At 62.3% G+C, this 54,138-nt stretch carries 60 protein-coding genes and 1 tRNA gene; 36 read left to right on the forward strand and 25 right to left on the reverse strand.

Annotated elements, in window-relative coordinates; genetic code table 11:
- Window positions 1–133 precede the first annotated feature (133 nt).
- The 3 genes from ACFRFQ_RS22530 to ACFRFQ_RS22540 are packed head-to-tail and all read left to right on the forward strand — an operon-like array spanning window position 134 to window position 3,916.
- Window positions 134–538, forward strand: coding sequence for a VOC family protein (locus ACFRFQ_RS22530; RefSeq protein WP_378662511.1), 405 nt, complete (start codon window positions 134–136; stop codon window positions 536–538).
- Window positions 539–591: 53 nt separating this feature from the next.
- Window positions 592–1,968 carry an ATP-binding protein gene (locus ACFRFQ_RS22535; RefSeq protein WP_378662513.1) on the forward strand — a complete coding sequence of 459 codons (1,377 nt, stop codon included), beginning with the start codon at window positions 592–594 and terminating at the stop codon, window positions 1,966–1,968.
- A 10-nt stretch (window positions 1,969–1,978) separates the two neighbouring features.
- Window positions 1,979–3,916, forward strand: coding sequence for a VWA domain-containing protein (locus ACFRFQ_RS22540; RefSeq protein ID WP_378662516.1), 1,938 nt, complete (start codon window positions 1,979–1,981; stop codon window positions 3,914–3,916).
- On the opposite strand, the gene ACFRFQ_RS22545 is transcribed toward ACFRFQ_RS22540, so the two are convergent.
- Window positions 3,917–4,942, reverse strand: coding sequence for an agmatine/peptidylarginine deiminase (locus ACFRFQ_RS22545; protein WP_378662519.1), 1,026 nt, complete (start codon window positions 4,940–4,942; stop codon window positions 3,917–3,919).
- Window positions 4,942–5,886, reverse strand: a complete 945-nt coding sequence (locus tag ACFRFQ_RS22550) for a nitrilase-related carbon-nitrogen hydrolase (RefSeq protein ID WP_378662522.1) — start codon at window positions 5,884–5,886, stop codon at window positions 4,942–4,944. The genes ACFRFQ_RS22545 and ACFRFQ_RS22550 overlap by 1 nt, the downstream gene beginning before the upstream one ends.
- Before the next feature lie 164 nt (window positions 5,887–6,050).
- Between ACFRFQ_RS22550 and ACFRFQ_RS22555 the strand changes: the two genes are divergently transcribed.
- Window positions 6,051–6,662 (forward strand): TetR/AcrR family transcriptional regulator C-terminal domain-containing protein, encoded by a 612-nt coding sequence (locus tag ACFRFQ_RS22555; RefSeq protein WP_378662524.1) that lies wholly within the window; start codon window positions 6,051–6,053, stop codon window positions 6,660–6,662.
- Between the two features lie 38 nt (window positions 6,663–6,700).
- On the opposite strand, the gene ACFRFQ_RS22560 is transcribed toward ACFRFQ_RS22555, so the two are convergent.
- The 3 genes from ACFRFQ_RS22560 to ACFRFQ_RS22570 form a co-directional block, all read right to left on the reverse strand.
- Complete coding sequence (locus tag ACFRFQ_RS22560; RefSeq protein ID WP_378662527.1) at window positions 6,701–8,254, reverse strand: APC family permease; 1,554 nt, start codon at window positions 8,252–8,254, stop codon at window positions 6,701–6,703.
- Complete coding sequence (locus ACFRFQ_RS22565) at window positions 8,251–9,150, reverse strand: universal stress protein (RefSeq protein WP_378662530.1); 900 nt, start codon at window positions 9,148–9,150, stop codon at window positions 8,251–8,253. Before ACFRFQ_RS22565 ends, ACFRFQ_RS22560 begins: the two co-directional genes overlap by 4 nt.
- 250 nt (window positions 9,151–9,400) lie before the next feature.
- On the reverse strand, window positions 9,401–10,831 hold the full coding sequence (locus tag ACFRFQ_RS22570) for a gamma-aminobutyraldehyde dehydrogenase (RefSeq protein ID WP_378662533.1): 1,431 nt from the start codon (window positions 10,829–10,831) through the stop codon (window positions 9,401–9,403).
- 172 nt (window positions 10,832–11,003) lie between these two features.
- Between ACFRFQ_RS22570 and ACFRFQ_RS22575 the strand changes: the two genes are divergently transcribed.
- A complete protein-coding gene (locus tag ACFRFQ_RS22575; RefSeq protein ID WP_378662536.1) occupies window positions 11,004–12,521 on the forward strand; it encodes a PucR family transcriptional regulator in 1,518 nt (505 codons plus the stop codon).
- Between the two features lie 33 nt (window positions 12,522–12,554).
- On the opposite strand, the gene ACFRFQ_RS22580 is transcribed toward ACFRFQ_RS22575, so the two are convergent.
- The 7 genes from ACFRFQ_RS22580 to rpmB form a co-directional block, all read right to left on the reverse strand.
- The gene (locus ACFRFQ_RS22580; RefSeq protein WP_378662539.1) at window positions 12,555–13,916 is read right to left on the reverse strand and encodes a flavin monoamine oxidase family protein; all 1,362 of its coding nucleotides are present in this window, start codon (window positions 13,914–13,916) and stop codon (window positions 12,555–12,557) included.
- Window positions 13,917–14,031: 115 nt separating this feature from the next.
- Window positions 14,032–14,496 carry a hypothetical protein gene (locus ACFRFQ_RS22585; protein ID WP_378662542.1) on the reverse strand — a complete coding sequence of 155 codons (465 nt, stop codon included), beginning with the start codon at window positions 14,494–14,496 and terminating at the stop codon, window positions 14,032–14,034.
- Between the two features lie 19 nt (window positions 14,497–14,515).
- Complete coding sequence (locus tag ACFRFQ_RS22590; protein WP_378662544.1) at window positions 14,516–15,451, reverse strand: AEC family transporter; 936 nt, start codon at window positions 15,449–15,451, stop codon at window positions 14,516–14,518.
- 112 nt (window positions 15,452–15,563) lie between these two features.
- Complete coding sequence (gene rpsR, locus ACFRFQ_RS22595; protein ID WP_003946414.1) at window positions 15,564–15,821, reverse strand: 30S ribosomal protein S18; 258 nt, start codon at window positions 15,819–15,821, stop codon at window positions 15,564–15,566.
- Between the two features lie 9 nt (window positions 15,822–15,830).
- Window positions 15,831–16,136: a 30S ribosomal protein S14 gene (rpsN, locus tag ACFRFQ_RS22600; protein ID WP_378662546.1), complete on the reverse strand. Its 306-nt coding sequence runs from the start codon at window positions 16,134–16,136 to the stop codon at window positions 15,831–15,833.
- Between the two features lie 2 nt (window positions 16,137–16,138).
- The gene (gene rpmG, locus ACFRFQ_RS22605) at window positions 16,139–16,303 is read right to left on the reverse strand and encodes a 50S ribosomal protein L33 (protein ID WP_003946358.1); all 165 of its coding nucleotides are present in this window, start codon (window positions 16,301–16,303) and stop codon (window positions 16,139–16,141) included.
- 4 nt (window positions 16,304–16,307) lie between these two features.
- Entirely contained in the window at window positions 16,308–16,544 is a 237-nt protein-coding gene (gene rpmB / locus ACFRFQ_RS22610) for a 50S ribosomal protein L28 (RefSeq protein ID WP_378663311.1), read from the reverse strand.
- A 105-nt stretch (window positions 16,545–16,649) separates the two neighbouring features.
- Between rpmB and mrf the strand changes: the two genes are divergently transcribed.
- The 8 genes from mrf to ACFRFQ_RS22650 all read left to right on the forward strand — a co-directional run bounded on the left by mrf (window position 16,650) and on the right by ACFRFQ_RS22650 (window position 23,387).
- The gene (gene mrf / locus ACFRFQ_RS22615) at window positions 16,650–17,888 is read left to right on the forward strand and encodes a ribosome hibernation factor-recruiting GTPase MRF (protein WP_378662549.1); all 1,239 of its coding nucleotides are present in this window, start codon (window positions 16,650–16,652) and stop codon (window positions 17,886–17,888) included.
- Window positions 17,885–18,139, forward strand: coding sequence for a type B 50S ribosomal protein L31 (locus tag ACFRFQ_RS22620; RefSeq protein ID WP_378662552.1), 255 nt, complete (start codon window positions 17,885–17,887; stop codon window positions 18,137–18,139). Before mrf ends, ACFRFQ_RS22620 begins: the two co-directional genes overlap by 4 nt.
- Entirely contained in the window at window positions 18,139–18,312 is a 174-nt protein-coding gene (gene rpmF / locus ACFRFQ_RS22625) for a 50S ribosomal protein L32 (RefSeq protein ID WP_378662555.1), read from the forward strand. Before ACFRFQ_RS22620 ends, rpmF begins: the two co-directional genes overlap by 1 nt.
- Before the next feature lie 18 nt (window positions 18,313–18,330).
- Complete coding sequence (locus ACFRFQ_RS22630) at window positions 18,331–18,942, forward strand: trimeric intracellular cation channel family protein (RefSeq protein ID WP_092806959.1); 612 nt, start codon at window positions 18,331–18,333, stop codon at window positions 18,940–18,942.
- 71 nt (window positions 18,943–19,013) lie between these two features.
- Window positions 19,014–19,700, forward strand: a complete 687-nt coding sequence (locus tag ACFRFQ_RS22635) for a response regulator transcription factor (RefSeq protein WP_033234232.1) — start codon at window positions 19,014–19,016, stop codon at window positions 19,698–19,700.
- A 68-nt stretch (window positions 19,701–19,768) separates the two neighbouring features.
- Window positions 19,769–21,148 carry an ATP-binding protein gene (locus tag ACFRFQ_RS22640; RefSeq protein ID WP_378663313.1) on the forward strand — a complete coding sequence of 460 codons (1,380 nt, stop codon included), beginning with the start codon at window positions 19,769–19,771 and terminating at the stop codon, window positions 21,146–21,148.
- 191 nt (window positions 21,149–21,339) lie between these two features.
- Window positions 21,340–22,809 carry a trypsin-like peptidase domain-containing protein gene (locus ACFRFQ_RS22645; RefSeq protein WP_378662559.1) on the forward strand — a complete coding sequence of 490 codons (1,470 nt, stop codon included), beginning with the start codon at window positions 21,340–21,342 and terminating at the stop codon, window positions 22,807–22,809.
- An 80-nt stretch (window positions 22,810–22,889) separates the two neighbouring features.
- The gene (locus tag ACFRFQ_RS22650; protein ID WP_179300869.1) at window positions 22,890–23,387 is read left to right on the forward strand and encodes a molybdenum cofactor biosynthesis protein B; all 498 of its coding nucleotides are present in this window, start codon (window positions 22,890–22,892) and stop codon (window positions 23,385–23,387) included.
- A 242-nt stretch (window positions 23,388–23,629) separates the two neighbouring features.
- Here the strand turns inward: ACFRFQ_RS22650 and mscL are convergent, their stop codons facing one another.
- From mscL to ACFRFQ_RS22670, 4 genes are all read right to left on the reverse strand, one after another.
- Complete coding sequence (mscL, locus tag ACFRFQ_RS22655; protein ID WP_378662562.1) at window positions 23,630–24,052, reverse strand: large-conductance mechanosensitive channel protein MscL; 423 nt, start codon at window positions 24,050–24,052, stop codon at window positions 23,630–23,632.
- 97 nt (window positions 24,053–24,149) lie between these two features.
- Window positions 24,150–24,893, reverse strand: a complete 744-nt coding sequence (locus ACFRFQ_RS22660) for an SAF domain-containing protein (RefSeq protein ID WP_378662564.1) — start codon at window positions 24,891–24,893, stop codon at window positions 24,150–24,152.
- Between the two features lie 91 nt (window positions 24,894–24,984).
- Window positions 24,985–25,305 carry an FmdB family zinc ribbon protein gene (locus tag ACFRFQ_RS22665; protein ID WP_378662566.1) on the reverse strand — a complete coding sequence of 107 codons (321 nt, stop codon included), beginning with the start codon at window positions 25,303–25,305 and terminating at the stop codon, window positions 24,985–24,987.
- A gap of 158 nt (window positions 25,306–25,463) precedes the next feature.
- Window positions 25,464–26,039 (reverse strand): 5-formyltetrahydrofolate cyclo-ligase, encoded by a 576-nt coding sequence (locus ACFRFQ_RS22670; protein ID WP_378662569.1) that lies wholly within the window; start codon window positions 26,037–26,039, stop codon window positions 25,464–25,466.
- A 59-nt stretch (window positions 26,040–26,098) separates the two neighbouring features.
- Between ACFRFQ_RS22670 and ACFRFQ_RS22675 the strand changes: the two genes are divergently transcribed.
- From ACFRFQ_RS22675 to ACFRFQ_RS22695, 5 genes are all read left to right on the forward strand, one after another.
- The gene (locus ACFRFQ_RS22675) at window positions 26,099–27,010 is read left to right on the forward strand and encodes a UTP--glucose-1-phosphate uridylyltransferase (protein WP_378662572.1); all 912 of its coding nucleotides are present in this window, start codon (window positions 26,099–26,101) and stop codon (window positions 27,008–27,010) included.
- A gap of 126 nt (window positions 27,011–27,136) precedes the next feature.
- Window positions 27,137–28,396 carry a gephyrin-like molybdotransferase Glp gene (gene glp, locus ACFRFQ_RS22680; RefSeq protein WP_378662574.1) on the forward strand — a complete coding sequence of 420 codons (1,260 nt, stop codon included), beginning with the start codon at window positions 27,137–27,139 and terminating at the stop codon, window positions 28,394–28,396.
- Window positions 28,397–28,453: 57 nt separating this feature from the next.
- Window positions 28,454–29,089, forward strand: a complete 636-nt coding sequence (locus ACFRFQ_RS22685) for a GNAT family N-acetyltransferase (RefSeq protein WP_378662577.1) — start codon at window positions 28,454–28,456, stop codon at window positions 29,087–29,089.
- A gap of 243 nt (window positions 29,090–29,332) precedes the next feature.
- A complete protein-coding gene (gene glpR / locus ACFRFQ_RS22690; RefSeq protein WP_378662579.1) occupies window positions 29,333–30,070 on the forward strand; it encodes a gephyrin-like molybdotransferase receptor GlpR in 738 nt (245 codons plus the stop codon).
- Window positions 30,071–30,157: 87 nt separating this feature from the next.
- Window positions 30,158–30,233, forward strand: a tRNA-Ala gene (locus ACFRFQ_RS22695).
- A 225-nt stretch (window positions 30,234–30,458) separates the two neighbouring features.
- On the opposite strand, the gene ACFRFQ_RS22700 is transcribed toward ACFRFQ_RS22695, so the two are convergent.
- Window positions 30,459–31,238, reverse strand: a complete 780-nt coding sequence (locus ACFRFQ_RS22700; protein ID WP_378662582.1) for a hypothetical protein — start codon at window positions 31,236–31,238, stop codon at window positions 30,459–30,461.
- A gap of 172 nt (window positions 31,239–31,410) precedes the next feature.
- Here ACFRFQ_RS22700 and ACFRFQ_RS22705 point away from each other — a divergent pair, with 172 nt between their 5' ends.
- The 3 genes from ACFRFQ_RS22705 to ACFRFQ_RS22715 are packed head-to-tail and all read left to right on the forward strand — an operon-like array spanning window position 31,411 to window position 33,323.
- Window positions 31,411–31,806 carry a hypothetical protein gene (locus tag ACFRFQ_RS22705; protein WP_378662584.1) on the forward strand — a complete coding sequence of 132 codons (396 nt, stop codon included), beginning with the start codon at window positions 31,411–31,413 and terminating at the stop codon, window positions 31,804–31,806.
- A 45-nt stretch (window positions 31,807–31,851) separates the two neighbouring features.
- Complete coding sequence (locus tag ACFRFQ_RS22710; protein ID WP_378663317.1) at window positions 31,852–32,313, forward strand: ImmA/IrrE family metallo-endopeptidase; 462 nt, start codon at window positions 31,852–31,854, stop codon at window positions 32,311–32,313.
- Window positions 32,310–33,323 (forward strand): hypothetical protein, encoded by a 1,014-nt coding sequence (locus tag ACFRFQ_RS22715; RefSeq protein ID WP_378662586.1) that lies wholly within the window; start codon window positions 32,310–32,312, stop codon window positions 33,321–33,323. Before ACFRFQ_RS22710 ends, ACFRFQ_RS22715 begins: the two co-directional genes overlap by 4 nt.
- A gap of 49 nt (window positions 33,324–33,372) precedes the next feature.
- Here the strand turns inward: ACFRFQ_RS22715 and ACFRFQ_RS22720 are convergent, their stop codons facing one another.
- The gene (locus ACFRFQ_RS22720) at window positions 33,373–33,789 is read right to left on the reverse strand and encodes a helix-turn-helix domain-containing protein (RefSeq protein WP_033234244.1); all 417 of its coding nucleotides are present in this window, start codon (window positions 33,787–33,789) and stop codon (window positions 33,373–33,375) included.
- A gap of 504 nt (window positions 33,790–34,293) precedes the next feature.
- Here ACFRFQ_RS22720 and ACFRFQ_RS22725 point away from each other — a divergent pair.
- From ACFRFQ_RS22725 to ACFRFQ_RS22735, 3 genes are all read left to right on the forward strand, one after another.
- Window positions 34,294–34,449, forward strand: coding sequence for a hypothetical protein (locus ACFRFQ_RS22725; protein ID WP_185993148.1), 156 nt, complete (start codon window positions 34,294–34,296; stop codon window positions 34,447–34,449).
- Between the two features lie 115 nt (window positions 34,450–34,564).
- Window positions 34,565–35,413: an SDR family oxidoreductase gene (locus tag ACFRFQ_RS22730; protein WP_378662590.1), complete on the forward strand. Its 849-nt coding sequence runs from the start codon at window positions 34,565–34,567 to the stop codon at window positions 35,411–35,413.
- A gap of 53 nt (window positions 35,414–35,466) precedes the next feature.
- Window positions 35,467–35,958 carry a DUF2505 domain-containing protein gene (locus ACFRFQ_RS22735; RefSeq protein ID WP_378662593.1) on the forward strand — a complete coding sequence of 164 codons (492 nt, stop codon included), beginning with the start codon at window positions 35,467–35,469 and terminating at the stop codon, window positions 35,956–35,958.
- Window positions 35,959–35,965: 7 nt separating this feature from the next.
- Here ACFRFQ_RS22735 and ACFRFQ_RS22740 read toward each other — a convergent pair whose 3' ends face one another.
- Window positions 35,966–36,451, reverse strand: a complete 486-nt coding sequence (locus tag ACFRFQ_RS22740; protein ID WP_378662596.1) for an FABP family protein — start codon at window positions 36,449–36,451, stop codon at window positions 35,966–35,968.
- 61 nt (window positions 36,452–36,512) lie between these two features.
- Here ACFRFQ_RS22740 and arcA point away from each other — a divergent pair, with 61 nt between their 5' ends.
- Complete coding sequence (gene arcA / locus ACFRFQ_RS22745; protein WP_378662599.1) at window positions 36,513–37,730, forward strand: arginine deiminase; 1,218 nt, start codon at window positions 36,513–36,515, stop codon at window positions 37,728–37,730.
- Between the two features lie 3 nt (window positions 37,731–37,733).
- On the opposite strand, the gene arsC is transcribed toward arcA, so the two are convergent.
- Complete coding sequence (arsC, locus tag ACFRFQ_RS22750; protein WP_138872383.1) at window positions 37,734–38,087, reverse strand: arsenate reductase (glutaredoxin); 354 nt, start codon at window positions 38,085–38,087, stop codon at window positions 37,734–37,736.
- Between the two features lie 95 nt (window positions 38,088–38,182).
- Between arsC and ACFRFQ_RS22755 the strand changes: the two genes are divergently transcribed.
- The 4 genes from ACFRFQ_RS22755 to ACFRFQ_RS22770 all read left to right on the forward strand — a co-directional run bounded on the left by ACFRFQ_RS22755 (window position 38,183) and on the right by ACFRFQ_RS22770 (window position 41,434).
- On the forward strand, window positions 38,183–38,866 hold the full coding sequence (locus ACFRFQ_RS22755) for an SDR family oxidoreductase (protein ID WP_378662603.1): 684 nt from the start codon (window positions 38,183–38,185) through the stop codon (window positions 38,864–38,866).
- Window positions 38,866–39,228, forward strand: coding sequence for a GntR family transcriptional regulator (locus ACFRFQ_RS22760; RefSeq protein WP_378662605.1), 363 nt, complete (start codon window positions 38,866–38,868; stop codon window positions 39,226–39,228). The genes ACFRFQ_RS22755 and ACFRFQ_RS22760 overlap by 1 nt, the downstream gene beginning before the upstream one ends.
- A gap of 47 nt (window positions 39,229–39,275) precedes the next feature.
- Window positions 39,276–39,707 (forward strand): DoxX family protein, encoded by a 432-nt coding sequence (locus tag ACFRFQ_RS22765; RefSeq protein ID WP_378662608.1) that lies wholly within the window; start codon window positions 39,276–39,278, stop codon window positions 39,705–39,707.
- An 83-nt stretch (window positions 39,708–39,790) separates the two neighbouring features.
- On the forward strand, window positions 39,791–41,434 hold the full coding sequence (locus tag ACFRFQ_RS22770) for a BCCT family transporter (RefSeq protein WP_378662611.1): 1,644 nt from the start codon (window positions 39,791–39,793) through the stop codon (window positions 41,432–41,434).
- Between the two features lies 1 nt (window position 41,435).
- Here ACFRFQ_RS22770 and ACFRFQ_RS22775 read toward each other — a convergent pair whose 3' ends face one another.
- Window positions 41,436–42,995, reverse strand: coding sequence for a dolichyl-phosphate-mannose--protein mannosyltransferase (locus ACFRFQ_RS22775; protein ID WP_378662614.1), 1,560 nt, complete (start codon window positions 42,993–42,995; stop codon window positions 41,436–41,438).
- A 23-nt stretch (window positions 42,996–43,018) separates the two neighbouring features.
- Here ACFRFQ_RS22775 and rsmI point away from each other — a divergent pair, with 23 nt between their 5' ends.
- A complete protein-coding gene (gene rsmI, locus ACFRFQ_RS22780) occupies window positions 43,019–43,849 on the forward strand; it encodes a 16S rRNA (cytidine(1402)-2'-O)-methyltransferase (protein ID WP_378662617.1) in 831 nt (276 codons plus the stop codon).
- Here the strand turns inward: rsmI and ACFRFQ_RS22785 are convergent, their stop codons facing one another.
- On the reverse strand, window positions 43,850–45,019 hold the full coding sequence (locus tag ACFRFQ_RS22785) for a DUF2786 domain-containing protein (RefSeq protein ID WP_378662620.1): 1,170 nt from the start codon (window positions 45,017–45,019) through the stop codon (window positions 43,850–43,852).
- A 151-nt stretch (window positions 45,020–45,170) separates the two neighbouring features.
- Complete coding sequence (gene metG / locus ACFRFQ_RS22790; protein ID WP_378662623.1) at window positions 45,171–46,769, reverse strand: methionine--tRNA ligase; 1,599 nt, start codon at window positions 46,767–46,769, stop codon at window positions 45,171–45,173.
- 21 nt (window positions 46,770–46,790) lie between these two features.
- Here metG and ACFRFQ_RS22795 point away from each other — a divergent pair, with 21 nt between their 5' ends.
- The 3 genes from ACFRFQ_RS22795 to ACFRFQ_RS22805 all read left to right on the forward strand — a co-directional run bounded on the left by ACFRFQ_RS22795 (window position 46,791) and on the right by ACFRFQ_RS22805 (window position 48,258).
- Complete coding sequence (locus tag ACFRFQ_RS22795) at window positions 46,791–47,618, forward strand: TatD family hydrolase (RefSeq protein WP_378662625.1); 828 nt, start codon at window positions 46,791–46,793, stop codon at window positions 47,616–47,618.
- 77 nt (window positions 47,619–47,695) lie between these two features.
- Window positions 47,696–47,848, forward strand: a complete 153-nt coding sequence (locus ACFRFQ_RS22800; protein ID WP_378662628.1) for a hypothetical protein — start codon at window positions 47,696–47,698, stop codon at window positions 47,846–47,848.
- The gene (locus ACFRFQ_RS22805) at window positions 47,845–48,258 is read left to right on the forward strand and encodes a DUF6578 domain-containing protein (protein ID WP_378662631.1); all 414 of its coding nucleotides are present in this window, start codon (window positions 47,845–47,847) and stop codon (window positions 48,256–48,258) included. Before ACFRFQ_RS22800 ends, ACFRFQ_RS22805 begins: the two co-directional genes overlap by 4 nt.
- Window positions 48,259–48,376: 118 nt before the next feature.
- Here the strand turns inward: ACFRFQ_RS22805 and ACFRFQ_RS22810 are convergent, their stop codons facing one another.
- On the reverse strand, window positions 48,377–49,144 hold the full coding sequence (locus ACFRFQ_RS22810) for an amino acid ABC transporter ATP-binding protein (protein WP_378662633.1): 768 nt from the start codon (window positions 49,142–49,144) through the stop codon (window positions 48,377–48,379).
- On the reverse strand, window positions 49,141–50,532 hold the full coding sequence (locus ACFRFQ_RS22815; protein ID WP_378663319.1) for an amino acid ABC transporter substrate-binding protein/permease: 1,392 nt from the start codon (window positions 50,530–50,532) through the stop codon (window positions 49,141–49,143). The genes ACFRFQ_RS22810 and ACFRFQ_RS22815 overlap by 4 nt, the downstream gene beginning before the upstream one ends.
- A gap of 294 nt (window positions 50,533–50,826) precedes the next feature.
- Between ACFRFQ_RS22815 and ACFRFQ_RS22820 the strand changes: the two genes are divergently transcribed.
- Genes ACFRFQ_RS22820 through rsmA form a run of 3 tightly spaced genes read left to right on the forward strand, consistent with a single transcriptional unit; the run spans window position 50,827 to window position 54,021 of the window.
- On the forward strand, window positions 50,827–51,951 hold the full coding sequence (locus ACFRFQ_RS22820; protein WP_138873648.1) for a resuscitation-promoting factor: 1,125 nt from the start codon (window positions 50,827–50,829) through the stop codon (window positions 51,949–51,951).
- Between the two features lie 35 nt (window positions 51,952–51,986).
- Window positions 51,987–53,114 carry a transglycosylase family protein gene (locus ACFRFQ_RS22825; protein WP_378662636.1) on the forward strand — a complete coding sequence of 376 codons (1,128 nt, stop codon included), beginning with the start codon at window positions 51,987–51,989 and terminating at the stop codon, window positions 53,112–53,114.
- Window positions 53,115–53,124: 10 nt separating this feature from the next.
- A complete protein-coding gene (gene rsmA / locus ACFRFQ_RS22830; protein ID WP_138872394.1) occupies window positions 53,125–54,021 on the forward strand; it encodes a 16S rRNA (adenine(1518)-N(6)/adenine(1519)-N(6))-dimethyltransferase RsmA in 897 nt (298 codons plus the stop codon).
- Window positions 54,022–54,138: the final 117 nt, after the last annotated feature.

Here is a 54,138-nt window from a genome sequence, read left to right on the forward strand (position 1 = left end):
GCTCAACTCACGGCCCCGCAAAACCCTTGAATGGGATACTCCGTTGGAAAGGTTTCGCACATCGCTCGTTGCGTCAACCACGTGAGCCCGACGTTGATAAAGGCGCACAGTAGATCATCCGGAAAGGGACACCATGTCGACCATGTTCTTCCTCAACCTGCCTGTCACGGACCTGGGTAGGGCAACCACGTTCTACGAGGGACTGGGATACGCCAAGAATCCGCAGTTCTCCGACGACAACGCGTCGTCGATCGTCATCAGCGACGAAATTGTCGTGATGTTGCTGGCAGAGCCATTTTTCAAGACCTTCACGTCGAAGGAAATCGCCGACACGTCTACGTCGACGGAAGCGCTGTTAGGTTTGTCGGCGGAGACTCGTGAGGCGGTGGACGCCATTGTCGACAAGGCGCTCGCGACCGGTGGTAGCGCTGGAAATGCCACTCAGGACCACGGATTCATGTACTCCCGCAGCTTCCAGGATCCCGACGGTCATATCTGGGAAATCATCTGGATGGACCAGTCTCACGTGGAGGGCTGACCTCGAATCTTTCTCGGCGCGCGGCGCAATCACGCAAATGCTCGTAACTTGGTGTGGTGACTGTCGCCAAGACCCTCGGTGAGCTACGCGCCGCCGGACACGTGCAACGGAGTGTCAAAGAAGAAATACGGGAGAACCTTCTCGCCTCGTTGCGGGACGGCCGCGATCCTTGGCCCGGGATAGTCGGGTTCGAGGACACTGTCGCTCCGCAACTCGAGCGGGCCCTGATCGCCGGCCACGACGTCGTTCTCCTCGGCGAACGTGGGCAGGGCAAGACGAGAGTGCTTCGTACGCTCGGCCTGCTGCTCGACGAGTGGACGCCCGTCATCGAAGGATCGGAACTGGGGGAGCACCCGTACGAGCCGATTACGCCGGCTTCGATTCGCCGGGCCAAGGAATTGGGCGACGATCTGCCGGTGGCGTGGCGTCACCGCAGCGAGCGGTATTCCGAGAAACTCGCGACTCCCGATACTTCGGTCGCGGACTTGATCGGTGACGTCGATCCGGTCAAGGTCGCCGAGGGACGCAGCCTCGGTGACCCCGAAACCATTCACTTCGGCCTCGTACCGCGCGCGCATCGCGGGATTGTCGCGATCAACGAACTGCCCGATCTCGCCGAGCGCATTCAGGTGTCTCTGCTCAACGTAATGGAAGAGCGGGACATCCAGGTACGTGGATACACGTTGCGGCTCCCGCTCGACGTGCTGTTGGTGGCAAGCGCCAACCCCGAGGACTACACCAACCGCGGGCGCATCATCACGCCACTCAAAGACCGTTTCGGTGCCGAGATTCGTACCCACTATCCGGTCGAATTGATGGACGAAATTGCCGTGATCGAGCAGGAAGCGCATCTCGCGGCGGAGGTTCCCGACTACCTGCTCGAGATCCTTGCCCGCTTCACCCGACTGCTCCGTGAGTCCACCTCGGTGGACCAACGTTCAGGCGTGTCTGCCCGGTTTGCCGTGGCCGGTGCCGAAACTGTCAGTGCCGCAGCAGTACGACGCGCTGCTGTTCTCGGTGAAGCGGATCCTGTTGCGAGACCGGTGGATCTGGACTCGGTGGTGGAAGTTCTGCGCGGCAAGGTGGAGTTCGAATCCGGCGAAGAAGGCCGTGAACTCGAGGTACTCGAGCACCTGTTGCGTCGAGCGACGGCAGATACCGTCCGGGTGCGACTGGGCGGAATCGACCTGGGGATGTTGGTTGCTGCCGTGGAGATGGGTAACACCATCGTCACGGGTGAATCCGTCACGGCCAAGGCACTTCTCGACGAACTGCCGGAGATCGAGGTTCTGGACGAGATCGCCGAACGCCTCGGTGCCCAATCCGACGGTGAGCGTGCCGCGGGTGCCGAGTTGGCACTCGAGGGGCTCTACCTCGCACGGCGGATCTCCAAAGATCAAGGCCCGGGCGGCCGCTCGGTGTACTCGTAAGGAGCGGGCGATGATTCACAATCCGCGCTACGGACCGTACGACGGCGGCCCTGATCCGCTGGCGCCGCCGGTAGATCTGCGAGAGGCGTTGGCGGCGATCGGTGACGACGTGCTGTCCGGCACGTCGCCTCGCCACGCGCTGCGCGAGCTCCTGCGGCGCGGCAACCGGGACATGCGCGGGCTCGACGACCTCGCTGCCCAGGCGAATCGGCGTCGACGTGAACTGTTGCGCCGCAACAACCTCGGCGGAACTCTCGACGAGGCCCGGAAATTACTGGACAAGGCAGTGCTCGAAGAGCGCAAGGAGTTGGCGCGCGCTCTCGACGACGATGCCCGGTTCAACGAAATGCGCATCGAGGAGTTGCCACCGTCGACGGCTCAGGCGGTTCAGGAACTCGCCGATTACAACTGGCGCAGCGAGCAGGCACGAGCCGACTACGAGAAGATTCGTGACCTACTCGGACGTGAGGTTCTCGATCAGCGATTCTCAGGAATGAAGCAGGCGCTCGAGGGTGCTACCGACGAGGATCGTGAGCAGATTCGCCAGATGCTGGCAGATCTGAATCAACTGCTCGACGCTCACGAACGAGGTGTTGACACTCCGGAGCAGTTCGCGGAGTTCATGGACAAGTACGGGGAGTATTTTCCCGACAACCCCCGCAATGTCGAGGAACTGCTCGACTCACTCGCGCAACGCGCCGCTGCCGCGCAGCGCCTACGGAACTCACTGTCGCAAGAGCAACGTGACGAGTTGGATGCGCTGGCGCAGCAGGCTTTCGGTGATCCGAGCCTGATCGACGAACTGGGAAAACTGGATCAGTATCTGCAGGCCGCGCGGCCAGGGGAGGACTGGGAAGGTTCGCAACAGTTCCGCGGCGACAACGGACTGGGCTTGGGAGAGGGGACAGGCGCACTGTCGGACATCGCCGAGCTGGAATCGCTGGCAGATCAACTCTCCCAACAGTATGCGGGTGCACAACTCGACGACATCGATCCCGAGTTGCTCGCGCGGCAACTCGGCGACGAAGCCGCAGCCGACGCACGTACACTCGCCGAACTCGAAAAGGCTTTGCAGGAACAGGGCTTCTTCGATCGGGCGCCCGACGGCCAATGGCGCCTGTCGCCCAAGGCGATGCGCCAACTCGGACAGACCGCGCTGCGCGACGTTGCCGGTCAGTTGTCTTCGCGGAACGGACAACGGGATACGCGTCGGGCCGGTTCGATGGGCGAACCCACCGGGGCGAGCCGGGAATGGGAGTTCGGCGACACAGAACCGTGGGATGTGACGCGAACGATCACCAACGCGGTTCTGCGTGATCCCGGCCGAATGCCGGTGCGGCTGAGCGTCGTCGACGTCGAGGTTGCCGAAACGGAGCAGCGTAGTCAGGCCGCCGTCGCGTTGTTGGTGGATACGTCGTTCTCCATGGTGATGGAGGATCGCTGGGTGCCGATGAAGCGCACCGCTTTAGCACTCAATCATCTGGTGAGCACCAGATTCCGCAGTGATGAACTGCAACTCATCGCCTTCGGACGCCACGCACATGTACTGAACCCGTCGGAGTTGGCGGGCTTGGACGGCGCGTGGGACCAGGGAACCAACCTCCACCATGCGCTCTTGTTGGCTGCCAGGCACCTTCGACGCCATTCCAACGCGCAGCCGGTGGTACTGATCGTCACCGACGGTGAGCCGACGGCTCACCTCGAAGCCGACGGCGAAGCACGGTTCGATTACCCGCCGAGTGCACGGACCCTAGGACTTACGGTTCGCGCACTCGACGCGGTGGCCAGGCTGGGCGCCAAGGTCACGTTCTTCCGGCTCGGTGAGGATCCTGGGCTGGCCAGGGTGGTCGATCGCATGGCGCACCGCGTGGGCGGACGCGTTATAGCTCCTGATGTCGACGGTCTCGGCGCAGCCGTGGTGAGCGACTACATGCGGGGCCGTCACTAGTCAGTTTTGTTCCGCAGGTTGGTGCTGGGTGATGCAGTGGATTCCGCCGCCGCGTTCGAACAGTGGCCTGGCGTCGACAGTGACGACGGTTCGTCCGGGATAAGCGGCTGAAAGAATTTCGACCGCTTCGGCATCGGCGGGATCGTCGAAGCTGCAGGCGATCACACCGCGATTGACCACAAGATGATTGATGTAGCTGTAGTCGACGAATCCCTCGTCGTCGTGCAGGATCTCGGGCGCGGGTACTCGGATGACCTTCCATGGCCGCCCGCCGACGTCGGTCGAGCGTTCGAACAACGCGATGATCGTCTTGCTGACCGCGTAGTCCGGATGCATCGGGTTGCGTTGGTCGTGGACGAGTACCACGCCGGGGGAAGAGATGGCCGCGACGATGTCGACGTGTCCGCGGGTTCCGTAGGTCTCTTGGTCGCGAGTCAATCCGCGCGGCAGCCAGATCACGTGCTTGGCGCCGATGGTGCGCGCGAGTTCGGCCTCGATGTCGGCTTTTGTCAGCTCGGGGTTGCGTCCCGGATCGAGTTGGACGGTTTCGGTGACCAGAACGGTGCCGAGGCCGTCGACCTGAATACCGCCGCCCTCGTTGACGATTGGTGAGTCGACCAACTGGGCCCCGGACTGCTCGACGACAAACCTGCCGATCTTCGAGTCCTTGTCCCACTGCGCCCACTCCTGGGCGCCCCAACCGTTGAACACCCAGTCGACTCCGCCGAGACGGCCATCCTCGGACAGAACGAATGTCGGTCCGATGTCGCGCATCCACGCGTCGTTGAGCGGCGCTTCGACGATGTCGATCTTCTCGGACAGGTACTTTCGTGCTTCTTCGGCCTCCGCTGGATCCACGACGACAGTGACCGGCTCGAACTCTGCTACGGCGTGGGCGACGGCAGCCCACGTCGAGCGCGCTTCGTGCTGTTCTTCCGCGGTGTCCCCGAGGGAGTATCCGGCGCTGGGGTACGCCATCCAGGTACGTTCGTGCGGTTCACTTTCCGCGGGCATACGCCAGGTCATCAGTTGACTCCAGCAGTGTTCACCGGTGCGGTCAGCGCCGAGTACGTGTCGGGACGACGCGTTGCCAGGAACGGGAACAATGCAAGCCAGTCGTCACGTTGCTGCAGATCGAGATCGGCTACCAGAACGGCTGATTCGTCGCGGGGAGCCTGAACGAGGATGCGCCCGTACGGGTCCGAGATGAACGACGAACCGTAGAAGGTAATGAGGCCTTCACTGCCGTAGCGGTTGGGGACAACCATGAACGTGCCGTTCGCTATACCGTTTCCGACGATAACTTGTTGCCACAGCGGTTGGGTGTCGAAGTTCGGGTGATCGGGCTCCGAACCGATCGCCGTGGGGTACACCAGGACCTGGGCACCGGCGAGCGAGTATGCGCGCGCAACCTCGGGGAACCACTCGTCCCAGCACGTCGGGAGCCCGAACTTGGCGCCGAGTGCCTCGTGGACGGGGTACGCGTCCGCGGCGGGACCGCCGCGGAAGTACGTGTCCTCGTAGTATCCGGCTGTCACGGGAATGTGGAGCTTGCGGGTTCGTGCGAGAAGTTCCCCGTCGGGCGAGACGAGGATGGCGGTGTTGAATCCCAGACCGTCCTCGGCCTCGCTCCGCTCGTACAGCGACGCGTGAACGAGGACCTGGTTCTCCGTGGCAGCCTTGGCTGCGAAGTCGAGTGTGGGTCCGGTGAGCAGGTCTTCCGCTTCGCGTCCGGGATTGTCGCCGGCCGGGGTGGAGGCGGGGTAGCGGCTGAGCGTCAACTCCGGAAGGAAGACCACTGAAGCGCCCGACGTCGCTGCAGCCGCGATGCCTTCACTCAGTTCGGCGCGGAGGTCGTTCTGGTCCTCGTGCCAGCGATGTTGGACGAGACCTACTCGCAGTGGGGCAGATGTGGAGGGCGAAGTCGCGGCTAGAGACTCGGGTGGAGTGAGGGCGGTGATCGTCAGCATGGGGTGTCCTCGGAGCTCGGTGTTCGACGTTCAACGTAAAACGAATGTGATTCGTTAAGTATGGTGGGTGAGCGCTGATCGATCAAGGACTTTCGGGGAATTGTTTTTGCGGCGTCTGCACCAGCGCTCGAAGTTCGAACCGCTCGGACCACACAGGAGGACACATGCCGCGGCCATCGCAACGACTGCTCTCGCCCGAAATCATCACCGTGGCGGCAATCGAATCGGTGGACGAAACCGGCGACTTCACCATGCCGGGACTCGCGGGACGACTGAAGGTGCGGCCGTCCTCGCTGTACAACCATGTGTCCGGGCGGGCGGAGATCATCGAACTGATGAGAGCGCAATCGATGGCGGGCATCGATCTCGAATCGGTTGACGGATCGTGGACTGACACCGTCGCGGCGTTGGCGTCCGAATATCGACGCAGCTACGCCGAGCATCCTCGATTGATACCACTCTTCACTGCGCAGACGGTGCAAGCTGGTGTTGCCTTCGGCCTGTACAACGCACTGGCGCAGGCATTCTCGGATGGTGGATTCGATCCGTCGCAGACGCTCCATGCGATCACGACCGTCGACAGCTTTGTTCTCGGTTCAGCGTTGGATCTGGCAGCGCCGGAGGTCCAATGGGTCGCCGGACCAGAAGTGAACGACGCCATGAAGGCGGCATTGGCGACGTCGGGGAAAAATCCCGAACGTGCCGATGCCGCCTTCGAATTCGGTTTACGCGTACTGATCGCGGGGTTGGTTGCCCAGTCTCCTACGTCGAACTGAGATCACTTTCTCCTACGTCGAACTGAGGTCACTTTCTCCTACGTCGAACTGAGATCACTTTCGTCGCGCAACGCGACGGTGTCACGGTTGAGGGTCTTGCCCTGGAAGAATTCCGGGTTGCGCACCCGCATAACCATCATCAGTACAGCGCCGAGGATCAGGATTCCGAAGCCCAGGAAGAACACCAGGCCGATTCCGCCGATCGAAGCGCCACTCGCGTTTTCGGGGTCCATGCTCTCCTGGATCGAGATGGCGAACACCGCGAGCAGCATCAAGCCACCCAGTAGCGGGAACGCCAGGCGGAACACGAAGTTGCGCATGCTGTCGAACACGGTGCGGCGGAAGTACCAGATACACGCAAACGCCGTGATGCCGTAGTACCAGCAGATCATGATGCCCAGCGCGGCAATCGTGTCGAGGAGAGCGCTTTCGGAGAGGAACGTGACGACGGTGTAGAACACTGCCGTGACTGCGCCGGCAACCACCGTCGCGTAGGACGGCACCAGGAACCGGGGGGATACCTCGGCGAGCTTCTTGGGGAAGGCTCCGTACGCGCCCATCGCGAGCATGGTTCGTGCTGCCGGGAGGAATGTGGTCTGAAGGCTGGCGACCGAGGATACGAAGACGGCAAGGAAGAGGAGCATTCCGCCCCAGTCGCCCAGCACGGGGTCTGCCAATGCGCCGAAGACGTTCTCGGAGTTGTCGGGATTTCCGAGGCCGAGGCCTTCCTCACCGACGCCGGCGTACATCATCGCGGCAACGGCAACCAGCAGGTAGGTCAGGAGAATCGTTGCAACACACAGTAGTCCGGCGCGGCCGGGCGTTTTCTTGGGGTTTTTCGATTCCTCGCCCAGCGTCAGGCAGGTGTCCCAGCCCCAGAAGGCGAAAATCGAACCGGTAAGGCCGATGACAAATGCGCCGATGGCGAGTCCGCTGAACGGGTTGAACCAGCTCGAGTCGAACGACAGACCGGCCGGAGCGTCGCCGGCACCGACATGAACCAGCGCGACGACGGCGAAGACGACGAGCAACACCATCTGGAATCCGACGAGCGCGAACTGCACGCGCTCGCTGGTGGTGATTCCTCGACTTGCTATCCAGGTGGCCAGGGCGATGAACACCAGCGTGGTGCCGACGTTGACGAGTTTGTTACCCGGTAGATCCGCGATCGACGGGTTGTCGACGACACGGGCGATGAACAAGTAGAAGAAGTCGACCGCAATGGCGGCGAGATTGGACAGCACGATGATGGTGGCGATCACCATGCCCCAACCGCACATCCAGCCGACGTACGGGCCGAATGCCTTGGTGGACCACGTGAATGACGCCCCGCAATCAGGAGTGTCGGAGTTCAGTTCGCGATAGGCGTATGCGGTGAGGAACATCGGAATGAAGCCGGCGATGAAGATGGCCGGCATCTTGAGACCGACGGCGGCGACGATCAAGCCGATACTGGCAGTCAGGGTGTAACCCGGTGCTACCGAGGAGATTCCGAGAACTGCGCCGGAGATCATGCCGATCTTGCCGGTGGCGAGACCTTTGGAGCTCAGTTCACTGCCGGCCGGTGGCTGCGTAGTTTCGTTGCTCGTCATGACAGTGCCTCCGGCTGGGTGAATTCGTGCTTGGGCACTACGACCATGGGAACGGGCAACACGCGCAGCATCTTGGCGGCGGTGGAACCCAGGAAAAGTTTGCGTGGTTGCGCGAGGCGGCTGGAGCCGACCATGACGAGATCGCCGTCCTGCCAGTCAAGTTGGCGCACCGCTGATTCCACCGTGGAACCGTCGGCGATGATGACCTCGATGGGAACCTCCTCGGGCAGCGCGGCCCGTGCGACGTCGAGTGTTTCCTGAGCGTGACTTCGCGCGCGCTCTCTCGCCGACTCGGCGGTGTCGCGGTGATCGCGCAGATCGTTCTGAGGATCCAACGCCACCAACGAGACCAGTCGCAGTGGAACATGCATCAGTTCGCTGGTGCGCACAGCCGTGTTCAAGACGATATCGGCGCCGACCCGGGTGCCGAGGGCGCACGTGACCTCACGAATCGCCGACGCCGACGAGTGCCGCGTTCCGCGCGGCGCCAATGCCACCGGGACGTGCGCCGAGTGCAGCAGTTCGGTAGATACCGAACCTATCGAGTGTCGGCCGAGTAGACCGTCGCCGGACGCACCCACGACAATCGCCAGCGCGCCCAGTCGATCAACCTCGTCCAGTAGTCCTTGAGCAAACGACTCGTGGAAACTCAGGTGTACTTCTACCTGAATGTCTTCGGGTACCGACGCTTTCGCCTCGGCAAGCCACTCGTGCGCGCGGGCGGCGAGGATGTCGTCGTAGCCGGCTTCCGAGGGAATCTTGGCCGGGAGCGTTCGGTCCGGAGGGAGGACCATGCAGATGTCGAGTTGCGCGCCGAGACTGCGCGCGAGCTGCGTCCCGAGGACCAGCCCGTCTTTACCGCTGGGTGTGGCGAGGTATCCGACGATAAGGCGCATGGTGGCTCTTTTCCGGATCGGAGGAATCTGCTGTGGGGCGGTTTTTAAACCGGGGGGGGTAAAAAAGGGGCCACCAGGGGGGGGGCGCCGCAATTTGTGGGTACACCATACAAGGGTGTGTCGGGGGGGGGGGGGTTTTTCACCCTTCTTCGCGGGTTTGTGGTTTTTGTGCGCGTCTGGTTCTTTTTGCTTGCGCTCTTTTTACCCGCGGCGTATTAAAAAACCCCCCCACAGCAGGAGGGGACAGCGACTAGTCGTGCGAACTCATGACGTGCTTGAGACGGGTGTAGTCCTCGACTCCGTAGGCCGAGAGATCCTTGCCGTATCCGGAGTACTTGAAGCCGCCGTGCGGCATCTCGGCGACGAGCGGGATGTGGCAGTTGATCCACACCGCTCCGAAGTCGAGCGCAGCGGAGAGCCGTTGTGTGACACCGTGATCCTTGGTCCAAATGCTCGAAGCGAGACCGAATCGGACGTCGTTGGCGAGGGTGATCGCCTCGTTCTCGTCGGAGAAGCGCTGGACCGTGAGGATGGGACCGAAGGTTTCTTCCTGCACGATGTCGTCGGATTGTGCGACACCGGTGATGATGGTCGGCTCGAAGAAGAATCCGGTTTCGCCCGAACGCTTTCCGCCGGTAACGATCGTTGCCGACGCCGGCAGGTTCGCGATCTTGTCGCTCACGGCGTTGAAGTGGTTGATGTTGTTGAGCGGTCCGTAGAAGGCATCGGGATCGGTCGGGGCGCCGGGACGCAGCTTCTCGGCATTTCGCACGAGAGCGTCGACAAGCTGATCGTGAATGGATTCATGGACGATGACGCGGGTGGCTGCGGTGCAGTCCTGTCCGCCGTTGAAGAACGCGGCCTCGGCGATACCGGTGGCGGTTTTCTCGATGTCGACGTCGTCGAACACGATGGCAGGCGCCTTGCCGCCCAGTTCGAGGTGGGCGCGCTTGAGCTGCTGCGCCGCGGACACGGCGACCGCGATGCCCGCGCGTACGGAACCGGTGATGGAGACGAGGCCGAGGGCCGGATTCTGCACCAACGTCGCGCCGGTCCCGCCGTTGCCGAGCACGACGTTGAACACGCCGTCCGGCAGGATTCCCTTGGACAGCTTGGCCAGGACCAGCGTGCTGCCCGGGGTGGTGTCGCTCGGCTTGAGGACGATGGTGTTGCCGGCCGCGAGTGCGGGTCCGATCTTCCACAGCGCCATCATGAACGGGTAGTTCCACGGCGTGACCTGACCGACGACGCCAATGGGCTCACGACGGACGTAGGAGGTGAAACCCTCCATGTACTCCCCGGCAGCCTTACCTTCGAGGAGGCGGGCGGCCCCGGCGAAGAACCTCATCTGATCGGCGCCGACCTTGACTTCCTCGTCGGCGATCATCTGGTGCGCCTGGCCGGTGTTTGCGCTCTCGGCGGCAACGATTTCGTCGCTGTGCGCTTCGATCGCGTCGGCGAGCTTGAGGAGTGCGGCCTGGCGGACACTCGGTGTTGTCTTGCCCCACGCCTCGAAGGCACGTTGCGCTGCGTCGACAGCGGCGTCCACATCGGCTTTGGTGGAGATCGGCGTACGCCCGACGATGCTCTCGTCCACCGGGTTGATCAGGTCGAGCGTTTCCGTCGCGGACGAGGCGACGAATTCACCGTTGATGTAGTTCTCGAGCACGACGATCGACATCGGTACCGGTTCCTCTCGCGGTCGAACGAGGTCGCAGCCCAGACGAAACGGCACCGCGAACCCGCACTGTGTGGGGCTGTGTCAGCAAGTGTGCGCTGCCTCACAGATTTCGACAGCTGCCAAAAAGGCGAAATCTTTTGGGATCGACGCGCCGAGTTGTACAGTCCACCGCATGGCGATCCCCGTGCGGTGGATGTTGGCGCAGGAAGACCTCGCTTTGGAACTCAAAGGCGGGGCGCAGGGAATCGGCCGTGAAATCACATTCGCGCACGCCACGGAACTGCTCGACCCGTTCCGATGGTTGACTGGCGGCGAATTCATCCTCACGACCGGCATCAGGTTGCCGTCGACGGCGCAGAAACGTGGGCGGTATCTCCGCATGCTCGACGCGGCCGGTGTGGCCGCAGTCGGATTCGGAACCGGGCTCTCGTACCCCGAGGTACCGGCCGATCTGGTTACCGTCGCGGACGAAATCGGCTTGCCTCTGATCGAGGTGCCGCTGCCGACTCCCTTTGCTGCAGTGGTGAAACGAGTGATGAGCAGGCTGGCCGAACAGGAATACGAAGCGGTTCTGCGGGCGTCGCGGGCGCAACCGAAGATGACGCGCGCGGTTATCTCCGGCGGAACCGCCTCGACGGTGCGTGAACTCGCCATCGCGACGTCGGCGTCGGTCCTGCTGCTCGACGCGGCGGGGCGGGTGCTCGAGAGCTATCCCGAACTGCCGGCAGACGACGTGATCGAGGAGGTGCGAGCAACTTTGGGTGGCCGCGCGTCCAGCAGCGTTACCGTCGCGAGTTCCGGAGCGTCCATTGCGGCGCAACAGATATCCGTCGGGCGAACCTTGCACGGGTATCTTGCGGTGATCAGCCCGTCGCCACTGAGCTATGTCGATCAGATCCTGCTCGGTCACGCGAACTCGTTGCTGGCATTGGACTTCGAGAAGCCGGCGAGATTGCTGGCAACACAGAATCAATTGAACTCGCACGCGCTCGGCCTTCTGCTGACCGAGGATCGCGACCCGGCCCCGGCATGGCAACAGATCCGGCCGGCCGCAGACGGAGATGGCATGATCCGTGGTCTGACGGTTCTGGCGGACACCCCGGACGTTGCGGCGCGAGTCGCGAGCGAAATTGCGTCGTTCATGAACAAAGCCGGCCGGCAGCTCTTCTCACGTGTCCATGACGCCCGCGTCACAGTTGTTCTGCGTGGAAGCGACGACGTGGACTTCGTTCGAGCGCTGCTGCGGGATGTGGCAACCGGCGATCGCCGTTCGCTGAGGGTGGGTCTGAGCGGCAAACGAGAGGTGCTGGCACTGGCGGCCACGGTCGAGCAATCACAGCTCTGCGCGTCGGCGGCGGAAACCGGCGGAGAGCCTTTGGAATTCGCAGCACTCACGGGGAGCGTGCTGCTGGCGTTCAGTTCCACGCGGGAAGTGCTGAACACGCTGGCGGAAACGATGATCACCCCGCTCGATCGCTACGACCGGGACAACGGCACCGAGTTGCTGACTTCGTTGCGAGCTTTCCTCGAAGCCAACGGGCATTGGGAAGCGGCAGCAATCACGATGGGTGTTCATCGTCATACGCTGCGCAGTCGAATTGCAAAGGTGGAGACGCTGATCGACTGCAGTCTTGACGTGGCACGTGTGCGTGCGGAGTTGCTACTCGCGATCATTGCCCGGCAGTCGTAACCGGCTGCCGGGCAATGATCGGGGCGAAAAGGATTACGCCTTGACTCGGGCGACGATGTCGGCCGCCGTCCGTTGTCCCATCCGTACAGCGCCGTCTACGTGCTGGTAGCCTTCGGCGGCAATATCGGAGCAGGAGAAGTGAATCGGGCCGACCGGCGTCCGTGAATCGGCGCCGTACCGGTGCAGACCACCGAGATCGAAGCTCGCGGCGTACGCGCCTCGGGTCCATTCCTCCGAACCCCAGTCGGACTCGTAGTACACGACCGGCTCCGTAGCCTTCGGGCCGAGATAGCGGGCGAGTGAGGCGAGAATCGTGGCCTTACGCTCCTCGGCGGAGAGCTCGAACATCGCGTCGGCCTTCTCGTCGGAGACAAAGGCGACCAGGGTGCCACGATCGTCCTCGTGGTTGGTGTTGTCGTACACCTCTTGGACTACCTCGGATGCACCGAAGCCGGTGCCGGACAGGCCGTCTTCACGCCAGAACGGCGTCTCGTACACCGCGTGCACCTTGATGACCAGGCCGAGGGACTGGTGCTGGTGCATCTGGTGCTGGCGGCGCGGCAGCGGTGGATCGTAGGAGATCCGAGAGTAGAGATTGGGCGGGACCGCCAGGACGACCTTGGTCGCCTCGACGCGAACATCGCCGTCCGCCAACACAACTGCACCGTCTTCGGTCCACTGCACGGTGCGGACAGGAGCGTTGAGGAAGACATCGTCGCCGAGGGCAGCAGCCATGCGGATCGATACCTGCTGCATTCCGCCGATCACACGCTTGTCGAGGATGAAGTCCTCGTCCACCAGATTGGAGAACGAACCGGCAGAGGCGGCCATGAGAACTGCTTGCAGCGCAGAAAACGCGTGGGCCGGCTTGGTGAGCATGCCACCGGCGATGAAAAGTCCGATGTTGTCGCGAGCTTCGGCGTCGTCGGACTGATTGATCAGCCACTGCTTGAACGAGACGGTGTCGAGATCGCGGGCGAGGGGATGCGCCCACGGCTCCTCGGCGCCGATCTGTGCTGCGAGGTCGTCCATCTCGTCGATGAGACGGTCCATTTCCTTTTTTGTGGTGTCGTTCGTGGGGAAGGAGTCGCCCGTGTAGCGGGTGCGTTCGCCGATGGTGGAGATGTAGACGGATTCGCCCTCGCGGTATCGGTCGAATGTCGTAAGGCCGAGTTCGTCGAGAAGCCCGATCAGCGCGGTCTGGTCGGGGGAGACCCACTGGCCGCCGATTTCCAGGACGGCACCGTCGACGGTGTCGGTCCAGGTGCGGCCGCCGACGCGGTCGCGCGCCTCGAGAACGGCGACGGACAAGCCGGCTTTGCGCAGCGCGGTTGCGGCTGCCAGACCGGAGGGGCCGGCGCCGACGATTGCGACATCTCTCTGGAGAGTAGGCACTTGCGAGCTCCTTCGTAGAACGGGTGACTGATCTCAGTCTGTCGTGAGGAGACCCACGCCACACCTGACAAAACGGAGTGTTGCCCCGCAGAAGTTCTGACGAAAAGGCGTGCGGCTATCCGTTGACGACAACACGATCGCCGAGTGGCCTACTCAAATGCACGTCAAGTGAGCCGAACACCGCCACGAGAACGCACATCCTGTCCGCAGCCTCGGGCAGGGCCCCGGTGTGGAGCGTGATGACTACCGCGTCATCGGTTTCGTCGAGCGTTGTGTGTGCGCCGTAACATTCCGGCGTTCCGGTCACGAAATGAACTGCAACCGTGGTGTCGTCCACTTCCGACCACGACTCGAACATGGTCGGCGCGGCGCCGACGATATCCGGGCGATCCTCGAACATCGTGCCGATATCGGTGTCGTCGACCTCCGTGGGGACCGGCGATTCCCGGACCCAATCGGCGGGAACAGCGCCCTGCGCTGCAAGCACTTTCGGAGTCCCGACGCCGACGTTGGTACCTGCAGCGAAGGTACATCCCGCCAATGCCAGGGCCGCCAGAACGGCGAGAGTGATTACGCGCATGCATCCACCGTAACCCTGGTCATGCGAGTAACGCCGTGACCAGCGCAATTGCCGGAATTGATATCAAAGTGGTGACAAAGGCACTGTCTCGGGCCAACACCATTCCGCGACGATAACGGCTTGCGTAGATGAAGACGTTCTGAGCTGTCGGCAAGGTGGAGACGACCACGATCGCAAACAATTCGTGACCGTCGATGCCGAGCAGGTAATGCGCCATCAGATAGGCGAGCACCGGTTGGACGACAATCTTGAGCGTCGACGCCAATGCCACGTCCCGGCGCGGACTCGAGCCTTTCTCGAGAACCCGCACGCCGTACAGGGACAAGCCGAACGCAAGCAATGCTCCGGGTACCGACGTTGCCCCGATCAGTTCGAACGGCTGCATCAGCGGCCGCGGCGGAACCCAGCCGATCAACGCGACGATCAGTCCGGCAGCACCCGCGAGGACAATCGGGTTCTTGAACGGAGCGGTCACCGTGTCGAGCAGTGACAGTTTCTCGGCGTCTCCGCGCAATGCCGTCAGATCGAGGATCGTCAAGGCGATCGGGGAGTACACAACGATCTGGAACAGCAGGAGCGGCGCCACGAAGGTCGCGTCGCCGAGAACGAAAACGGCGATCGGGATACCGAGGTTCGCCGAATTCACGTAGGACGCGGACAGTGCGCCGATCGTCAGTTCGGGAAGCGGTCGGTGCAGCCAGAGTTTTGCGATCACCACATAGAGAGCGCCGACGCCGAAGGCTGTTGCCGACGCAACTGCGAGGGTGGGCGAGAAGATCACCGACAGATCGGACGACGCGAGGGTCGTGAACAGCAGGGCAGGCGTTGCGACGAAGAAGACGAGGCGGCCGAGAACGAACTGGCCCTGGCTGCCCAGCGTGCCGAGGCGGCCGAGGAGATACCCGACCGCGATGACAACAAAAATTACGGTGAAACCCGCAACAACTCCCGACACGCTGCGGGCACCTCTCGACTGGAATGAACGACTTCGGGAAATCTTAGTCCGGGCAACAAAAAGGCCGCGCAGTCGAGTGACTGCGCGACCTCTTCGGTACTTCTACGTTTGACTACCGTGCGGCGGTGAAGGGGAGCAACGCCATTTCGCGTGCGTTCTTCACTGCAACGGCGACCTGACGCTGCTGCTGCGGGGTCAGGCCCGTGACGCGACGGCTACGGATCTTGCCGCGGTCCGAGATGAACGTGCGAAGCAAGTTGATGTCCTTGTAATCGACATGCGTGATCTTCGCTGCGAACAACGGGTTCTTCTTGGGCTTACGTCCCTCTACGGGGCGTGGCTTCTTCGACGGTGAACGCTTGACTGCCATCCGACTTCCTTACCAGCTCGACTTGTGTACGCCAGGCAGTTCCCCACGGTGCGCCATTTCTCGCACGCGAATCCGGGATAGCCCGAACTTCCGCAGGTGGCCGCGCGGACGTCCATCCGCAGCGTCTCGATTGCGCAATCGTACCGGACTCGCGTCACGTGGTAGACGTTGCAGGGTCGCTTGGGCTTGCGCGCGCTCCTCGGGGGAGCTTTTCGGGGAGCGAATCGTCTCCTTCAGAGCGGATCGCTGCGCCGCGTACCGCTCGACGACGACCCGTCGCTGGTTGTTCTTGGCGATCTTCGACTTCTTGGCCACGGCTACTTCTCTTCTCGGAAATCGACATGCTTGCGGAGCACCGGGTCGTACTTCTTCAGGACGAGTCGATCGGGGTCGTTGCGACGGTTCTTGCGGGTCACGTACGTGTAGCCGGTGCCTGCGGTCGACTTCAGTTTCACGATCGGACGGATCTCGTTGCGGGCCATCTGCTCAGATCTTCTCGCCGCGGGCGCGGATTCGGGCGACGACGGATTCGATGCCGTCGCGGTCGATGGTCTTGATGCCCTTCGTGGACAGCGTGAGGGTGATGCGACGCCCTTCGCTCGGCAATGCGTACGTCTTGCGCTGGATGTTCGGGTTCCAGCGCCGGTTCGAACGTTTGTGGGAGTGCGAGACGGATTTTCCGAATCCCGGCACCCGTCCGGTCACTTGGCAGTGAGCCGACATGAGTGTTCCTTTCAGATTGCAGATGACAATCATTTTCGACAATGCGGTGAGATCAATGTAGCGTCCATCTTCGGTAATGACAATCATTCCCAGAAAGGTTGCGCTGTGAACACGATCCTGGACGGCAGGACTCCGCTGGTCCTGGTCGCCGGCATGAGCGAAACCACCGCACCGACGGCACGCGCACTACTGCGGGCCGGAACGGTGCTGGTGCACCACGACCTGAGTCACGTCCGCGAGGGCGGCGTTCGACGGACGATCACGACAGTCGCCGGCAACACGGTCTCGGAACGGGAGACCATCCTCGAACTCGCACACGGCTGCGTGTCCTGCACACTCCGCCAGGATTTACTGCCGCTGCTGCGTCGACTACACGCTCGCAGTTCGGTTCAGCGCATTGTCCTGCTGCTGGATCGCCAACTCGAACCCGAAGCGCTGTGCTGGGCGATCGAGCACGTCGTAGTAGCCGGAGTGGTCGGTCAACTGGACGGTCCGGCCGAACGAGATGTTCGCATCGACGCCGTTGTGACCTGCATCGACGCCGGAAGCTGGCTCACCGACGCGCTCAGTGACGAAGCCATCGACGACGACCGGACACTGGCTCAGGTCGTCGTCGGTCAGGTCGAGTTCGCCGACGCACTCGTCGTGCAGGGAATGGCAGATCTCGACAGCTGGCAACGAACCCGACTGGGAGCCGTCCTGGCGCGGCTTGCACCACGGGCACCCGTCGTCGATGCGGGCGGCGACATCGAGAAGGTGCTCCTTGCGGTGCCGGACGATTCCAGGCGCGGTGAACTTTCCGACGCGCACTCGCCGCTGCTGCGCTTCCAGCCACCGCTCGACGAAGACAGTGGAGTGATGCTCGTCGAGTTCACCGCCAACCGCCCGTTCCATCCCGGACGTCTACATGACGCGATCGACGTCCTGCTCGACGGCGTCGTGTGCTCGCGTGGACGAGTGTGGGTGGCGACGCAACCCGGAGAAGCGCTCTGGCTGGAATCCGCCGGCGGCGGCCTGCGGGTTGCGAGCGCAGACACGTGGCTGGCGGCCATGACTGCCGAGGAACTCGAGGGCGTGCCGGTCGAGCGACGCGTACTGGGCGCTCTGAAATGGGACGAGCGTTTCGGTGACCGCGAGACCTCGATGGTGGTGCTGGTGTGCGACGCCAACCCGCTCGAGATCGACCGAACGCTACAACACGCATTGGTCACCGACGAGGAACTGGCCGACGAAAAATCGTGGTCTACCTGGGACGACCCGTTCGGTCAGTTCCATGAGGACCCGTGTGACGAATCCGAATCACCCTACGCAGAAACCGAATCGACCCGAGAGGCAAACGAATGAAAAAGCAACTGCATCCCGACTACCACCCCGTGGTGTTCCAGGACGCCAGCACCGGCAAGACCTTCCTCACCCGCTCCACGGTGACGAGTGATCGAACCACGCACTGGGAAGACGGCAACACCTACCCGCTGCTGGTAGTCGACGTCACGAGCGACTCACATCCGTTCTGGACCGGAGCGCAACGCGTCATGGACACCGCTGGGCGCGTCGAGAAGTTCGAGCGCCGCTACGGAAAGCGCACGCCGCGCTGATGGCTGTTCCCAAGCGGAAGATGTCCCGCTCCAACACACGTAGTCGGCGGGCTCAGTGGAAAGCGACACCGCCCGATCTGGTCGAGGTCACAGCCTTCGGCCGCACCCACAAGGTTCCCCGACGGCTGGTCAAAGCAGTTCGACTCGGGGTGATCGACCCCCGTCGCATCTGACCGTGCGATCCTTGGCCGGTGCTGCTGTCGATCCTCGAACTGGTGGGCATCGTGGCGTTTGCCGCTTCCGGTGCCCTGGTGGGCGTCACCAAGCGTCTCGACATCTTCGGGGTGTGCTCGGTGGGCGTGTTCACCGGCATCGGCGGCGGCATCGTCCGCGACGTCCTACTCGGCGTCCATCCACCGAGTTCGCTGAGCAGTTGGCCGTACTTCGGAACGGCGGCGCTCACGTCGCTGGTGGTGTTCTACCTGCATGAGCCACTCAACCGACTTCGCCGTGAAATCCTCGCGCTCGACGCGTTGGGCATGGGCCTGTTTGCCAGTACCGGAACCGTGATTGCCCTCGAGAACAATGCCAGCGGGCTTGCCGCGACGCTGATCGGTGCCACCGCGGCGATCGGCGGCGGCGTGATCCGCGACGTCCTCGTCAACGAGGTGCCGTTGCTGCTGCACAAGGATCTTTACGCCGTCCCGGCGCTCCTCGGCGCTGCGTTGGTGGTCACAGTCTCGGCGTGGGGATTGTCGACGAACGGCGCCCTTGTGGTCGGCACCGCGTTTGCCGCCGTCTTCAGATTGCTTGCGCTGTGGCGTCATTGGAGCCTGCCAGGACCACGCCGAACCGAAGACTGACCGCGACACGCCGAACCTCCCGAACGGGACCCTCTCAGCCCTATCTCAGCACTTCAGTCCAAACTGTCGGTATGCGTATTTTGGTGGTCGACGACGACCGGGCGGTTCGCGAGTCGCTCCGGCGTTCGCTCAGCTTCAACGGCTACACGGTCGAACTGGCGGTGGACGGACTCGACGCACTCGAGAAGATCCTCGCGAACCGACCGGACGCCGTGGTTCTCGACGTCATGATGCCGCGCCTCGACGGACTCGAAGTGTGCCGTCGACTCCGCAGCGCCGGCGACGATCTCCCCATCCTGGTGCTCACCGCCCGCGATTCCGTCAGCGAACGCGTCGCCGGTCTCGACGCCGGTGCAGACGACTACCTTCCCAAACCCTTCGCCCTGGAAGAGCTACTGGCCCGGCTGCGCGCACTGCTCCGCCGAACCGCACCGGATCCCGACGCGGACTCCGAGATGATGACCTTCGAGGATCTCACCCTCGACCCGGTAACCCGTGAGGTTCGGCGAGGCGAGCGATCCATCAGCCTCACCCGAACCGAGTTTTCGCTGCTCGAAATGCTGATGGCCAACCCACGGCGCGTCCTCACTCGCGGCCGCATTCTCGAGGAGGTGTGGGGATACGATTTCCCGACCTCCGGCAACGCACTCGAGGTCTACGTCGGCTACCTGCGTCGTAAAACCGAGGCCGACGGCGAACCGAGGTTGATTCACACCGTGCGCGGTGTCGGCTACGTCCTGCGGGAGACACCACCGTGATCACAGCGCCCTTCGGTAAGAACGCGGAGCCGAAGTCTTCGAGCCCATCGAACGGTTCGGCGGCCGGGATGCGTCCGCCGATGCCGCTCACTCGATCGGTGTCGCTGCGATGGCGGGTCACGTTGCTGGCTGCGTCCGTCGTTGCGGTGGCCGTCGCCGTCATGGCCATCGCGGCCTATGCCGTGGTTTCACGTGCACTCTATGCCGACGTTGATCACCAGTTGCGCACTCGCGCATCGGTTCTCATCGACAGCAACATCGTGCGTTTCGATCCGCGGTACATCACCGGCGCCACCCTGTACACCGCCGATATCAGTGTGGCTCTGGTCTTTTCGAACCTCGACACATATCAGCCGCCAGGTTCCGACGTGCCGATCGGCGAGCCCGAACTCGCCGTTGCGCGTGGAACAGCAGAATCGTCGCTGCGGACCGTCGAAGGTCAGCGCGTGCTGGCGCAACGAACCCACGACGGCAGCACTTTGGTGATCGCGCAGCGGCTGGAGCCGACCGTCGCAGTGCTCGACCGACTTGCCTGGGTGCTGTTTGTCGTCGGTGGCTGCGGCGTCATTCTTGCCGCAGTAGCCGGTACCACGGTGGGGCGCACCGGTTTACGACCTATCGCGCGATTGACGGATGCCACCGAACGCGTTGCCCGAACCGACGATCTGACGCAGATACCCGTAACCGGTAGTGACGAACTGGCGCGCCTTACCGAGAGTTTCAACACCATGCTCCGCGCGCTCGCCGAATCCCGGGAACGGCAGAGCCGGCTCGTCGCCGACGCCGGTCACGAACTGCGCACACCGCTGACCTCACTCCGCACCAATATGGAGCTGCTGATCGCGTCGAGTAGGCCAGGGGCGCCGCAAATTCCCGACGAGGACATGGCGGAGCTACGAGCCGACGTCGTGGCGCAGATCGAAGAACTGTCGACTCTTGTCGGTGACCTCGTCGATCTCGCCCGCGAAGACGCACCCGAAACCGTGTACGAACGGGTCGATGTCAGTGATGTCGTCGAACGCTCACTCGAACGTGCGCGTCGACGCCGCAACGAAATTGAATTCGACGCCGTGACGACGCCGTGGTTCGTGTACGGCGATCAAGCGGGACTCTCGCGTGCCGTACTCAACGTCCTCGACAACGCCGCGAAGTGGAGCCCCAAGGGTGAGCAGGTGCGCGTCGAGATGCGTCCTGTCGGTCAGGGTCTGTTGGAACTGACAGTCAGTGATGCGGGACCGGGCATTCCGGAGGAAGATCGGGAGTTGGTGTTCGATCGTTTCTACCGGTCCACCGCTGCGCGTTCCATGCCGGGATCCGGTCTGGGACTTGCAATAGTGCGGCAGGTAGTGATCAAGCACGGCGGCACCATCGCGATCGAGGAATCCGATCGTGGTGGGGCACTGGTTCGGATCGTGCTTCCCGGGGAGCCAGGTCCGATCGCAGAATAATTGGACATGGTGGGTAATGTGTTCAGCGAGAGTGCTTTTCGAAAAGTGTGCGGGGTGTGCAGAATTCTCACTGCAAACTCTGGGCAAAGTGACAGGTGAGTCTCAGCGGCTTCTCAGCAGCGCAAGGCAGTCTTGTAGTCAACAGAGTTGTGGCCAACCATGTTGGTGGTCACCGAGACGAAAGCGAGCCGATGACCGAGGACCGTAACACTGGGCCGAACCGGCCCGAGCAGCCCGACAACGAACCCCAGCCGACGCAGGCTCAGCCGACACAGGCCTACCCGACGCAGCAGAATCCTGCCCAGCAGAATCCCACGCAGGCCTACCCGACTCAGCAGCATCAGCCGCCGACGCAGGCCTACCCGACTCAGCAGCATCAGGCGCCGGGTTACGGACAGCACTACGGTGCGCACGAGGCTGCCCGCCAGCAGCAGTCGCCCTATCAGAGTGCGGCGAGCGCCGCCGGCCCTGCCGGACCGGGAGGCCCTGCTGGACCGGGAGGCCCCGACACGCAGATTCCGGCTCCGTTGCGCGGACCCAATGCTGATCCAGGCCCGGCCAAGAAGCCGAAGCGTATGGCGCTGGTCGCCGGTGCACTGGCCTTGGTGCTGGTCAGTGGCGGCGTCGGCGGTGCGGTCGGCGCGATCGTCGCGGACAACAACAACGGTGGCAGCGGCACAGTCACCAACTCGCTCAACGCTGCCAAGCCGACGGCAACCAACACGTCGAACGCGCCGGCCGGTTCGGTTCAGGCCGTGGCCGAGAAGGTAGTACCCAGTGTGGTCCAGATCGAAGTGGCCACAGCGCAGGGCTCCGGCGGTGAAGGGTCCGGCGTAGTTCTGTCCTCCGACGGTCTCATCCTGACCAATAATCACGTCGCCGGCGCGACGGGCGCGCAGTTGAGCGTGTCGTTCTCCGACGGCAGCAAGGCTTCGGCCAAGCTGGTCGGCGCCGATCCGGTGTCCGACATCGCCGTCATCAAAGTCGACGGCCGCAATGATCTGACGCCGATCGACCTGGGCAATTCAGCTGACGTAGTGGTCGGTCAGCAGGTTGTGGCAGTCGGCTCGCCGTTGGGGCTGGCCGGAACGGTCACCGAGGGCATTATCTCGGCGCTCGACCGACCGGTGTCCACCAGCGGAGAGTCCGGCAACCAGAACACCGTCATCGATGCCCTGCAGACCGACGCAGCCATCAACCCGGGTAACTCGGGTGGCGCACTGGTCAACATGGACGGACAGTTGATCGGTATCAACACGGCCATCGCGTCACTCGGAGCGTCGTCGGGCACGCAGGGTGGGTCGATCGGACTCGGCTTTGCCATCCCGATCGATCAGGCGCGGCGTGTTGCCAACGAGTTGATCGAAACCGGCAAGGCCACTCAGGCAATGATCGGCGTGACGGTGCCTTCGCAGGACAACGCGGATGGCGCGACAGTTATGGACGTCACCGCTGACGGTCCGGCTGACAAGGCTGGAATCCCGAAGGGTGCCGTCATCACGAAGGTTGACGATCGTGTTGTCGCAGATGGTGATTCGCTGATCGCGGCGGTTCGTTCACATGCTCCCGGTGACAAGGTGTCGATCACGTACAGCGACGGTGGGCAGACCAAGACCGTCGAGGTCACTCTGGGAACCGCACCGGCACAGGGTGGGCGATGACGATTGGTGATCTGCCGACGATCACCCCGATCTTCGGCCGGATCGCAACTGATTCGGGGCGCGGCACTACGGTAGGAGTCATGGAACTCGAAGCCACATCGGCCGGCCGCGCCCTGGTTGTCATCGTCGACGATCGCACAGCTCACGGTGACACCACCGACTCCATCGGTCCGCTGGTCACCGAACTGCTGAACGAAGCAGGTTTTCACGTCGACGCGACGGTTGCGGTCGCTGCTGACGAGGTGGAAATCCGGAACGCGCTCAACACCGCGGTGATCGGTGGTGTCGACTTGGTGATCTCGGTCGGCGGTACCGGCGTGTCACCGCGCGACGTGACACCGGACGTGACGGCCGAGGTGCTGGATCGGGAGATCCCGGGAATTGCCGAGGCGCTGCGCGCGTCCGGGCTGTCCGCCGGATCGCTCGAAGCGGGCTTGTCTCGCGGCTTGGTCGGTGTCTCGGGCAGCACTGTGGTTGCCAACCTGGCGTCGACGCGCCCCGCGATTCGTGACGGCATGGCAACGTTGACGGCTTTGGCGGGCCACGTGATCGCCGAACTGTCCAGCCTCGAGGGCTGAGCAGAGTTGTCCGACGACAAGAACTCCAGCAAGAAGCCTGTCGACAGGGAGGCTTTGGCGCGCATTTTCGGGGACGTGTTCCCGGAGACGACGTCAGACGAGCGCGATCCGCAAGGGTCATCCGGTTCGTCGGATGACGAGTGGCTACGCCGGCAGATTCCACCGCATCACGGTGGTTGACGTACAACACACATCAGGCCCGCCCGGACATTCCGGGCGGGCCTGATGTGTGTTGATGAACGTCAGTCGAAGCTTTTGGCGTGGGCGCCGGAGTCGGGGTCCGTCGCGCCGGTCGCGAGGATGTCGCGAATCTGGATGAGCAGATCGGTTTCGCTCGCTTCCTTGTCCTCGGGTTCGGTGGCGAACTTCTTCTTGGCCGCGTTCGCGGGAACGATCAGCACGAAGTAGACGACTGCCGCGATGATGATGAAGTTGATGATCGCGGTGACCACGGCACCGATGTTCACGAAGGTCTCGGCATTGCCGGCGATGATTTCTTTGCCCCAGCCCAATTCGTCTGATCCACCGATGGCGGCGATCAGTGGGTTGATGATGTTCGAGGTGAAAGCCGTGACGATGGCGGTGAACGCCGCGCCGACGACCACTGCAACGGCTAGGTCCAGAACATTTCCGCGGAGCAGGAAGTCTTTGAATCCCTTGAGCATGTGGGTGTCCCCCGAATGGTGTGTGAGGTGAACGTGGCGGTTCTCCGGCGAGAGCCGAATGCAAAAATCCTAAAGGAGCAAGCACCGATATGTTTGCTCACTTGAACGTCACCGTGATTGCGCTGACGAGCGATGCGGCCGCGACGCGGGTGGCGGCCTCGGTGGGCAACGCCAACATGATCACCTGTTCTCGCTGGTTACGTGTACTTTCTGCAGCGGTGACCAGGACCACGACGGCGCCGGACGCAAGAATCGTGGGGTTGCTGTCGTTTGTCTGTTCGTTCGGAGTGTCGGGCCCAACTGTGAGCACGTCGACAATGTCTCCGCTACGGACAATGTCCGATACTGCGGCATCGGCGAGTCGGACCGGGACAATTCGAGCGTCGTCGGTTCCCGTGGACTCACGGGCCAGACGTGAGCCGAGAACCCGGACGTCGGTGACAATTTCTCCGCGGCGAACAGGCCCGGCGACGGTACTACCCACCACGTCACCGACCTCGGTGAGTGTCCCGTTGGGGAGTCTCTCGGCCGGGAATTCGCCGATCCCGAGATCGTCGACGGTGACAAGTTGTCCCGGAGCAACATCGCGGGCGGCAGTGACAACTCGGACGGTATCGGAGTCCGGATCGCCCCGAAACAGCAGCGCTATTCCGAGCCCGGCGAGAGTGAGGGCAGCGATTTTTCGAACTGTCGCGCCTCGCGCACGGTTCGGCTTTGCGATCGCAACCAACCGGTCGACGACGTTGGGCGTGAGATCGACATCACCGAAATTCTGTGATCCGGGTCGACCGTGACTCCGAGAGCGAGCGCGGAACAGCCCGGACAGGAATGGTTGTCGCATACACAAACGGTAGGGCCGGAAGCGTGCTTTCCGGTCCTACCGATATTTGTCTGTGGACAACCTCGCGGTTGTGGAGAAAGTTGTACTCGAACTAGCTGGCGGCGGCCTTTGCCGGAGCCGGAGTGCTGGTCGACGAGGAAGACGATGACGAGGAAGACTCGGACTTGGTCGACGACTCGGACTTTGCGGCCGGAGCGGAATCGCTCTTGGCGGGTTCGCTGGCCGTGCCGGAGCCACCTCGGCTGTCGGTGCGGTAGAAACCGCTGCCCTTGAACACGATGCCCACCGAGTTGAACAGCTTGCGGAGCTTGCCGGAGCAGGCTGGGCAGACCGTCAGCGAATCTTCGCTGAACGACTGGACGATGTCGAAACGGTTGTCACATTCCGTACATGCGTATGAGTAGGTAGGCACCGGGCTTCCTCCGCATTGTGATCTAAGTGCTTCATCAGGTCTGGCGAGTGCTGTCGAGCCAGTTCTGACACCGCAGCCCTTAGCACTCTACAAGTGACAGTGCCAACAGCGCTAATTACGTGTCTATTCCCACTGTGCGAGAAATGGTGGCGGACGCCTCATCGGCCCAGTGGGGTCCAACCCGCAGTCGGGGTCAGAGCCCAGCCCATCGGAATGTCGTGTGGGTCTGCGGGGAGCCGTTCCACGAGTTCGGAGTCGCGAACTACCGCGACGAGCCTGGCAGTCGGCGACGCCAACCCCAGCGTGCGGTCGTAATACCCGGCGCCGCGTCCCAACCGCGTGCCGTGCAGATCCACTGCGAGGGCCGGGACAAAAATCGTGTGGGCGAGCGCAATCGTTTCCGGTGGCAGTACCGGTCCGACGGGTTCGCGCAGTCCGTACGCAGCGGGGCGAAGAGCGTCGACGCCCGTGTACTCGACCCAGGACAGGGGACCGGGTGTGCCGGTGATCGGCAGGAGAACGCGATCTACGACGGCTGCCAGCGCGTCCAGCAGGTCAGTGGTTCCGGGCTCGGTTCGGGTAGGAACGTAGGCGCAGACAGTCGTCCCCGGGATTGTCCGATCAATCGAGTGCGCAGTGAGAGCCGATGATTCGGTGCTCCGGGTTTGCTCGGATAACGCACCCCGCTCGGTCAGCACTGATTGTCGCCATTGCGCTTTTTCTCGAGGTTCCACCACTTCACGATAAGCATCGTGCTGACCATTGGGTAACAAGCTGCCGTTAGGGTGTTGGCATGACAGACGTGGTCGCTAGCAACAAGAAGGCCTTTCGTACGGCCGTGGTTCCTGCTGCCGGATTGGGTACCCGCTTCCTGCCGGCCACCAAGACCGTTCCCAAGGAATTGCTGCCGGTCGTCGACACACCGGGCATCGAACTGGTTGCCGGTGAGGCCGCCGATTCGGGCGCTGAGCGACTGGTCATCGTGACTTCGCCAGGCAAGGACGGCGTTGTTGCCCATTTTGTCGAGGATCTGGTCCTCGAAAGCAAGCTGGAGGCGAGTGGAAAGCTCGCTCTCCTCGCCAAGGTGCGTAAGGCGCCAGGGCTCCTCGAAGTTGATTCGGTGATCCAGGATCAGCCGCTCGGATTGGGGCACGCGGTCGGTTGCGCCGAGGCTGTCCTCGACGATGACGAAGATGCGATCGCAGTTCTGCTGCCCGACGACCTCGTGTTGCCTAGAGGTGTGCTCGAAACCATGGCCAAGGTGCGTGCCAAGCGCGGCGGTTCGGTTTTGTGCGCCATCGACGTTCCCAAGGACAAAGTCAGCGCGTACGGCGTCTTCGACGTCGAGATCGTGCCGGACGCCACCAACCCCGATGTCCTCAAGGTCATCGGAATGGTCGAGAAGCCGGCTATGGAGGATGCGCCGTCCACGTTTGCTGCCGCAGGTCGATACCTGCTCGATCGTGCCATTTTCGACGCACTGCGACGCATCAAGCCAGGAGCCGGTGGTGAGTTGCAGCTGACCGATGCCATCGCACTTCTCATCTCCGAAGGCCACCCCGTGCACGTCGTCGTTCATCGCGGTACTCGACACGACCTCGGAAATCCCGGCGGTTACCTCCGCGCTGCGGTTGACTTCGCACTGGACATGGATGACTACGGCCCGTCGTTGCGAGAGTGGTTGATCGCTCGTCTCGAACGATAAGGACCAGTTCGGACATCTCCGCACAACAGTTGACGCAGGATCGAGATGACCGGCCAATCGTGTGGCAAGGCATCATGGGCTGCGGGTAACACGAGTTTCGCGACAAAGTAGGAGGACGCAGTCCATATGCGGTCGGTTGAGGAGCAGCAGACCAGGGTCACAGCCGCTGCAGTTGCGCCCCGGCCGGTTCGTGTCGCCATTTCGGAGGCGCAGGGGTTGCTCTGCGCCGAGGAAGTGGTTACCGAGCGGCCGCTGCCAGGGTTCGATCAGGCTGCTATCGACGGCTACGCAGTCCGTAGCGTCGATGTTGCGGGCGCCGGCACGGATCTGCGTGGCGAGGACGGCGAGCCGATCGACTTGAGCCTCCCGGTCGTCGGTGAGGTCACGGCCGGTTCACGTCAGCCGATCCGGCTGCAGCCCCGGCAAGCTGTTCGCGTCGACACCGGCGCGCCGCTGCCCACGCTGGCCGATGCGGTTCTCCCGCTGGAGCAGACGGACGGTGGCCGTGCCCGCGTGCGGGTCTTTGCGCCCGTGCGCTCAGGCGACTACGTACGACGCGCAGGTGACGACGTGCAGCCGGGCGATGTCGCTGTTCGAGCGGGAACCATCATCGGCGCTGCTCAGGTCGGGCTACTCGCGGCAGTGGGCCGGGACAAAGTTCTGGTGCATCCGCGTCCGAGGCTCTCGGTCATCAGCGTCGGCGGTGAACTGGTCGACATCGACAGAACTCCTGGACCAGGCCAGGTCTACGACGTGAATTCGTATGCACTGGCCGCGGCCGCCCGCGACGCCGGAGCCGACGTCAACCGGGTCGGTATCGCCGGATCCGACGCTCGCCGGTTGCGTGAGGTCGTCGAGGGACAGTTGATCCGATCCGAGATCGTGGTCATCGCCGGCGCTGTCGGAGGTGGAGCGTCCGACGAGGTCCGCGATGCTCTGTCCGAACTGGGCACGCTCGAAGTCGAGCGGGTCGCGATGCATCCGGGATCCGTTCAAGGGTTCGGCCAGCTCGGGCGTGACGAGGTACCGACCTTCCTGCTGCCGTCGAATCCGGTCAGTGCGCTCGTAGTGTTCGAGGTCATGGTCAGGCCGCTCATCCGGATCGCGCTGGGTCGTCGCCAGCCGATGCGCCGCATCGTGAAGGCTCGGACAGTGGGAACGATTACGTCGATCGCGGACCGTAAGGGATTCCTGCGTGGACAGTTGATGCGCGACGAAGCGACGGGGGAGTACCTGGTTCAGGCACTCGGCGGCGCTGCGGGTGCGTCGTCCCACCTGTTGGCGACGTTGGCCGAAGCGAACTGCCTGGTTCTCGTCGACCGTGATGTGACCGAAGTGCAGATCGGTGAAGAAGTCGACGTCGCATTTCTCGCCCAACGTGGCTGAGTCACGGCTGTGTCACTTCCAGTGCGCCGCTTCGACTTTCCAACCGAATGAGGTGTGATGTCAGTCCATCCCGGATGGCCCGAGAAGCTGGGTCCGATTCGTGTGGCTGCCGGTGTGGTCACCGTCCGGCCGATTCGGCTGCGTGACGCGTCCGCGTGGAGCAGATTGCGCATTCGGGATCGAGAGCATCTCGAGCCGTGGGAACCGACCGGCGAATCACCGTGGGACGCCCGGCATCACATCACCGTGTGGCCGTCGTTGTGCGGGAGTCTGCGATCCGAGGCGCGTAAAGGCCGGATACTCCCGTGGGTGATCGAGCTGGACGGCAACTACTGCGGCCAGATTACGGTCGGCAACATCGTTCGCGGCGCGCTGCGCTCCGCCTGGGTGGGCTATTGGGTTGCGTCCGACGTCACGGGTGGTGGCGTGGCGACAGCAGCGGTGGCGCTCACGCTGGACCATGCTTTCTCGCGAGTGGGATTGCATCGCGTCGAGGCAACTGTTCGTCCGGAGAATTCGTCCTCACGCGCTGTGCTCCACAACGTCGGCTTCCGTGAAGAAGGGCTCCTTCGCCGGTACCTCGACGTCGACGGGCAGTGGCGCGATCACGTGCTTGTCGGAATGACGATCGAAGAGATTCCCACCACAGTTGTGGATCGGCTTGTGCATGCCGGACGGGCGTCGTGGGTATGAAGTCCCTAGTTAAAAGGTAGTTACCGCCCCAATTGGCATCAAAATGACTGACGCTGGTCATTGTGAGTTCAACTTTTCCTGCGACAAATTCCGGCGGTTCGGTCAGTTCGGTTCGGTACGCGTGTGACACATGAGTAAGGTGGGGTTCGGCGCGTCGGCAACGATGCGAGCCGGTTGGCCGTTAACCTTGATTCATCAACGGCTGGCATAGGTGCTGGTAGGTGATCGGGAGGAGGTCGCGGCATGCCTAGTTCATTCGTGTGGATCGGGCTCGTGGCCGTCTGGTTGTTCGTGCTCGTGCCCATGCTCGTGAACAAGCGCCCCCGGATCCGTCAGACCAGCGAAGCGGCTCTTGCGACTCGCGTACTTCACCGCGGCGACAGCAATCCTGTGCGACGCGGACCGGCAGCCGGACATCGAAGCGATCCGAACTGGCAACCAGAACCAGTGCGCAGCAGCTACGACGCGGAGGACCAGATGGACACTCACGCAGAAGACAGCGACTACAGCGGCGGTCGTGCCCCGGTCAGGGATTTCGTGCCTGTTCGACGCGGGCGCGGTGGATTCGATCCCGAAGCTGATGCCGTCGCCCGAGAAGCGCGCTACACATTTCGCCAGCGCACCCTTCTCGGACTTGCCTTCGTCTCGATCATGGCCGGCGCACTCGCGCTGATCGTCTCGCCCCTCGTGTGGTGGCTCTGTGCCTTGTCGTTCGTCGGTCTTGTCGGCTACTTGGCATATTTGCGTCGGCAAGTGCGGATCGAGCAGGAGATTCGCCGCCGTCGCACAGAGCGGCTCAACCGTTCGCGGCTCGGCGTCGAATCACACACCGACGAGGAATTGCGCCTCATTCCTTCTCGTCTGCGCCGACCGGGCGCAGTGGTCCTGGAGGTTGACGACGGCGACCCGGCGTTCGATCACCTCGATCACTACGAGGAAGAGCCGATGCAGTCGGAAATGCGTCGCGCATCGGGGCAGTAAGCGTCCATCGTTTGAAAGGCGGGCTGCTCGGGGCGCGGACTTCGGTCCTGCTAGAGTTGCCGAGCAACCGCTTTCGGGCGATGGCAAGGGGCTGTGGCGCAGTTGGTAGCGCGCTTCGTTCGCATCGAAGAGGTCAGGGGTTCGATTCCCCTCAGCTCCACCACGTAGTCACCTGCAACAGGTCCTTCAGTAAGTACTGAAGGGCCTGTTTTCGTTACAGACCGCTCGGTCGACAAATTGCGCAAACTCGCGAAGAATGTGCGGGTGTGTGCAGGTTCATAGGGCCGTTGGGTCTCATCGCGCCCCGTTTCGAAGCGGTTGAGGCATGATCCTTGGTGAGCCAGTTATTTTCTGGACATGTAACGGCCATGGTGTCGCGACGATAATCTCACTGTGTCGCTGCGATGTTGCATGCAGCTAGAACGTATTTTGTCGGGAGGAACTTGATGAGCCAGCCACGACGGCTAGCCATGGCGCTTGTAGCTGTCCTGTGTCTGACAGGTGTGGGGTTCCTCGCGATTTCTGTGTTTCCGACTGTCGTCTCGGCGCAACCAGGTGCAGCCGCCAACACCACCGGTACAGACATTGCCGACGACGAACCCAGTGCCGACGCCCGCCGACCTAGCGGCAACGGGAACGGGAACGGCAACGGCAATAACGGGAACGGCAACGGCAATAACGGGAACGGCAACGGCAATAACGGGAACGGGAACGGCAACGGCAACAACGGGAACGGCAACGGCAATAACGGTTGCGGCAATAACGGCAATGGCTGGGGCAACGGATGCGGCGGTTGCCACCACCATTGCCCGACGACAACACCTGTAGTGACGACAACACCTGTAGTGACGACAACACCTGTAGTGACGACAACACCTGTAGTGACGACAACTCCCGTAGTGACGACAACAAGTCCTGTGGTGACGACGACTACTGATTCGGAAGTTCCGACGACGGACCCGACCGAACCGGAAGTTCCGACCACGACGACTGATCCTGTCGTGACAACGACTACCGATTCGGAAGTTCCGACGACGGACCCGACCGAACCGGAAGTTCCGACCACGACGACTGATCCGGTCGTGACGACAACTACCGAACCGGAAGTTCCGACCACGACGACCGATCCTGTCGTGACAACGACTACCGAACCGGAAGTTCCGACCACGACGACCGATCCTGTCGTGACAGCGACGACTGATCCTGTCGTGACAACGACGATCGATTCGGAAGTTCCGACGACAGACTTGACCGAACCCCAGAGACCGAGCAATTCGACTGACGCGTCTACAACTCCTGAAGCGTCTCCAAGTTCAGAACAGTCCAATGAAACTTCGGCAGTGGCAGCTCTGGCCGGGCCGGAGAATCCGCAGGGTCCGTCCGCTCAGGGTGGGGCGCCGGCGCCCGGGCCGTCCGGTGGTGCAGGTGGCGCCGCTACGCCTGCAGCACCTCAAATCTTGGCCGCACCGGCACCGATCGCTGTTGCGGTGCAAACGGATACTTCGAATTCCTCGGCCTCGGCAGAAAGTGAAGACCCGCAAGCTCTCCCGGTGGTCTTCACCTCAGGATTGCCTCCAATTCAGAATGCTGCTGCGGTAGTGGGCGGCCTCGCGGGAATGACCCTGGTTGCGGCGGGTGCGGGAGCGTTGACGTTCAGAGGCGCGTCGATGCAAAAGGCTCGATTGACAGCGGCGCGGGCTGAGTTCTTGGCACCCCGATCCGGAAGAGGTGTGTAGGAAGTGCCGACGAACAGACGATCCCATCGGCGAGTTCTCGCTGCGGTGGATGCGGTGTGTGATGCTGCCGCATCGTCGGAGGCGGTGAATTTGTTGACGGTTGTGGAGGCTGTGGCGCTCGAGCGTGAGCGGCCGATCGAGATTGATCTGGAGACTCCGTTGGCGACGGGTGTGTGCGGTCAGCGGCGAGCGTTCGACGATCATGACGTGATCGTTTTGGCCCCCGGCTTGCCAAATGTCGAGCGAACCCTTGCACATGAGTTGGGGCACATCGTGTTTCGGCATGAAGGAGCGGAGATTGCGGAGGCGACGTTGGAAGCCAGCGATGATTTGATCGCGTACATGCTGAGCCAGCGATCGTTACGCCGCAATGAGCCGGTTCCGATGGATGATCTTGCAGAGTGGGAAGCGGAGACCTTTGCGTCGATGCTGTTGATGAGGTTGAAAACGATGAGTGGCCGTGGGACGCCGCTGTCGGTGTTGCGGTACGACGAGGCGATCGGATGATCGCTTGGGCTATTGCCTTGGTGGTGTGGATCGCGGCGGGTGCAAGACTGGGGCGCGTGGTGGCGCGAGTTGCTACGCCGCTGCGCACGGCCATGGTTATTGTCGGATTCTGTGTTGCGCTGATGGTTACGGTGATCGTCCCCGGGGTGTGGGACATCGTGGACAGAATTTCTCCTGATCAGCACTTTGCAGCGATGGTTGTTGTTGTGCTGTGGGTGTTCTTGTCGGCGGCAAGCGCGGTTGGCGCGGTTTCGGCGTGGCCTGTGATGACGCGTTCGGCGATGCGCGGCGTTGCGATCGTGTTGTATACGGTCGGGTTGCTTGTTTCGATAGCCGTGGGGGTCGGTTATTCGCTTCCGGCTTTGATCTTTGTCGTTGTCGCGCTGGCGTTGGTTATCTCGACCGGGTTGCGGTACGTTGCGTGGGCGCCGCTGGGCCGCGGAATCGGACTCATCGTGGTGGGTTCGATGATTTTGCTGATTGTTGTCGTGGTCATGCTGGTCGAGTCGGTGCGTGGGGCGAACGCACTGGAGTCCGGTATCTGGTCCGGCGCCGGCGTGCAATTCGTGTCGGTGGCGGGGCTACTGATCGCGTTGGGTATCACGTGGATGCTGATCGAGACGTGGGTGCGCGCGCGTTTGGATCTGAAGCGGCTGCGGGGCATGCATGGCTTGCTGGTGAAGCGTTTTCCAGAGGTTGTGGATGCTGAGAGTGCGGCAACCACAACAGTGCTCAAAGCGTCGGACATGATCGCGCAGATCATGGACGCCATGTACATCCAGGCAGGTGCCGGTTTGTTCGATGTCGGTGGCAGGGAGCCGCCGAGGTCGCTCGCCACTCATTCCGCGATATTGACGGAGTGGATTGTGAATCCGCTGGAATCAGATGTTCTCGATACCAGGTGGATTGCGCCTCCTGACGGTATGTCTGCCAGGAGGTGGGTTCTAGTTCTGGCCAGGGATTTCGACAAGCTTGAACCCCAGCCGAATACGACAAAAGCAGGCCGATAGGTGTCGATCGACCTGCTCGATGTCGTCCAGGGACAGCCCTAGCCTCGTGTCAACGTGACGCGTCTGGTGGAACTTCGGGTAGTCCTTCGCTTGCGCGGAGCTTTTCGGCCATAGTCGTGAGAAGATTCTGGGACTCTTCAGACAGGTCGAACGCTCGGCTCGACAGTCGACGCAGACCGTAACCCTGGAGCTGTGCGAGCAGTTCGAGGTCGTGATCGATCTTCGCGGCATAGATGTCGTTGAAGAAGTAGTCGGGCTTCACTTTGAAGAAGCGCGCAAAAGCGGCGACGGTCTCGTCCGACGGGTTGGTGCGTTGTCCCGAGCGGAGCTGTGAGATGTACGGCTTGGAGATCTGGTGGCCGTCCTCGATCAACGCGGAGGCGACCTCGGCGTTGGTGTGGGGCTTGCGCCCGGGAGGATGGACACTGTCGAACAGTTTGTTCAGTCGTTCTGCAAAGTCAGCCATTGTGAACCGCCCCGTAATCCTCTCTATCAGCGATTGTTTCGTTCAGCGAATCCCACGATATCACGCGGATAACCGATTGGTAGCTCGCTGTAGTCCATTCAGTGGGCTCGGGTCGCAAAGTTGGGTTCTGTGATTAGGAGAGCTCCGAGGCGGCTTCCGTCGAGTTCTTGGGCAATTTCGGGTCCGTCGATATCGCAATAGGACCATTTATGCGGGAACTGTGGACCTACCTCAGTGCTGCCTATTGTCACCATAACGAACCGTTTACCCGTTTTGCGTGCAGTAGCTATACGTTAACCCGGTTTCTGCGGTTCTTCCGGTTCGGATAATCGCAGTTCAGCCACCGGTCGACTGCAGTTAACCCGCCGAAGTTGGCCTTATCGGGACTTCTGGCCCGAATTGCCGAAATGTGGCCCATGGCCTGCCGCATGGAGGGTGGTCGAGGTTTGCCGAGGAGGGTGTTCACCACTAGCCATGGCCTGACCGTTGGCGCAAAATTGTGACATGAAACACATCATGAGTGACGAAGAGTTACGCCGAGCGATTCGCGCCCTCCAGGACCGTGCCCTCGATGCGCGCAAGCGTGGAGACCGTGAAGCGGCCGACGCAATCGAGCGCACCATGCGTGACTACCAAGACCAGATGGCGCATCGCTTGTAGTAATTGCGGCATGGAGTCGGTCCCCGGAGAAGGGGACATAAGCCCTGCCGGTAGGTGCTGCGTGCGTACACTTCCCTTCCATGTCCACAGTGCTAGCGCGGGGGAGTGTAAAGCCATGTCGATAAGGTCGCTCGATGGAAAGAAATGCCTGATCACGGGTGCGGGTAGCGGGATCGGCCGAGCTACGGCGATCGCGGCGGGCGCGGGCGGGGCAGAGTTGTTTCTCACGGATGTCAACAGTTCCGGTCTCGACGAGACCGTCGAAATGGTGTCCTCGGCCGGCGGTACCGTCAGCGTGGCAGAGGCGTTCGATGTTTCCGATTACGACGCCGTATCCAAATTCGGCGCAGAAGTGGCCGAGCAGTTCGGATCGATGGATGTCGTGATGAACGTTGCCGGCATATCGGCGTGGGGAACAATCGAGAATCTCGAGCATCGGCACTGGCGATCCATGGTGGACGTAAATCTCATGGGGCCCATTCATGTCATGGAGACGTTCATTCCGCCGATGATCCGCGCCGGAAAAGGTGGCCACCTGGTCAATGTCTCGTCTGCCGCCGGTCTGCTGGCTCTGCCTTGGCATGCGGCATACAGTGCCAGCAAGTTCGGTCTACGCGGCGTGTCAGAGGTGCTTCGGTTCGATCTGAAGCGTCACGGTATCGGTGTGAGCCTCGTTGTCCCGGGAGGGGTGAAGACTCCGTTGGTGGGCACCGTCGAGATTGCGGGTATCGATCGGGAAGACCCGCGGGTCAAGTCATTGGTACATCGATTCGAAAAGCGGGCGGTCTCCCCGGAAAAGGTGGCGGCGTGCATTCTCTCCGGTATCGAGAAGAATCGATATCTGGTTTATACGTCCAACGACATCCGGTTCGGTTATTGGTGGGCTCGTAAGTTCTCGCCGCCCTATGAATTTGTCATGCAGAAAGCGAACGACCAGTTCGCCAAGCTGTTACCGCGCTCGTAATTAACTGCCGTTAGGACCTGTGTCGAACTCGGATAGGGACCAAGGTCACCGAAATGTCAAAGAGCTTTCGATTTGGTATCGAATTCAACTTTCCGCCCGAGCGTGTCCATGCGGCATTGACGGATACCCGGTATTGGATGGTTCGGCTTGGCGACCTGTATTCCAAAGCCGTTATAGAAGTCGGGGGTGGAGCGATAACGGTGTCGTTAGCCGACAATCTCGAATCGTCGGCATTGCCGGGGCTGATTGCAAAGCTGGCTCCGGACCGCCTCGGCGTCGAGCGAGCTGATCGGTGGGGTCCGCTATCCGACGGCCGGGCGATCGGATCGGTGACCGGGAGAACGCACGGATTACCTATCCGCATCGAGGTCGACCTCGAATTGACCGAGTCAGGTGAAGCTCGTTCCGTTCTGAACGTCGACGGCTGGGCCGAGGTGAAGATTCCGGTTGTCGGCGGTCAGATCGAGAGGCTGTTGAAGAATATGGCCCAGGATCTACTGCGCCGCGATCACGACGCTGTAGAAGCGTTCCTCCTGAATCCCTGAACGCTCGCTACTCGTCGACGCGATAGAGCTCGGCATGCAGATGATGAGTGAGTGGCGTCTGATCGTGTGCCATCCAGATGTCGTACGTCAGGGTGTCTTCGTGAACCCGCACTACGCGTCGTACATCGATGACAGGCATGGCATCCGGAGATGCCGCCAGCGTCAACAGTGTGAAGGCAAGGGTGCCCTCGGCGTCGATGCTTCCGCGGTGGATCTCGACGAAACCGGTCGGCTGGGTGATCAGCAACTCGAGCTCGTTGCCGGAGACCGGGCGCAAGTATCCCGATTCCATGTGAAGCGGGCGCCCGTCGGGCAATCCACGTGTGCGTGAGCTGTACGTCAGAAACGGTTTGGGGGTCGGAGCGAAGACGATTTCCTCGGAGTACTCGAAATCGTCGATCGTCGGAAAATGTCCGCTACCGGCGCCGGCCCAGCGTCCACGCAACAACTCGACCCCTCGGTGCTCGTTCTCGGGTCTCTGTGGTGCCGTCATGGTGGTTCCTCTCACTGGTGTCGGCCATCAGATTACGCATCAGCGGGAATACTGTTTATCCATGAACGGTTCCGGATCCGTCTCGCTCGGTGTCGACTCCGAGGTAGGTAAGTTGCGTTCGGTCATCCTGCATCGTCCCGGCGACGAGTTGAAGCGACTCACCCCACGAAACAACGATCAACTGCTGTTCGACGGTTTGCCGTGGGTTGATCGGGCGCAGGACGAGCACGATCAGTTCGCGTCGGTGCTGCGTGAGCACGGTGTCGAGGTTCTGTTGTTGGCGGATTTGCTCACGGAAGCCTTGACGGTCAGCGGTGCGGCCCGGATTCAGGGAATCTCGGCAGCAGTGGACACGCGGAAGATCGGGCACTCGCTGGGGCAGCATCTGTCGTCGTATCTGCGCAGTGTGCCGCCGGCGGAGTTGTCGTCCATCCTCACCGCCGGCATGACCTTCGACGAACTCCCGGTGGATGCGTCGTCGACGTCGCTGGTGCGGCGGATGCATCACGGCGGGGATTTTGTGATCGATCCGTTGCCTAATCTGTTGTTCACGCGTGATTCGTCGTTCTGGATCGGGGCGCGGGTGGTGATTACGTCCTTGGCGTTGTCGGCGCGAGCGCGGGAGTCGTCGATCACCGATCTGGTGTATGCGCATCATCCCCGGTTTCGGGGGGTGCGGCGGGCGTACGAATCGCACACCGCTCCGGTGGAAGGTGGTGATGTGCTGCTTCTTGCTCCCGGCGTGATTGCCGTCGGTGTGGGTGAGCGTACGTCGCCGGCGGGAGCGGAAGCCTTGGCGCGCAGTGTGTTCGACGACGATTTGGCGCATACGGTGTTGGTGGTGCCGATCGAGCAGCGGCGTGCGTCGATGCATCTCGACACGGTATGCACGATGGTGGAAGCCGATGCTGTGGTCATGTATCCGGCTATTCAGAACACATTGTCAGCCTTCACTATTCGGCGTGAGGACGAGGGTGTGAGCATTCGTGGCGCCGACCCGTTCCTCGAGGCCGCCGCCGACGCGATGGGGATCGGGAAGCTGCGGGTCATCGACACCGGATTGGATACGGTGACTGCCGAACGTGAGCAGTGGGACGACGGAAACAACACTCTGGCAATCGAACCCGGCGTGGTGATCGCCTACGAGCGCAACGTCGAGACGAATGCGCGGTTGGAAGCGTCGGGTATCGAGGTGCTCCGGATCGCGGGGTCGGAACTGGGATCCGGCCGAGGCGGTCCCCGGTGTATGTCCTGTCCGATCGCCCGCGATCCGCTGTGAAACCTAGAGGATTTCTTCGACCTTGTCTGCCGGGCGGGCGAGGACTGTGCCCTTGTCAGTGACGACAAAGGGGCGTTCGATGAGAATCGGGTGTTCGATCATGGCGTCGAGGATCTTGGACTCGGACGCGTCGGCGAGCCCGAGCTCCTTGTACTGCGATTCACGCTTGCGGACTGCCTGGCTGGGAGTGAGGCCGGCGTCGGAGAGGAGTTTTTCCAGTTCCGAACGGGTAGGCGGTGTATCGAGGTACATGACGACGTTCGGTTCGATGCCGTGTTCGCGCAGCCGCGCGAGAACGGTTCGTGAGGTGTTGCATCGTTGATTGTGGAAGATCGTTGCAGAGGCCATGGTCGACATTGTGCCTGGCGTGATCAGCCGTCCGGTCGGGAAGTGGGAACAAATGCCCCCTTCCGGCGCGCTGGACTGAAGTACCGACGTATGAGGAGTGGATGATGACGGAACATCGGAGTGTCGACGAACGGCGGGTGGCGATCGCCGGAGGTCACGGCAAGATCGCGCAGCACCTCATATTTTTGCTGGCCGGGCATGGTGATCGGCCGATAGCGCTGATCCGCAATCCGGATCATGAGGGTGCTGTCCGAACGTTGGGCGCATTCCCCGTGGTGATCGATCTGGAAACTTCCACCGTCGACGAGGTTGCGAAGGTGTTGGCGGGGTGCGATGTTGCTGTTTTTGCGGCGGGCGCCGGTCCGGGAAGCGGAGTCGCCCGTAAGGACACTGTCGACCGGGCGGCGGCCGTACTGCTTGCCGACGCCGCCGAAAAAGCGGGTGTTCGTCGGTTCATCCAGATCAGTGCGATGGGCGCCGGTGAACCGGTGGCGGAGGGGACCGACGAAGTCTTTGCGGCCTATCTCGAGGCGAAGACGGCTGCCGAGGACGATCTGAAGGGTCGTACCGAGTTGGAGTGGACGATTGTGCGTCCAGGGCTTCTCACGGATGACGACCCAACCGGTGAGGTAACACTGGCAGAACCTCCGGTTGCGCGTGGATCGGTCAGTAGGGCCGACGTGGCGGCAGTGATCGAGGCGCTGATCGATGCACCCGCGACTGTCGGCAAGACGTTGGTTCTGACGTCCGGCCCCGACCAGATTCGCGACGCGGTCGATGCCTTGTGATGACCGACATCGCGATCGACCATGATTCATCTGTGGCGCCGTACGACCAACTGCGCCAACAGATTATCGAGCAGGTTCAGACCGGGGGACTGATCGCGGGGGCCAAGATTCCCACGGTCCGGGCGCTGGCGACTGACTTGGGTTTGGCGGCGAATACCGTCGCAAAAGCGTATCGGGTGCTCGGTGAGCAGGGGGTGATCGAGACCCGAGGGAAGCAGGGCACGTTCATCGCATCGGGCGACGATCCGGTGCGTGCGCAGGCGGAGCAGGCGGCGACGGCATTTGCGAAAGATGTGCGTGCTCTCGGATATTCGGACGATGAGATCGTGACCATGGTCGAGGCTGCATTGAGAGGTGCGTGACACAGCTTTAAGTTGACGCTTCAACTTAAAGCTGTCAGGCTTGCACCATGAATTCGTCGATCGTCCGTGACCTCGGACTCCTCATCGCCCGTATCGGCCTCGGCATCATCTTCATCGCCCACGGCTGGCAGAAGTTCTTCACGTACAAGATCGCCGGCACACAGGCGTCCTTCGAAGCCATGGGCGCGCCGCTGCCCAAGGTGTCCGCAATAGCCGCTGCCACCATCGAACTCGGTGGCGGAATCCTGCTTATCGCCGGCGTGTTGACTCCGCTCGTCGGTGTGCTGTTGTTCCTCGACATGGTGGGAGCCTTCTTCATCGTCCACTCGGGTAACGGTGTTTTCGTCGACGCCGGCGGCTATGAACTGGTACTTGCACTGGGTGTCGGTTCGCTGCTGATCGCCACGATCGGCGCCGGACGCATCAGCGTCGACGGATTGATTGGTAAAGGCGACGGCTGGTTGAAAACCGCAGCGTAAGGCGTGTTCGAGGCGGGTCCGACTGGCGTCGGGCCCGCCTTCGCTATTGCTTTTGTTCGCCCGAGTGACCAACGTATTGACTTATGGTGACGAAATCTGATCGATCCGAGCAGAATTCCGGTGCCAACGAGGACCGACCGACAACCGGGTTTACCCGGGTGGGTGTGCGAACCGATTACGTGGTTTTCTCCGTAACGGCATTGGCGGTCTTGGCAATTCTCGTGTGGGGCCTTGTCGCGCCCGACAATCTGAACTCGGTGACGGGGAGCGTTCTCGACTGGCTCGTAGTCAACATCGGCTGGCTTTTTGTTCTCGCGGCGTCAGCTTTCGTGCTGTTCTCCATCTACCTTGCCGTCAGCCGGTTCGGAGACATTCCACTCGGCAAGGACGGCGAGAAACCGGAGTTCCGGACCGTCAGTTGGATTGCGATGATGTTCAGCGCCGGAATGGGAATCGGCCTGATGTTCTTCGGCGTCGCCGAACCTCTGGCGCATTACGTCGATCCGCCGCCCGGCACCGACGGTGGTATCGGTACCGCCATGGCAACCACCATGTTCCACTGGGGGCTGCACCCCTGGGCGATGTATGCCGTTGTGGGCCTAGCCATTGCGTACGGATCGTATCGACGTGGGCGCAAGCAGCTGTTCAGTTCGGCATTCATACCGCTGCTCGGGCGTCGGGCTGAAGGTCCGATCGGCAAGGTCATCGACATCCTTGCGATCTTCGCAACTCTCTTCGGCACGGCCGCGTCGTTGGGACTCGGTGCCCTGCAGATCGGCTCGGGATTCCAGGTGGTCGGGTGGATGCAAGAAGTGAGTGTCTTCCTCCTCGTGTCCATCGTCGCGGTGCTGACCCTCGCCTTTGTCGCATCGGCAGTTTCGGGCGTTTCCAAGGGAATTCAGTGGTTGTCCAACATCAACATGGTGCTCGCATTGATCCTGGCGCTCTTCGTGTTCGTGCTCGGACCGACAGTTCTGATCCTCAACCTTCTGCCCACCACCATCGGCGCCTATGCGTCGGACCTCGCCCAGATGTCGGCGCGTACCGGAGCGTCGTCGAATCCGGAGACCGGAGAGTGGCTGTCGTCCTGGACCATCTTCTACTGGGCCTGGTGGGTGTCCTGGACGCCGTTCGTGGGAATGTTCCTGGCGCGCATCAGTCGTGGGCGCACCATCCGTCAGTTCATCATCGGCGTCATCGTTGTTCCCACGACCGTGAGCCTGCTGTGGTTCTCGATCTTCGGTGGGGCCGGGATCGGTGAGGAACGAGAGGGAATCGATCTTGCGAGCCGCGGTTCGGAGGAAGCACAGTTGTTCGGCATGCTCGACAATCTCCCGCTCGCCGGAATCACGACAGTTCTGGTAATGCTCCTGGTCGCAGTGTTCTTCGTCTCGGGCGCAGATGCGGCGTCGATGGTGATGGGCACGCTTTCGCAGCGGGGAACACTCGAGCCGAGTCGGTGGGTCGTGGTGTTCTGGGGTGTGCTGACGGGCGGGGCGGCGGCGCTACTGCTGTGGACCGGCGGTTCCGAAGCACTCGAAGGTTTGCAGACCATGACGATCATCGCGGCCGCACCCTTTGTCGTGGTGATGATCGGTCTGTGCTTCTCGCTGTACCGAGATCTGTCACACGACCCGATCATCGTCGCTGCCCGAGAGCAGAAACGAGCGCTTCTCCGAACAACGCGACGGGTCCGACGAGGCGCTCGCGCTCGGCGCGATACCTGAGCTATTTCCAGCTCGGCAACCACAGGTGGTTCTGCCACGATTCCGGCGTGATCGGCATCGCGGTCAGGATCGGCCACAGGTAGACGAAGTTCGCGACAACCAGCCCGATGTACAGGCTGACCGCGAGTAGTCCGGTGGTGCGTCGCTCGACGGAATCCGTTGCCTTGCCCAGGACGTCACCGAGTGTCAGTGCAAATCCCATGACCATGAACGGTGCGAGCGCCACGCCGTAGAAGAAGTACATCTGACGGTCCATCGTGGCGAACCAGGGGAGGTAGGCGGCGCCGTATCCGGTGAGAACAACGGCATAGCGCCAGTCGCGCCGGACAAACGTCTTCCAGATCGCCCACGCCAGCATGGGCAGGGCCAGCCACCACATAGCCGGGGTACCGATCAGCATGATGGCCTTGACGCAACTGGCGGCTCCGCAGCCCGTTACCTGCTCGCCGTCGGCGTAGTAGTACAGCATCGGACGCAGACCCATCGGCCACGTCCAGGGTTTCGATTCCCACGGATGATGATTGCCCGCGGAGTTCGTCAGACTCGAGTGGAAAGTGAGCACGTTTCCGCTGTAATACCACAGGGAACGCAGTGCCGAGGGTATGAAACTCCACGTCCCGCCCTCGCCGATCTCGTTGCCGACGGCATGGCGATCGACGCCGGTCTCACTCGCGAACCAGGCCCAGTAGCTGGCCAGGTAGACACCGATCGGGATGACGACCAACGCATACAGAGCGGGGCCGATGTCGCGGATCGCGGTGCCGAACCACGGCCGTTGCACGCGGTAGGCACGGCGGGCGGACAGGTCGAACGCGACGCTGAGTAGTCCGAAGAACAAGATGAAGTACATGCCGGACCATTTGGTGCCGCAGGCCAATCCGAGCAGAATGCCGGCGCCGAATCGCCACCACCGGAATCCGAGCCGTGGACCCCATTCGGAATCACCGATCCGGCCCTCCGCGTAGGCCGTTGCCATCCGTTGCCGAACCTGGTCACGGTCGACGATGAGGCAGCCGAGCGCGGCCAGGACGAAGAACGCGAGAAAGATGTCGAGCATGCCCAGACGGGACGAGACGAACGTGACGCCGTCGACGATCAGCAGAATGCCGGCAATCGCACCGATCAGTGTCGAGCGCGTCATCCGTCGAACGGTCCGAATGATCAGCAGCACCATCAAAGTTCCGGCCAGTGCCGACGAGAACCGCCAACCCCAGCCGTTGTAGCCGAAGATCGCCTCGCCGATTGCGATCATCTGCTTGCCGATCGGCGGATGCACCACCAATCCGTAACCCGGGTTGTCCTCGATCCCACCGCCGGTCAGCACCTGCCATCCCTGCGGCGCGTAGTGCTTCTCGTCGAATACGGGAGTACCGGCGTCCGTGGGATAGGCGAGCATCGTGAACCGGGTGATTGCGGCGATCGTCGTGATGACAGCGGTGACGATCCAGCCGCGCAGTCGGTCCGTGGGCCCGAAGTCCGGGGCGGGTACAAGCGGCGCTGGACTACGCACTACCCGATCGCCACTGGCGGGCGTTGGCCGCTCGTCCGTCTGCACAGTCACTTGGCAATCGTAGGCTGTCAGGTATGACTGGTCGCTTGGTACTCGCCGCAACACCCATGGGAGATGTCGGTGACGCGTCTCCGCGTCTGCGCGACGCTCTCGCAACCGCCGACGTCGTGGCGGCGGAGGACACCCGACGAACCAAGTCGCTGGCCTCGGCTCTTGACGTGACGATCACCGGAAAGGTGGTCAGTTTCTACGATCAGGTGGAGATCGCGAGACTTCCTGCGCTGGTCGCCGACGTTGCCGACGGCAAAACCGTCCTTCTCGTGACCGACGCCGGTATGCCGTCGGTCAGTGATCCCGGATACCGCCTTGTTGCTGCATGTGTGGCCGAAAACTTGAAGGTCACGTGTCTGCCGGGGCCCTCGGCAGTTACCACGGCCCTCGCGCTGTCGGGACTGCCTGTCGAGCGCTTCTGCTTCGACGGTTTCCCGCCGCGCAAGGGAGGACAACGCAAGACCTGGTTCGCGGGACTGCTCGCCGAACAGCGCGCGTGTGTGTTCTTCGAGGCGCCGCATCGCCTGGCTGATTGCCTGGCCGATGCCGTCGAGGTGCTCGGTCCCGATCGGCGCGCCGCCGTTTGCCGCGAGTTGACCAAGACCTATGAAGAAGTGAAGCGCGGAACGCTCGGCGAACTCGCCGCGTGGGCCGCCGAAGGTGTGCGCGGCGAAATCACGGTAGTGCTCGAAGGTGCTGTCCTGGTGGCCTCCGATCCGGCCGATCTGGTCGAGGAAGTGGAACGCCTGGTCGAGGGCGGAGCACGTCTGAAAGACGCGTGCGCCCTCGTCGCCACCCCCGGTGTGTCGAAGCGCGAACTGTACGAAACGGTGCTGGCTGCGCGTAAGGACTAGCTACCGGCGCACTGCAGGTGCTCCGGGTCGGAGGTTGGCGTCGTCGGCAGCTGCTTGGCCGGCATGCCACCCTTCGGCGTCGACGGACCGTCCGCGAGCTTTGCGGGTTCGGGGGAACAGCCGATCGAATTCGGTGTCGACCGCTGCCGAGGTGGTTGCGAGAATCGGCAGGAGGTCGGCGACGTCCATCGATGCCGCGTCGGCGGCTTCGGCGGTCGCTTTGGTACCGGCGTCGCGGAGACGTTGACCGATTCGGTTGGCGAACCCGGTGAGGAAGCCCTTGCGGAACGACGTGGTTCGCGAGCCGCCGCGATTGCTGGTGTCGGCGAATTGCATTGCGCGCGTTGCCTGTACGAGTAACGACGTGAAGAGCATGTCGACCTGTTGGAGATCGACGGGTGTGCCGATGACGGTGGCGATGGACACCTCGCTGAACCACACAGCGCGTACCCGGTTGGAATCACCGATTGCAGTGAGGAGATGGACCTTCTCTTTCACGTACGGGTTGTCGAGGTGGATTCGACGCCCATTCACGGCGGTATCGGTGATGCCGGTGCGATTGTGCAGAAGCGCGGCGTCGATCGCGTACCGCGTCATCAACTCCTGTGCCTTTTCGGTGAAGGACTCGGCTTCTTCCGCAAAATTGGTGGCCTCGGCTTTGGCGAGGAGTCCACGAATTCGCTTGAGCACCTTGGCGTCTACTTCGGCTCCCGTGCCCGCGTAACTGGTGTCTGTTCGCTGCGGAGGCCACGTGGACGGCGGCGCGAGCAGCAGATTCCACGGCGCAAGCCGCGTCCAGTGCAGTGATACCTCGGCGATCTGGGAGACGAGGAAATAGGGATCTTCGAACAGGAGTCCGGCAGCGAGGGATCGAAAAACGTCCTCGTCCAGAGTGATTCGCGAAGCGATGCGATCGGCATTGGGGAACTGTTCACGAATGGACGCGAGCTGCCCGACCCATTCGAGGGGAGCGCGGTCGGCAGCCCTGGTTCGGGCGGCGTCGAGCAGGGCGGCGGTGGCAACTAGATCCGCGTTCGAGGGATCTTTGCTACGACGGGCCAGGTGAACAAGATCGGCAGGCTGCCATCCTCGTTCGTAGACGCCGCCGAGCTCGGCGATCAGGGCCTCGGCAGCTGCGACGGATTGAGGACTGACTTCGTGAGAGGACACGCGGGTTCCGTTCCAGGGCAGCGTCTGCGAGGAGGCAGTAGATCGAAAGTATGTTCTATCGGATGTCATGGACGCAGTGTGCACGTGGGGTCCGACACAACTGGCTCAGACCAGATGCGGCGGACCCCACGTAAGCGTCACACGGTAAAGATCACTCGTCGACGAAACGAGGGAAAACAGGTGCCGGAGCAGGCAGTTTCCGGTTTGCGTCGATGCGAACGGCGATGTCGGTGAACTGACGGTTCTCTTCGCTCTGGCCGAGCAGATCGAGGATCCGCGACGCTGCGTCCGGCATGACCGGCTGAACGAGAATTCCGACGATACGGACCACTTCGATCGTCACGTAGAGAACCGTCGCCATCCGGGCCGGATCGGTCTTGCGCAGAACCCACGGTTCCTGCTTGGAGAAGTACCGGTTGGTCTCACCGAGTACGCCCCAGATGGCTTCCAGCGCGAGGTGCAGAGCCTGGACGTCGAACTCGCTGCGGCACTTGGCAAGCAGCGCATCGGCCGACGCCAGCATCGCCAGGTCGTCCTCGGTGAACTCGCCGGGGGTGGGAAGCTGGGCGTCGCAGTTCTTCGCGACCATCGTCAGTGAGCGCTGCGCGAGGTTGCCGAGTTCGTTCGACAGGTCCGCGTTCATGCGCGTCACGATCGCTTCGTGGCTGTAGCTGCCGTCCTGGCCGTACGAGATCTCGCGGAGCAGGAAGAAGCGGACCGCGTCGAGGCCGTACTGATCGACCATGGCGATCGGGTCGACGACGTTTCCGACGGACTTCGACATCTTCTCGCCCTTGTTGTACAAGAACCCGTGGACGAAGACCCGCTCCGGCAGTTCGATACCGGCAGACATGAGGAACGCCGGCCAGTACACGGTGTGGAACCGCGTGATGTCCTTGCCGATGATGTGCAGGCTTGCAGGCCAGAACTTCTTGAACTCCTCCGAGTCGACGTTCGGGTAGCCCACGCCGGTCAGGTAGTTGGTGAGGGCGTCGACCCAGACGTACATGACGTGGTCGGGGTCGCCGGGAACCTCGACGCCCCAGTCGAACGTCGTTCGTGAGATCGACAAGTCCTTGAGGCCGCCCTTGACGAAGCTGACGATCTCGTTGCGGCGAGTCGTGGGGGCGATGAACTCGGGATGCTCTTCGTACAAAGCGAGCAAACGATCCTCGTACGCCGAGAGTCGGAAGGTGTAGTTGGACTCCTCGGTCCACTCCACCGGGGTGCCGGTCTCGGTGGACTGACGCGTGCCGTCTTCGAGAAGCGTGGTCTCGGCTTCGGTGTAGAAGGCCTCGTCCCGAACCGAGTACCACCCCGAGTACGTGTCGAGATAGATGTCACCCGATGCAGCCATCTTCTCCCAGATGGCCTTGCTGGCGAGTTGGTGATCTGCGTCGGTGGTGCGGATGAACCGGTCGTACGAGATGTTCAGGACCTTGTCGAGGTTCTGGAACACGTCGGAGTTGCGGGCGGCGAGTTCGCGGACGTCGATGCCCTCTTTGATGGCCGTCTGCTGCATCTTCAGACCGTGCTCGTCGGTGCCGGTCATGAAGAACACTTCATGTCCGTCCAACCGCTTGAAGCGGGCGAGCGCGTCCGAAGAGATGTATTCGTACGCGTGGCCGATGTGCGGAGCGCCGTTGGGATACGCGATCGCTGTCGTGATGTAGAACGGCGATCGTTCCGCGCCTTCCGGGGCGGCGGAGTCCGGGCGCGTGGTCTGGGAGGGTGAGGCAGGCACAGTCATGGTGCGCTTACTCTATCGGGCGTGAGCAAAGACCGTCCCGCCCCCGATGCCCCTGAGCCCTTGTCGCCTCTGATCGACGCCCATACGCACCTCGACGCGTGTGGTGCACATGACGCTGCGACCGTGGCCGAAATAGTCGATCGAGCCGAGGCCGTCGGCGTCGGACGGGTCGTCACGGTGGCCGACGACCTCGACGCCGCGCGCTTTGCCGTCGACGCTGCGAACTGGGATTCTCGCGTGTACGCCGCCGTCGCAATCCACCCGACCAGGGCAAACGTACTCGATGTCGACACCCGAGCCGAGATCGAGCGGTTGGCGTCGGATCCGCGAGTCGTTGCCGTGGGGGAGACGGGGCTTGATCTCTACTGGCCCGGCAAGCTCGAGGGCTGCGCCACCATCGAGGAGCAGGTCGGCGGTTTTCGCTGGCACATCGACCTCGCGAAGCGGTTGGGCAAGACGTTGATGATCCACAACCGCGAAGCCGACCAGGACTTGCTGCGAGTGCTCGGCGAGGAAGGCGCGCCGGAGACCGTGGTCTTCCACTGCTTCTCTTCGGATTCGGAGATGGCGCGGGCGTGCATCGACGCGGGCTATGTGCTGAGTTTTTCGGGCACCGTCAGTTTCAAGAACGCGAAGGCGCTCCGCGAGGCCGCGCTGTTGGTGCCGTCGGATCAGCTGATCGTCGAAACGGATGCGCCGTTCCTCACTCCGCATCCGTTCCGCGGCGCGCCCAACGAGTCGTATTGCCTGCCGTACACAGTCCGGGCACTAGCTGACATCCGCGGCGAGGATCCTCAGGCTCTCGCGGCAGCGTCCACGGCGACAGCGGAGCGGGTTTACAAGCTCTGACCGCTATTCTGAGCTGACAGGTAACTCCGCGCCCGGGACCGTCGTGTCCTGGTCTGTCTACTGCGCGGAGTATTGAGATGAACGACTACATCTATCCCGACGACGTGGTCACAGTCCGCATCGAAACATGGGAGTTCGAGTGCTGTGCACCGTTGCCGGTTGTCGGCGGTAGCCGCGGCTGGATGGAGACGGCGGTCGTGGTCGAACTGGCCGTTCCCGGGAAGGGATGAAGGCGCACAGTTTCACCGAACCGACGCCGGTCGACTCTGCGGTTGAGATCGTCACCGTTCACGTCGACGCAGTCGAAGTCGAGTGCTGTGGGCCGTTTCCCGCTGTCGGTGAACCATGCTCGTGGACATTGACGCCGCGATTGCATGACGACGAGTTCGACGGATGGGTTCACAGCGGGATGCCGGCGTCAGGAGTTGTGACGACAGGTGTGGTGGTCGGGATTCTCGTGGTGACGACGATGTATGCAGAAGCAGGAAGTCCACGCAAGTGGTTGCCCGTCGCAGGTAGCGAGACATGCCGAAGAGTCGACGCCAGTCCTCGGTGGTTCCGGAGGTTCGGCGATTTCGAGTTCGGGCCACAGAACCGGATCGAGACCGGGCTGGTCGTCGAGTTGGCAGTCAACTCGTAAGCCCAGTGCCTAACTGCACACAACTGCGCGTCCGGAGGCTTATCCAGCCCTCTGGAGCCGACATGTGTACAGAAATACCCGGCGGGCAGCCCCTCGAGGTAACCCGCCGGGCAGAAGGTTAGAGCACCTTCCCCAGGAAATCCTGGGTGCGCTTCTGCTGCGGGTTGCCGAACAACGCTTCCGGCTTCCCCTCTTCGACGATGTAGCCGTCGGCCATGAAGATGACGCGATCGGATACCTCGCGCGCAAATCCCATTTCGTGGGTCACGACCACCATCGTCATGCCCTGTTTCGCGAGGTCGCGCAATACCTGCAGAACCTCGCCCACCATTTCGGGGTCGAGGGCGCTGGTGGCCTCGTCGAAGAGCATGATGTCCGGGCTCATGGCGAGTGCGCGGGCGATGGCAACACGCTGCTTCTGGCCGCCGGACAGACTTGCGGGCTTGGCGTCGGCCTTCTCTCCGAGACCAACCTGACCCAGCAGTTTCACCGCGATCTCGCGTGCCTGTTCCTTGGTGGAACGACCCGTCTGGACCGGGGCGAGCATCACGTTTTCGATGACGGTCATGTGCGGGAACAGATTGAAGTGCTGGAACACCATGCCGATGTGTTGGCGCACCTTGTCGATGTCGACGTTCTTGTCCGTCAGGTCGAACTGGTCGACGCGCACGGTGCCGGCGGTGATGTCCTCGAGGCGGTTGAGGCAGCGCAAAAAGGTGGACTTGCCGGAGCCGGACGGCCCGATGACGCACACCACTTCGCCGTTCTTGATGTCGACGTCGAGGCCTTTGAGGACCTCGTTGTCGCCGAACGACTTTTTCAGCCCCTTGACCTCGATCTTGATCTCGGTGTCTGGCTTGCTCATGTTGACGGCTGTTTCGGTCACTTGTTGATCCTCTTTTCGAGGCGGTTCGAGAACTTGGTGAGCGCCATGATGATGATGAAGTACATGGCGCCGATGATCAGCCACATGTTGAAGGACTGGAAGTTGCGCGCGATGATGATGCGCCCGGTCTGAGTGAGCTCTGCGAGTCCGATGACCGACAGGATCGACGTGTCCTTGAGGGTGATGACGAACTGGTTGATGTACGACGGGATCATCGTGCGAATTGCCTGCGGCATGATGACTTTCCGCATTGTCTTCATGTAGCTGATGCCGAGGCTGCGTGATGCTTCCATCTGGCCCTTGTCCACGGCCAGGATTCCGCCGCGGACGATCTCCGCCATGTATGCACCGGCGTTGAGTGAGAGCGTGATGACGCCGGCGGTGAATGCCGACATCTGGAAGTGCAGGGCGGCCGGGATGCCGAAGTAGATGAAGAACGCCTGCACCAGAAGCGGTGTGCCGCGGAAGATGTCGACGTAGGCGGTACCGATTCCGCGGACGACGATGTGTGTCGATACGCGGCAGAGTCCGAAGATCGCACCGAGGACCAGAGCGATCGCAATCGAGACGACCGACAGAACGATGGTCAGCCACAGGCCCTTGAGCAGTTGCGGGTAGGTGCTTTTGATCAATCCGATGATGGAGTTGTCGGACGACGTCGCGCCTTGACCGAGGAACTGCGAGAGGATGTCGTCGTATTCTCCGCTGTCGCGCAGGTTCTGCAGACCGGCATTGAACATCTCGAGGAGTTCGGCGTTCTGGCCCTTGTTGACGGCAAAGCCGTAGCTTGCGCCGGCTTCCTTCTCCGTGACGGTTTTGAGTCCGTTGCCCTGGGTGATGCCGTAAGCGAGGACGGGATAGTCGTCGAACACGGCGACGGAGTTTCCGGTGCGGACCTCGTCGTACATGCTGGCGGAGTCGGCGAAGTAGACAGTCGTGAAACCGTATTGATCCTTGATGGATTCGGCGAACGAGGCGCCTTCGGTGCCGTTCTTGACGGCGACGCGCTTGCCCTTCAGGTCCTCGTAGGACTTGATGTCGTTGTTCGTTTCGAGCACTGCCATCTGGACACCCGACTCGAAGTACGGGTCGGAGAAGTCGAAGACCTGCTTGCGAGCGTCGGTGATCGACATACCGGCGATGACGCCGTCGGCCTGGCCCGCCTGGACCGCCTGCAGGGCCGCGTCGAATCCGAGTTGTTTGATCTCGACGTTGAATCCCTGATCCTCGGCGATTGCCCGGATCAGTTCCATGTCGATGCCGGTGAGGTTGCCGTTTTCGTCCTCGAACTCGAACGGTGCAAACGTGACGTCGGTGGCGATGATGTACGTCCGGCCTGGCTGCGCCGACGCGATGCCGGGGGCGAACAGCGCTGCGATGAGCGCCATCAGGATGGCCAGGATCGGCCACCTCGGGTTACGTGGTTTGTCGAATTTTCTTCGCACTCTCGCCCAGCTTTCGTATGTCACGCCCGGGATCGCCGGACTGCTTATGACCAGACGAGAACATACTGCGCGCCGCACTGAATCGTTACACCGTTAACTGAGGTAAAAAGTTACCGACCTGCGACACGCCGTGGTGCATCCGTGACAAAAGTCGCATTCCGTGACCGTTTGGTTGCCGAAGTGAGGTGCGGCCGTTACCGTATTGTGATCGAACGTCCGCCTGCCTTGGGATTTCCTGTGTCGCCTTTTGCCAAGATCAACTCCGCGAAGTCACCACTTCTCTACTCGATGGTGGCCGCGCTGCTGCTGACGCTTGTTGTCGGTGGGCTGCTCGTGGTGGTTCAGCACAAGACGATCACGCTTGACGTCGACGGCGAGATGATCTCGCTGTCCACCATGTCGAGCAGCGTCGGCGGCGCCTTGGACAAGGCCGGCTACGAGGTAGATCCGAAGGACGCACTCGCACCCAGTTCCGACGCTTCCCTGTCCGACGGTGACACCGTCGTACTGCGCCGGGCACGCGAGTTGGAATTGACCGTCGACGGCAAGCAGCAGACGGTATGGACCACCGCGCTGACCGTGGACGAAGCGTTGAAGCAGTTCGACGTGGCCGACGATTTCGCGGTATCGGCGTCGCGCTCGCATCGTTTGCCGCTCGAGCGCACGGAACTCGACGTGATCAGCCCCAAGGTTGTCCATGTTGCGGATGGCGGCGCCCCCGCAACCGAAATCAAGCTTGCCGCCGCAACCGTCGGTGATCTTCTGGCCGCACGCAATGCCCCGCTCGAGCAGGCTGACACGGTTGTTCCGCCCGCCGAGACTCCCGTCACGGAGGGTCTCACCATCGAGATCACCCGGACGCGCACCGACACCCTCGTCGAGACCCAGCCGATTCCCGCGCCGGAGAACAAGATCGACGATCCTTCGCTCGAGAAGGACACGACCGTCGTCGAAAACCCGGGAGTGCCCGGTGAGCGCACAGCGACCATCGAGGTCAAGACGGTCAACGGTGTCGAGGCCGGTCGTACCGAGCTTGCCGCGACCGTCGTCGCGGAACCTGTTGCCGCGGTCGTCAAGGTCGGCACCAAAGAACCTGCGGTACCGGCAATTTCCAATGCGTCGACGTGGGATGCGATTGCGCAGTGCGAGGCCACCGGCAACTGGGCGATCAACACCGGTAACGGCTTCTACGGCGGATTGCAGTTCACTCAGAGCACCTGGCAGGCGTTTGGCGGCGGCGAGTACGCATCGCGTGCCGACCTCGCAACCCGTGAGCAGCAGATCGCGATCGGCGAGAAGGTTCGCGCTGGTCAGGGCTGGGGCGCATGGCCTTCGTGCACAAGCAAATTGGGTCTGCGCTGATCGCGCGCTGACCACGGACCAGAAGTCAGGAACCTATGTCACCGCTTGCGAAGCTCAACTCGACACGATCACCGCTGTTGTATTCGATGATCGCCGCGTTGCTTCTCACGCTGGTGGCCGGCGGAATCCTGGCCGTGGTCAATCACAAGACCATCACTCTCGACGTCGACGGCGAGCAGATTCGACTGAGCACCATGGCGAGCAACGTCGACGGCATCCTCGAAGATGCGGGTTACGCAATCGGTGACAAGGACGCTGTTGCACCGGCATCCAACGCGTCCGTGTCCGACGGAGACACCGTGGTGCTGCGTCGTGCGCGCGAGATCACGTTGACGGTCGACGGTCAGCAGAAGTCCGTGTGGACCACGGCGCTCACTGTCGAAGATGCGTTGAAGCAACTCGATGTTGCTGCAGATGTTCATGTTTCGGCTTCACGTTCGCAGCGTCTGCCATTGGACGGCGCTGCGCTCGATGTTCTCACGCCCGTAGTCGCGAAGCTGGTCGACGGAGCAAATGCGGAGACGGATGTGCGGCTCGCAGCTCCCACCGTCGGTGAGTTCTTGACCGCCAACGGAACTCCGCTCGGAGCTGCGGACACCGTTGTTCCCGCAGCAGATGCGCCCCTCACCGAAGGCCTCGAGATCACTGTGACGCGCAATGTCACCGAAAGCCGAGTGGAGACCTTGCCGCTCGATCCGCCGGATCAGCGCATCGAGGATCCGACCATGAATCAAAGTCGCACGATCGTCGAGAATCCGGGAGCGCCCGGCGTTCGTGACGTCACATTTGCGGTCAATCTGGTCAACGGTGTCGAAACCGGCCGCACTCCTGTCGCCGAGACGATCACCACACCCGCGCAGCCGAAGGTTGTCCGCGTCGGCACCAAGCCGGGCACCGAGGTGCCGCCGGTCGAGAACGGTGCGACGTGGGATGCGCTCGCGCAGTGTGAGGCCACGGGCAACTGGGCTATCAACACCGGCAACGGTTTCTACGGCGGCGTGCAGTTCGACCAGAACACCTGGGAACGACAGGGTGGGCTCAAGTACGCTGCCCGTGCCGACCTCGCGACCCGCGAGGAGCAGATCGCAATTGCCACGCAAACCCAGCGTACCCAGGGCTGGGGCGCATGGCCGTCGTGCTCGGGCCGTCTCGGACTGGGTTAAGTTCTTACCTGTGTCAGACGCCGAATCGAACCAACCCATCGCCACCCCTCGTGGGCAGGCAGCGCTGCTCGGCCCGGCCGAGGTGCGCGCGCTTGCCGAGGAATTCGGTGTGCGCCCCACAAAGCAGTTGGGGCAGAACTTCGTTCACGACGCCAACACGGTGCGACGCATCGTCACCACTGCGGGCGTTACCCGTGACGACGTGGTTCTCGAGGTCGGACCAGGTCTCGGCTCCCTGACCATGGCACTGATGGATGTCGTGGATCGTGTCATCGCGGTGGAGATCGATCCGAATCTGGCGGCTCGTCTGCCCAAGACTGTGTCCGAGCGCGCTCCCGAACTGGCAGATCGACTGACGGTGGTGGAGGCCGACGCCATGCGTGTGTTGCCTTCGCAGATTCCGGGGGAGCCGACGGCTCTGGTCGCGAACCTTCCGTACAACGTGGCGGTGCCGGTGCTGCTGCACCTGTTTGCTTCGCTGCCGAGTCTGCGCACCGCTCTGGTGATGGTGCAAGCCGAGGTCGCTGATCGCCTCGCTGCTGATCCGGGAAGCAAGATCTACGGAGTCCCGAGCGTCAAGGCCAATTTCTTCGGTGAGGTCCGCCGCGCCGGCGCCGTGGGTCGCAATGTGTTCTGGCCGGCGCCGAAGGTGGAATCCGGTTTGGTGCGCATCGATCGTTATGCCGAGCCGCCGTGGCCGATGGACGAGCAGCATCGCAAGCGTGTTTTTGCCGCGATCGACGCTGCTTTTGCTCAGCGTCGCAAGACTTTGCGGGCAGCTCTCAGTGGTTGGGCGGGTTCGCCGGTTGAAGCGGAGCGCAGACTCCTCGCTGCCGGCATCGAGCCGCAGACGCGTGGCGAGATGCTCGACGCAGCTGCGTTCGTTCGTCTGGCCGGAGTCGAATAGCCCTGTGCGCCGTTGTGACAGCCATGGCTGTCACCAAAGCGCCCCCTGGGGGGGGGGGATTTTTAAAGGCGGACCCCCACGCGGGTTGGCACCACAAACAACCAGCAGAATTAAAAT

The sequence above is a fragment of the Rhodococcus sp. NPDC056743 genome, from assembly GCF_042790355.1.
Taxonomy (GTDB): Bacteria; Actinomycetota; Actinomycetes; order Mycobacteriales; family Mycobacteriaceae; genus Rhodococcus_F.

What these genes read in the sequence shown, in the direction of transcription:
- ACFRFQ_RS22730 (WP_378662590.1), top strand. Translation starts at nt 34,565, where the DNA reads ATGTCGATAAGGTCGCTCGATGGAAAGAAATGCCTGATCACGGGTGCG.
- ACFRFQ_RS22585 (WP_378662542.1), bottom strand. Translation starts at nt 14,496, where the DNA reads ATGCGCGTAATCACTCTCGCCGTTCTGGCGGCCCTGGCATTGGCGGGA.
- ACFRFQ_RS22650 (WP_179300869.1), top strand. Translation starts at nt 22,890, where the DNA reads ATGGAACTCGAAGCCACATCGGCCGGCCGCGCCCTGGTTGTCATCGTC.
- ACFRFQ_RS22765 (WP_378662608.1), top strand. Translation starts at nt 39,276, where the DNA reads ATGAATTCGTCGATCGTCCGTGACCTCGGACTCCTCATCGCCCGTATC.
- ACFRFQ_RS22550 (WP_378662522.1), bottom strand. Translation starts at nt 5,886, where the DNA reads ATGCTGACGATCACCGCCCTCACTCCACCCGAGTCTCTAGCCGCGACT.
- ACFRFQ_RS22720 (WP_033234244.1), bottom strand. Translation starts at nt 33,789, where the DNA reads ATGGCTGACTTTGCAGAACGACTGAACAAACTGTTCGACAGTGTCCAT.
- arcA (WP_378662599.1), top strand. Translation starts at nt 36,513, where the DNA reads ATGAACGGTTCCGGATCCGTCTCGCTCGGTGTCGACTCCGAGGTAGGT.
- ACFRFQ_RS22715 (WP_378662586.1), top strand. Translation starts at nt 32,310, where the DNA reads ATGATCGCTTGGGCTATTGCCTTGGTGGTGTGGATCGCGGCGGGTGCA.
- ACFRFQ_RS22570 (WP_378662533.1), bottom strand. Translation starts at nt 10,831, where the DNA reads ATGTCGATCGTCGTGCTCGAGAACTACATCAACGGTGAATTCGTCGCC.
- rsmI (WP_378662617.1), top strand. Translation starts at nt 43,019, where the DNA reads ATGACTGGTCGCTTGGTACTCGCCGCAACACCCATGGGAGATGTCGGT.
- ACFRFQ_RS22825 (WP_378662636.1), top strand. Translation starts at nt 51,987, where the DNA reads ATGTCACCGCTTGCGAAGCTCAACTCGACACGATCACCGCTGTTGTAT.
- ACFRFQ_RS22530 (WP_378662511.1), top strand. Translation starts at nt 134, where the DNA reads ATGTCGACCATGTTCTTCCTCAACCTGCCTGTCACGGACCTGGGTAGG.
- ACFRFQ_RS22620 (WP_378662552.1), top strand. Translation starts at nt 17,885, where the DNA reads ATGAAAAAGCAACTGCATCCCGACTACCACCCCGTGGTGTTCCAGGAC.
- ACFRFQ_RS22560 (WP_378662527.1), bottom strand. Translation starts at nt 8,254, where the DNA reads ATGACGAGCAACGAAACTACGCAGCCACCGGCCGGCAGTGAACTGAGC.
- ACFRFQ_RS22545 (WP_378662519.1), bottom strand. Translation starts at nt 4,942, where the DNA reads ATGACCTGGCGTATGCCCGCGGAAAGTGAACCGCACGAACGTACCTGG.
- ACFRFQ_RS22675 (WP_378662572.1), top strand. Translation starts at nt 26,099, where the DNA reads ATGACAGACGTGGTCGCTAGCAACAAGAAGGCCTTTCGTACGGCCGTG.
- ACFRFQ_RS22540 (WP_378662516.1), top strand. Translation starts at nt 1,979, where the DNA reads ATGATTCACAATCCGCGCTACGGACCGTACGACGGCGGCCCTGATCCG.
- ACFRFQ_RS22800 (WP_378662628.1), top strand. Translation starts at nt 47,696, where the DNA reads ATGAACGACTACATCTATCCCGACGACGTGGTCACAGTCCGCATCGAA.
- metG (WP_378662623.1), bottom strand. Translation starts at nt 46,769, where the DNA reads ATGACTGTGCCTGCCTCACCCTCCCAGACCACGCGCCCGGACTCCGCC.
- mscL (WP_378662562.1), bottom strand. Translation starts at nt 24,052, where the DNA reads ATGCTCAAGGGATTCAAAGACTTCCTGCTCCGCGGAAATGTTCTGGAC.
- ACFRFQ_RS22815 (WP_378663319.1), bottom strand. Translation starts at nt 50,532, where the DNA reads ATGGCGCTCATCGCAGCGCTGTTCGCCCCCGGCATCGCGTCGGCGCAG.
- ACFRFQ_RS22725 (WP_185993148.1), top strand. Translation starts at nt 34,294, where the DNA reads ATGAAACACATCATGAGTGACGAAGAGTTACGCCGAGCGATTCGCGCC.
- glp (WP_378662574.1), top strand. Translation starts at nt 27,137, where the DNA reads ATGCGGTCGGTTGAGGAGCAGCAGACCAGGGTCACAGCCGCTGCAGTT.
- ACFRFQ_RS22740 (WP_378662596.1), bottom strand. Translation starts at nt 36,451, where the DNA reads ATGACGGCACCACAGAGACCCGAGAACGAGCACCGAGGGGTCGAGTTG.
- rpmF (WP_378662555.1), top strand. Translation starts at nt 18,139, where the DNA reads ATGGCTGTTCCCAAGCGGAAGATGTCCCGCTCCAACACACGTAGTCGG.
- ACFRFQ_RS22805 (WP_378662631.1), top strand. Translation starts at nt 47,845, where the DNA reads ATGAAGGCGCACAGTTTCACCGAACCGACGCCGGTCGACTCTGCGGTT.
- rpsR (WP_003946414.1), bottom strand. Translation starts at nt 15,821, where the DNA reads ATGGCAGTCAAGCGTTCACCGTCGAAGAAGCCACGCCCCGTAGAGGGA.
- ACFRFQ_RS22660 (WP_378662564.1), bottom strand. Translation starts at nt 24,893, where the DNA reads ATGCGACAACCATTCCTGTCCGGGCTGTTCCGCGCTCGCTCTCGGAGT.
- ACFRFQ_RS22755 (WP_378662603.1), top strand. Translation starts at nt 38,183, where the DNA reads ATGACGGAACATCGGAGTGTCGACGAACGGCGGGTGGCGATCGCCGGA.
- ACFRFQ_RS22770 (WP_378662611.1), top strand. Translation starts at nt 39,791, where the DNA reads ATGGTGACGAAATCTGATCGATCCGAGCAGAATTCCGGTGCCAACGAG.
- ACFRFQ_RS22735 (WP_378662593.1), top strand. Translation starts at nt 35,467, where the DNA reads ATGTCAAAGAGCTTTCGATTTGGTATCGAATTCAACTTTCCGCCCGAG.
- arsC (WP_138872383.1), bottom strand. Translation starts at nt 38,087, where the DNA reads ATGTCGACCATGGCCTCTGCAACGATCTTCCACAATCAACGATGCAAC.
- glpR (WP_378662579.1), top strand. Translation starts at nt 29,333, where the DNA reads ATGCCTAGTTCATTCGTGTGGATCGGGCTCGTGGCCGTCTGGTTGTTC.
- ACFRFQ_RS22635 (WP_033234232.1), top strand. Translation starts at nt 19,014, where the DNA reads ATGCGTATTTTGGTGGTCGACGACGACCGGGCGGTTCGCGAGTCGCTC.
- ACFRFQ_RS22640 (WP_378663313.1), top strand. Translation starts at nt 19,769, where the DNA reads ATGCGTCCGCCGATGCCGCTCACTCGATCGGTGTCGCTGCGATGGCGG.
- ACFRFQ_RS22645 (WP_378662559.1), top strand. Translation starts at nt 21,340, where the DNA reads ATGACCGAGGACCGTAACACTGGGCCGAACCGGCCCGAGCAGCCCGAC.
- ACFRFQ_RS22575 (WP_378662536.1), top strand. Translation starts at nt 11,004, where the DNA reads ATGGCGATCCCCGTGCGGTGGATGTTGGCGCAGGAAGACCTCGCTTTG.
- ACFRFQ_RS22760 (WP_378662605.1), top strand. Translation starts at nt 38,866, where the DNA reads ATGACCGACATCGCGATCGACCATGATTCATCTGTGGCGCCGTACGAC.
- ACFRFQ_RS22565 (WP_378662530.1), bottom strand. Translation starts at nt 9,150, where the DNA reads ATGCGCCTTATCGTCGGATACCTCGCCACACCCAGCGGTAAAGACGGG.
- ACFRFQ_RS22555 (WP_378662524.1), top strand. Translation starts at nt 6,051, where the DNA reads ATGCCGCGGCCATCGCAACGACTGCTCTCGCCCGAAATCATCACCGTG.
- ACFRFQ_RS22685 (WP_378662577.1), top strand. Translation starts at nt 28,454, where the DNA reads ATGTCAGTCCATCCCGGATGGCCCGAGAAGCTGGGTCCGATTCGTGTG.
- rpmB (WP_378663311.1), bottom strand. Translation starts at nt 16,544, where the DNA reads ATGTCGGCTCACTGCCAAGTGACCGGACGGGTGCCGGGATTCGGAAAA.
- rpmG (WP_003946358.1), bottom strand. Translation starts at nt 16,303, where the DNA reads ATGGCCCGCAACGAGATCCGTCCGATCGTGAAACTGAAGTCGACCGCA.